The organism is Marinobacter oulmenensis (genome assembly GCF_014201735.1).
GTDB classification, from domain to species: domain Bacteria; phylum Pseudomonadota; class Gammaproteobacteria; order Pseudomonadales; family Oleiphilaceae; genus Marinobacter; species Marinobacter oulmenensis.
The window spans coordinates 169412-226899 of record NZ_JACHFE010000006.1 but is presented as its reverse complement, the minus strand read 5'-3'; the positions used below and the strand labels follow the sequence as shown (position 1 = coordinate 226899).

Annotated in this window: 52 protein-coding genes (2 of these 52 running past the window's edge); 20 read left to right on the top strand and 32 right to left on the bottom strand. The window is 60.2% G+C overall.

Annotated features, from left to right (window positions below; genetic code table 11):
* Both bioF and bioB read right to left on the bottom strand, forming a co-directional pair.
* Window positions 1-660, bottom strand: partial view of an 8-amino-7-oxononanoate synthase gene (gene bioF, locus HNR38_RS12815; protein WP_183704840.1) — the 5' portion only. Its footprint begins 519 nt before the window's first position; 660 of the gene's 1179 nt are visible here — the first part of the coding sequence; the start codon lies at window positions 658-660; the stop codon falls past the left edge of the window.
* A 197-nt stretch (window positions 661-857) separates the two neighbouring features.
* The gene (gene bioB, locus HNR38_RS12810; protein ID WP_183704838.1) at window positions 858-1916 is read right to left on the bottom strand and encodes a biotin synthase BioB; all 1059 of its coding nucleotides are present in this window, start codon (window positions 1914-1916) and stop codon (window positions 858-860) included.
* Window positions 1917-1966: 50 nt separating this feature from the next.
* On the opposite strand from bioB, the gene HNR38_RS12805 reads away from it, so the two are divergent.
* On the top strand, window positions 1967-2695 hold the full coding sequence (locus HNR38_RS12805) for a ComF family protein (protein ID WP_183704836.1): 729 nt from the start codon (window positions 1967-1969) through the stop codon (window positions 2693-2695).
* A gap of 3 nt (window positions 2696-2698) precedes the next feature.
* Here HNR38_RS12805 and HNR38_RS12800 read toward each other — a convergent pair whose 3' ends face one another.
* Window positions 2699-3811 (bottom strand): NAD(P)/FAD-dependent oxidoreductase, encoded by a 1113-nt coding sequence (locus HNR38_RS12800; RefSeq protein ID WP_343068307.1) that lies wholly within the window; start codon window positions 3809-3811, stop codon window positions 2699-2701.
* 118 nt (window positions 3812-3929) lie between these two features.
* On the opposite strand from HNR38_RS12800, the gene HNR38_RS12795 reads away from it, so the two are divergent.
* The 4 genes from HNR38_RS12795 to cmoB are packed head-to-tail and all read left to right on the top strand — an operon-like array spanning window position 3930 to window position 7109.
* On the top strand, window positions 3930-4949 hold the full coding sequence (locus HNR38_RS12795; RefSeq protein WP_183704832.1) for a serine/threonine protein kinase: 1020 nt from the start codon (window positions 3930-3932) through the stop codon (window positions 4947-4949).
* A gap of 22 nt (window positions 4950-4971) precedes the next feature.
* Window positions 4972-5340, top strand: a complete 369-nt coding sequence (locus HNR38_RS12790) for a PA3694 family proteiin (protein WP_183704823.1) — start codon at window positions 4972-4974, stop codon at window positions 5338-5340.
* Window positions 5330-6100 (top strand): carboxy-S-adenosyl-L-methionine synthase CmoA, encoded by a 771-nt coding sequence (cmoA, locus tag HNR38_RS12785; RefSeq protein WP_183704821.1) that lies wholly within the window; start codon window positions 5330-5332, stop codon window positions 6098-6100. Before HNR38_RS12790 ends, cmoA begins: the two co-directional genes overlap by 11 nt.
* A gap of 16 nt (window positions 6101-6116) precedes the next feature.
* Window positions 6117-7109, top strand: coding sequence for a tRNA 5-methoxyuridine(34)/uridine 5-oxyacetic acid(34) synthase CmoB (gene cmoB, locus HNR38_RS12780; RefSeq protein ID WP_183704819.1), 993 nt, complete (start codon window positions 6117-6119; stop codon window positions 7107-7109).
* A gap of 70 nt (window positions 7110-7179) precedes the next feature.
* Here cmoB and HNR38_RS12775 read toward each other — a convergent pair whose 3' ends face one another.
* The 11 genes from HNR38_RS12775 to HNR38_RS12725 form a co-directional block, all read right to left on the bottom strand.
* Entirely contained in the window at window positions 7180-8475 is a 1296-nt protein-coding gene (locus HNR38_RS12775) for an adenylosuccinate synthase (protein WP_183704817.1), read from the bottom strand.
* Between the two features lie 50 nt (window positions 8476-8525).
* Window positions 8526-9716, bottom strand: a complete 1191-nt coding sequence (locus HNR38_RS12770) for an ATP phosphoribosyltransferase regulatory subunit (protein WP_183704815.1) — start codon at window positions 9714-9716, stop codon at window positions 8526-8528.
* A 181-nt stretch (window positions 9717-9897) separates the two neighbouring features.
* On the bottom strand, window positions 9898-10773 hold the full coding sequence (gene hflC / locus HNR38_RS12765; RefSeq protein ID WP_183704813.1) for a protease modulator HflC: 876 nt from the start codon (window positions 10771-10773) through the stop codon (window positions 9898-9900).
* Between the two features lie 3 nt (window positions 10774-10776).
* Window positions 10777-11979 carry an FtsH protease activity modulator HflK gene (gene hflK / locus HNR38_RS12760; protein WP_183704811.1) on the bottom strand — a complete coding sequence of 401 codons (1203 nt, stop codon included), beginning with the start codon at window positions 11977-11979 and terminating at the stop codon, window positions 10777-10779.
* 81 nt (window positions 11980-12060) lie between these two features.
* Window positions 12061-13353: a ribosome rescue GTPase HflX gene (hflX, locus tag HNR38_RS12755; RefSeq protein WP_183704809.1), complete on the bottom strand. Its 1293-nt coding sequence runs from the start codon at window positions 13351-13353 to the stop codon at window positions 12061-12063.
* Window positions 13354-13448: 95 nt separating this feature from the next.
* Complete coding sequence (gene hfq / locus HNR38_RS12750) at window positions 13449-13700, bottom strand: RNA chaperone Hfq (protein WP_183704800.1); 252 nt, start codon at window positions 13698-13700, stop codon at window positions 13449-13451.
* A gap of 36 nt (window positions 13701-13736) precedes the next feature.
* Entirely contained in the window at window positions 13737-14768 is a 1032-nt protein-coding gene (gene miaA / locus HNR38_RS12745; RefSeq protein WP_183704790.1) for a tRNA (adenosine(37)-N6)-dimethylallyltransferase MiaA, read from the bottom strand.
* Between the two features lie 5 nt (window positions 14769-14773).
* Window positions 14774-16672, bottom strand: a complete 1899-nt coding sequence (mutL, locus tag HNR38_RS12740) for a DNA mismatch repair endonuclease MutL (protein WP_183704788.1) — start codon at window positions 16670-16672, stop codon at window positions 14774-14776.
* 20 nt (window positions 16673-16692) lie between these two features.
* Window positions 16693-18021 carry an N-acetylmuramoyl-L-alanine amidase gene (locus HNR38_RS12735; protein WP_183704786.1) on the bottom strand — a complete coding sequence of 443 codons (1329 nt, stop codon included), beginning with the start codon at window positions 18019-18021 and terminating at the stop codon, window positions 16693-16695.
* The gene (gene tsaE, locus HNR38_RS12730) at window positions 18018-18515 is read right to left on the bottom strand and encodes a tRNA (adenosine(37)-N6)-threonylcarbamoyltransferase complex ATPase subunit type 1 TsaE (protein WP_183704784.1); all 498 of its coding nucleotides are present in this window, start codon (window positions 18513-18515) and stop codon (window positions 18018-18020) included. Before tsaE ends, HNR38_RS12735 begins: the two co-directional genes overlap by 4 nt.
* Window positions 18512-20074 (bottom strand): NAD(P)H-hydrate dehydratase, encoded by a 1563-nt coding sequence (locus HNR38_RS12725; protein WP_183704776.1) that lies wholly within the window; start codon window positions 20072-20074, stop codon window positions 18512-18514. The genes tsaE and HNR38_RS12725 overlap by 4 nt, the downstream gene beginning before the upstream one ends.
* 132 nt (window positions 20075-20206) lie before the next feature.
* On the opposite strand from HNR38_RS12725, the gene queG reads away from it, so the two are divergent.
* The gene (gene queG / locus HNR38_RS12720) at window positions 20207-21289 is read left to right on the top strand and encodes a tRNA epoxyqueuosine(34) reductase QueG (RefSeq protein WP_183704774.1); all 1083 of its coding nucleotides are present in this window, start codon (window positions 20207-20209) and stop codon (window positions 21287-21289) included.
* Here the strand turns inward: queG and orn are convergent.
* Window positions 21284-21829, bottom strand: coding sequence for an oligoribonuclease (gene orn / locus HNR38_RS12715; protein ID WP_183704772.1), 546 nt, complete (start codon window positions 21827-21829; stop codon window positions 21284-21286). The genes queG and orn overlap by 6 nt on opposite strands.
* A gap of 121 nt (window positions 21830-21950) precedes the next feature.
* On the opposite strand from orn, the gene rsgA reads away from it, so the two are divergent.
* Entirely contained in the window at window positions 21951-23006 is a 1056-nt protein-coding gene (gene rsgA / locus HNR38_RS12710; RefSeq protein WP_183704770.1) for a small ribosomal subunit biogenesis GTPase RsgA, read from the top strand.
* Between the two features lie 10 nt (window positions 23007-23016).
* On the opposite strand, the gene motB is transcribed toward rsgA, so the two are convergent.
* Entirely contained in the window at window positions 23017-23973 is a 957-nt protein-coding gene (gene motB, locus HNR38_RS12705) for a flagellar motor protein MotB (RefSeq protein WP_183704768.1), read from the bottom strand.
* 31 nt (window positions 23974-24004) lie between these two features.
* Window positions 24005-24856 (bottom strand): flagellar motor stator protein MotA, encoded by an 852-nt coding sequence (gene motA, locus HNR38_RS12700; RefSeq protein WP_183704766.1) that lies wholly within the window; start codon window positions 24854-24856, stop codon window positions 24005-24007.
* Between the two features lie 146 nt (window positions 24857-25002).
* Between motA and asd the strand changes: the two genes are divergently transcribed.
* Window positions 25003-25857 carry an archaetidylserine decarboxylase gene (asd, locus tag HNR38_RS12695; protein ID WP_183704764.1) on the top strand — a complete coding sequence of 285 codons (855 nt, stop codon included), beginning with the start codon at window positions 25003-25005 and terminating at the stop codon, window positions 25855-25857.
* Window positions 25858-25861: 4 nt separating this feature from the next.
* Here asd and epmA read toward each other — a convergent pair whose 3' ends face one another.
* Window positions 25862-26830 (bottom strand): EF-P lysine aminoacylase EpmA, encoded by a 969-nt coding sequence (epmA, locus tag HNR38_RS12690; RefSeq protein ID WP_183704762.1) that lies wholly within the window; start codon window positions 26828-26830, stop codon window positions 25862-25864.
* A 7-nt stretch (window positions 26831-26837) separates the two neighbouring features.
* Entirely contained in the window at window positions 26838-27413 is a 576-nt protein-coding gene (gene efp / locus HNR38_RS12685) for an elongation factor P (RefSeq protein ID WP_183704760.1), read from the bottom strand.
* A 45-nt stretch (window positions 27414-27458) separates the two neighbouring features.
* Here efp and epmB point away from each other — a divergent pair, with 45 nt between their 5' ends.
* The 3 genes from epmB to HNR38_RS12670 all read left to right on the top strand — a co-directional run bounded on the left by epmB (window position 27459) and on the right by HNR38_RS12670 (window position 32709).
* Window positions 27459-28577: an EF-P beta-lysylation protein EpmB gene (gene epmB, locus HNR38_RS12680; protein WP_183704758.1), complete on the top strand. Its 1119-nt coding sequence runs from the start codon at window positions 27459-27461 to the stop codon at window positions 28575-28577.
* A gap of 117 nt (window positions 28578-28694) precedes the next feature.
* Window positions 28695-30506 (top strand): GTPase, encoded by a 1812-nt coding sequence (locus tag HNR38_RS12675; RefSeq protein WP_183704756.1) that lies wholly within the window; start codon window positions 28695-28697, stop codon window positions 30504-30506.
* A 115-nt stretch (window positions 30507-30621) separates the two neighbouring features.
* Complete coding sequence (locus tag HNR38_RS12670; RefSeq protein WP_183704754.1) at window positions 30622-32709, top strand: EAL domain-containing response regulator; 2088 nt, start codon at window positions 30622-30624, stop codon at window positions 32707-32709.
* A gap of 18 nt (window positions 32710-32727) precedes the next feature.
* Here HNR38_RS12670 and serB read toward each other — a convergent pair whose 3' ends face one another.
* Together serB and parC are read right to left on the bottom strand one after the other, a co-directional pair.
* On the bottom strand, window positions 32728-33969 hold the full coding sequence (serB, locus tag HNR38_RS12665) for a phosphoserine phosphatase SerB (RefSeq protein WP_183704753.1): 1242 nt from the start codon (window positions 33967-33969) through the stop codon (window positions 32728-32730).
* Entirely contained in the window at window positions 33953-36247 is a 2295-nt protein-coding gene (gene parC / locus HNR38_RS12660; protein ID WP_183704751.1) for a DNA topoisomerase IV subunit A, read from the bottom strand. The genes serB and parC overlap by 17 nt, the downstream gene beginning before the upstream one ends.
* A gap of 231 nt (window positions 36248-36478) precedes the next feature.
* On the opposite strand from parC, the gene HNR38_RS12655 reads away from it, so the two are divergent.
* On the top strand, window positions 36479-36715 hold the full coding sequence (locus HNR38_RS12655; RefSeq protein ID WP_183704749.1) for a hypothetical protein: 237 nt from the start codon (window positions 36479-36481) through the stop codon (window positions 36713-36715).
* Window positions 36716-36821: 106 nt separating this feature from the next.
* Window positions 36822-38459, top strand: coding sequence for a methyl-accepting chemotaxis protein (locus tag HNR38_RS12650; RefSeq protein ID WP_183704747.1), 1638 nt, complete (start codon window positions 36822-36824; stop codon window positions 38457-38459).
* A 28-nt stretch (window positions 38460-38487) separates the two neighbouring features.
* Here the strand turns inward: HNR38_RS12650 and HNR38_RS12645 are convergent, their stop codons facing one another.
* Window positions 38488-39069, bottom strand: coding sequence for a YceI family protein (locus HNR38_RS12645; protein WP_183704745.1), 582 nt, complete (start codon window positions 39067-39069; stop codon window positions 38488-38490).
* 42 nt (window positions 39070-39111) lie between these two features.
* The gene (locus tag HNR38_RS12640; protein WP_183704743.1) at window positions 39112-39660 is read right to left on the bottom strand and encodes a cytochrome b; all 549 of its coding nucleotides are present in this window, start codon (window positions 39658-39660) and stop codon (window positions 39112-39114) included.
* A 541-nt stretch (window positions 39661-40201) separates the two neighbouring features.
* On the opposite strand from HNR38_RS12640, the gene HNR38_RS12635 reads away from it, so the two are divergent.
* Window positions 40202-41467, top strand: a complete 1266-nt coding sequence (locus HNR38_RS12635; RefSeq protein WP_183704741.1) for an EAL domain-containing protein — start codon at window positions 40202-40204, stop codon at window positions 41465-41467.
* Between the two features lie 3 nt (window positions 41468-41470).
* On the opposite strand, the gene HNR38_RS12630 is transcribed toward HNR38_RS12635, so the two are convergent.
* The gene (locus tag HNR38_RS12630) at window positions 41471-43246 is read right to left on the bottom strand and encodes an SLC13 family permease (protein ID WP_183704739.1); all 1776 of its coding nucleotides are present in this window, start codon (window positions 43244-43246) and stop codon (window positions 41471-41473) included.
* 96 nt (window positions 43247-43342) lie between these two features.
* Window positions 43343-45238 (bottom strand): DNA topoisomerase IV subunit B, encoded by a 1896-nt coding sequence (gene parE / locus HNR38_RS12625; RefSeq protein ID WP_183704737.1) that lies wholly within the window; start codon window positions 45236-45238, stop codon window positions 43343-43345.
* Window positions 45239-45393: 155 nt separating this feature from the next.
* Here parE and HNR38_RS12620 point away from each other — a divergent pair, with 155 nt between their 5' ends.
* From HNR38_RS12620 to HNR38_RS12605, 4 genes are all read left to right on the top strand, one after another.
* Complete coding sequence (locus HNR38_RS12620) at window positions 45394-46011, top strand: trimeric intracellular cation channel family protein (RefSeq protein WP_183704735.1); 618 nt, start codon at window positions 45394-45396, stop codon at window positions 46009-46011.
* Window positions 46012-46158: 147 nt separating this feature from the next.
* Window positions 46159-47457, top strand: a complete 1299-nt coding sequence (locus tag HNR38_RS12615) for an NCS2 family permease (protein ID WP_183704733.1) — start codon at window positions 46159-46161, stop codon at window positions 47455-47457.
* A gap of 30 nt (window positions 47458-47487) precedes the next feature.
* Complete coding sequence (locus tag HNR38_RS12610; RefSeq protein WP_183704731.1) at window positions 47488-48030, top strand: adenine phosphoribosyltransferase; 543 nt, start codon at window positions 47488-47490, stop codon at window positions 48028-48030.
* Window positions 48031-48054: 24 nt separating this feature from the next.
* Window positions 48055-48717 (top strand): fumarylacetoacetate hydrolase family protein, encoded by a 663-nt coding sequence (locus tag HNR38_RS12605; RefSeq protein WP_183704729.1) that lies wholly within the window; start codon window positions 48055-48057, stop codon window positions 48715-48717.
* Between the two features lie 467 nt (window positions 48718-49184).
* Here HNR38_RS12605 and HNR38_RS12600 read toward each other — a convergent pair whose 3' ends face one another.
* On the bottom strand, window positions 49185-49862 hold the full coding sequence (locus tag HNR38_RS12600; protein WP_183704727.1) for an SIR2 family NAD-dependent protein deacylase: 678 nt from the start codon (window positions 49860-49862) through the stop codon (window positions 49185-49187).
* Window positions 49862-51265 carry an FAD-binding oxidoreductase gene (locus HNR38_RS12595; protein ID WP_183704725.1) on the bottom strand — a complete coding sequence of 468 codons (1404 nt, stop codon included), beginning with the start codon at window positions 51263-51265 and terminating at the stop codon, window positions 49862-49864. Before HNR38_RS12595 ends, HNR38_RS12600 begins: the two co-directional genes overlap by 1 nt.
* A 189-nt stretch (window positions 51266-51454) precedes the next feature.
* Here HNR38_RS12595 and serA point away from each other — a divergent pair, with 189 nt between their 5' ends.
* Window positions 51455-52684 (top strand): phosphoglycerate dehydrogenase, encoded by a 1230-nt coding sequence (gene serA, locus HNR38_RS12590; RefSeq protein ID WP_183704723.1) that lies wholly within the window; start codon window positions 51455-51457, stop codon window positions 52682-52684.
* 72 nt (window positions 52685-52756) lie between these two features.
* Here the strand turns inward: serA and HNR38_RS12585 are convergent, their stop codons facing one another.
* Genes HNR38_RS12585 through HNR38_RS12570 form a run of 4 tightly spaced genes read right to left on the bottom strand, consistent with a single transcriptional unit; the run spans window position 52757 to window position 55693 of the window.
* The gene (locus HNR38_RS12585) at window positions 52757-53416 is read right to left on the bottom strand and encodes a YiaD family glycine zipper/OmpA-like lipoprotein (protein WP_183704721.1); all 660 of its coding nucleotides are present in this window, start codon (window positions 53414-53416) and stop codon (window positions 52757-52759) included.
* Between the two features lie 55 nt (window positions 53417-53471).
* Window positions 53472-54461, bottom strand: coding sequence for an alpha/beta fold hydrolase (locus HNR38_RS12580; protein WP_183704719.1), 990 nt, complete (start codon window positions 54459-54461; stop codon window positions 53472-53474).
* 55 nt (window positions 54462-54516) lie between these two features.
* On the bottom strand, window positions 54517-54795 hold the full coding sequence (locus HNR38_RS12575) for a GIY-YIG nuclease family protein (protein WP_183704717.1): 279 nt from the start codon (window positions 54793-54795) through the stop codon (window positions 54517-54519).
* A complete protein-coding gene (locus HNR38_RS12570) occupies window positions 54788-55693 on the bottom strand; it encodes a DMT family transporter (RefSeq protein WP_183704715.1) in 906 nt (301 codons plus the stop codon). Before HNR38_RS12570 ends, HNR38_RS12575 begins: the two co-directional genes overlap by 8 nt.
* A gap of 201 nt (window positions 55694-55894) precedes the next feature.
* On the opposite strand from HNR38_RS12570, the gene dctP reads away from it, so the two are divergent.
* Window positions 55895-56944: a TRAP transporter substrate-binding protein DctP gene (gene dctP / locus HNR38_RS12565; RefSeq protein WP_183704713.1), complete on the top strand. Its 1050-nt coding sequence runs from the start codon at window positions 55895-55897 to the stop codon at window positions 56942-56944.
* A 17-nt stretch (window positions 56945-56961) separates the two neighbouring features.
* Here dctP and HNR38_RS12560 read toward each other — a convergent pair whose 3' ends face one another.
* Window positions 56962-57488, bottom strand: the 3' portion of a protein-coding gene (locus HNR38_RS12560; RefSeq protein WP_183704711.1) for a 23S rRNA (adenine(2030)-N(6))-methyltransferase RlmJ. Its footprint extends 316 nt past the window's final position; 527 of the gene's 843 nt are visible here — the last part of the coding sequence; its start codon lies beyond the right edge, outside the window; it ends in the stop codon at window positions 56962-56964.

Here is a 57488-nt window from a genome sequence, read left to right as displayed (position 1 = left end):
CCCTGCTTCCAGCACACTGCCCCGCCCCTGGGGACCCGACACACCCATGCCGTGGGCGTCGTCCACCACCAGCAGGGCATCGTGCCGGCGGCAGATCCGGGCCAGCGCCCGCAAAGGCGCAACGTCGCCATCCATGCTGAACACGCCGTCCGTCACCACCAGCTTGTGGCCATCCGTTCCGGCGAGCATCGCTTCCAGCGCGGCCACGTCACCATGGGGGTAGCGACGCAGGCGGGCCCGGCTAAGGAGGCAGCCGTCAACGATGGAGGCATGGTTGAGCCTGTCACAGAACACCGTATCGCCCCGCCCCACCAGCGCCGAGATCACCCCCATATTGGCCATGTAACCGGTGGAGAAAAACAGCGCCGAACTGCGTTGGGTAAACTCCGCCAGTCGTTGTTCCAACTGGTGGTGAGCCTGATGGTGGCCACAGACCAGATGCGAGGCAGCTCCGCCAAGGCCGGTTCGCGGCAAGGCATTCCTGAGCGCCTCGATGTTTCCCGCATCGTTGGCCAGGCCCAGGTAATCGTTGCTGCAGAACGACAGCAGCGGCTTGCCGTCGGCGGTCAGTTCCGGTTGCTGGGCCCCGGAAATCAGCCGACGCTGGCGATACAGGCCATCCCGTTTTCGCTGTTCTATTTCAGCGGCAAAATCACGCATGTATGAACCATCATTGGTAAAAAACTGACTCTGCATTGCGCAAGGCTGGTCGCGGTGAACCGTCAGACTGGCAGGAGGGCGGGGTGCACTTGCTGGGACTGTTGAGGGCCAGGGACGGCCCGAAACAAGCCCACATGGATGTGCTCGTAGCGTGTCCCAGGAAGTGTACCCCAGCCTCCCACGTCACAACCCCGGAATCAGGCTGACTCCCGGGTCGCGTCATAGAACATATGGCGGGTGGCCTCGTATTCCACGGCTTCGGCAATCGCTTCCTCTTCCTGCTCTTCCGTTGCGCACTGCTCGCGCTGTTCCGGCCGGATGCCCAGCTTGCGGAACAGTTGCATGTCGGAGTCGGCTTCCGGGTTGGACGTGGTCAGCAGTTTCTCGCCGTAGAAAATGGAGTTGGCGCCCGCCATGAAACACAGCGCCTGCATCTGCTCATTCATCTGTTCCCGGCCGGCCGACAGGCGCACGTGGGATTCGGGCATCATGATCCGCGCCACGGCGATCATCCGGACGAAGTCGAACGGCTCCATGTCCTCAACATCTTCCAGGGGTGTGCCCTTGACCTTGACCAGCATGTTGATCGGAACACTCTCCGGCTGCTGGGGCAGATTGGCCAGTTGAACCAGCAGGCCCATCCGGTCGCTCTCCTCTTCGCCCATGCCCAGAATGCCACCACAGCAGACCTTCATCCCCGCCTTACGGACATTGTCGAGGGTATCCAGGCGGTCCTGGTAGGTACGGGTCGTGATGATGTGGTTGTAGTACTGCTCGGAGGTGTCCAGATTGTGGTTGTAATAATCGAGCCCGGCATCGGCCAGTTCCACCGCCTGATCCTCCCTGAGCATGCCCAGGGTCATACAGGTTTCCAGGCCCAGGGATTTAACCTGCCGGATCATGTCCAGCACGTAGGGCATGTCCTTTTTCGAGGGACTGCGCCAGGCAGCCCCCATGCAGAAACGGGAGGCACCACGTTCGCGGGCGGAACGGGCCTCAGTAACCACCTTTTCGATCTCCAGAAGTTTTTCCTTCTCGAGATCCGTGTTGTAGTGACCGCTCTGCGGGCAGTACTTGCAATCTTCCGGACAGGCCCCGGTCTTGATGGACAGCAGGGTGCTGACCTGCACTTCATTGGGGTCGAAATGCTGGCGATGCACGGTCTGGGCCCGGAACAGGAGATCGTTGAACGGCAGATTGAAAAGATCACGGGCTTCTTTGAGTGTCCAGTCGTGGCGTGGCGCGGTAGAGGTCATGACGGAGTCCTGTTAACCTTGCTTTAATTATGGTTTACGGATAAACCGCGATGATAAACGGACTATCACCCCTGTCAACCTTGGTTAGATTAAAGGTTAACAGCAACCGCACCAGTGGCCGCTGCGTTAACTGCCTATCCCGGCACGCCAGTCATGGCCTGTGCCAGGCCTGCCTCGATGACCTGCCGGCCAATCTCTGGCACTGCTACCAGTGCGCGTTGCCGCTGCCCTATGCCGCTCAGTTTCGCTGTTGCGGGGAGTGCCAGAAACAACCACCGCCGTTCCATCGAAGCCTGATTCCCTGGCGCTACCAGTTTCCGGTCGACGGCATGATCGGTCGATACAAGTATCAGGGGCAGCGCCAGTACGCCCGACCTCTTCTGGCCGGCCTGGCCTCATACCTGCAAACGGAACTGGCCAGCAACGACTACCCGGACCTGCTCCTGCCGGCACCCATGCACTGGAGCCGTCGCTGGCGCCGGGGCTTTAACCAGGCCCAGGACATCGCCGAATACCTTTCCAGCGAGTTGACCACTCCCCTCTCCACGACCCTGCTCAGGCGTACCCGTCGGGCACGGCCCCAGCGCGGGCTGGACCGGACCGGCCGGCTGTCCAACCTCAGGGGGAGTTATCAGGTTCAGGGAAAGGTCCCGGCCCGTGTCGCCATCATCGATGACGTGGTGACCACCGGCGCCACCGTCCGGACCATCGCCGATACACTACTCAGGGCTGGTGCAGAGGAAATTCAGGTGTGGGCGCTGGCCAGAACGCCGGGATAGGGCTCAGGAAGCCAGCCTGTCAGCCACTTCATCGGCCAGTGCCAGGCAGGACGTCAGCCCTGGGGACTCAATACCGAACAGGTTCACCAGACCCTCCAGGCCATGAAACGACGGGTCGTCAATCCGGAAGTCCATGAAGCCACCGTCCGGGCCGGCCAGCTTGGGGCGAATGCCAGCGTAAGCCGGTTGCAGCCGCTGCGGCTCCAGGGCGGGCCACCATTGCCGGATACTGTCGATAAAGGCATCACGGCGCTGCAGGTTAACGGCATAATCCTCGGTGTCGATCCATTCCACATCCGGCCCGAACCTCGCCTGACGGGCAAGATCGAGGGTCAGGTGGACACCCAGCCCGCCGGGCTCCGGCAGAGGATACACCAGCGAACTGAACGGATGCCGGCCGCTGTAGCTGAAGTAAACACCCCGGGCCAGCCACTGCCGGGGCTTGCCGGTATCGGGCAGCCCCTGCCAGTGGCGGGCAATGGCCGGTGCCTGCAATCCGGCAGCATTCACCACTTCCTGCGCCTGCAACCGGGCCGGAGATTTACCTCCGACCCAAACGGTGTGACCATCGGAGCCGGTCTCTGCCGACGTGACCGGACTATTGACCGCCAACAGACCACCGGCATCCTGAAAATCGCCGAGCAGCGCCAGCATCAGCCCATGGCTGTCGATAATGCCGGTATCCGGCGACCATAACCCGGCGCAGGCCCGGACACCCGGCACCTGCTGCTCGACCACCGGGCCATTGAGCGGCGACAACTGGACACCATTATCCAGCGCTGCGCTGCGGATCGCCTGCAGGCGCTGGGCCTGCTCCTGTGTCGAGGCAACGATCCATTTGCCACAGTTCCATACCCCGACTCCGTGACTGGCCGCGAAGTCATAGAGCTGCTGTCGTCCACGCACGCACAGGCGGGCCTTCAGGCTGTCCTGTGGATAGTAGATACCGGCATGGATCACCTCGCTGTTGCGGGAGGAAATGCCTTCACCAATGCGCGGCCCCGCCTCCACCAGCAGAACCTCCCGCCCGGAGAGCACCAGCCGGCGGGCGATGGCCAGGCCAACAACACCGGCGCCGATCACAATCGTTTGTATGCTGAAGGTTTCTTCGCTCACAATAGTCGCTTTCTTCCTGATCCAGATCGAAAAGTTACCGCAGAAAAAGGTTGCCTGCATTACCTGTGGCCCTATAACCGGTATACTTCGCGCTACATCAATCATGCTGTTGAGAACCATGCCGACAGAGACTCCTGACCCGCAGACGTCCAGTCATCCGTATGACGCGCTGACACCCGACATCATCCTTGATGCCATGGAAGAGGCGGGTTTTGCTGTCAGCGGTCGCCTGTTTGCCCTGAACAGCTATGAGAACCGGGTCTATCAGGTCGGGCTCGAGGATGGCCCTCCGGTGATTGCCAAGTTCTACCGGCCGGGCCGGTGGTCAGAGGCGGCCATTCTGGAAGAACACGACTTCTCCCGGGAGCTGGAGGAAGCCGACATTCCGGTGATAGCCCCGATGGTCCTGAACAACGGCCATTCCCTCGGGCGCCACGGCGACTTCCTGTTCGCGGTTTTTGTCCAGCGCGGTGGCCAGGGTCCGGATACCAGCGTGACCGACACCCTCTACCGCCTGGGGCAATGGCTGGCCCGCATCCATAATGTTGGTGCCTTGAAGCCCTTTGAGCACCGGCCGACCTTTGACCTGATCAACGGCATCGAGCAGCACAGCCGTTTTCTGGTTGAAAACGACTGGATTCCGCAGGACCTGCGCCCCGCCTGGGACAGCCTGCTACCGGACCTGATCGCCAACTGCCGCCACCGGGTTGAGGAAGCCGGCAGCGTCGAAACGCTGCGCATCCATGGCGACTGCCACGCCGGCAACATCCTGTGCCGCGAGGAACAGATGCTGTTTGTCGATCTGGATGACTGCCGGAGCGGACCGGCCATTCAGGACATGTGGCTGCTGCTGAACGGGGAGGCCTCTGAGCGGGGCGCGCAGCTGGGCGAACTGCTTGAGGGCTATGAGCTGTTCCGGGAATTCAACCGCCGGGAACGCCACCTGATCGAACCCCTGCGTTGTTACCGGCAGATCTCTCACTGCGCCTGGCTGGCCCGGCGCTGGCAGGACCCGGCCTTTCCCCGATTTTTCCCGTGGTTTGGCCAGGCCCGGTTCTGGTCCGACCAGATACTGTCCCTGAGAGAGCAACTGGCCATGCTTCAGGAACCGGCGATCAACCTGCCGGGCCAATTCTGACTTTACCCAAAGCGAGGACCTCATGAACTCCAATGAAACCCGTTACTCGGTACGCGCCCTGATCATCACTGCGGTGATCGCCATCATCGGCACCGTCGGGGCGCTCGAAGGCACCGGCCGGATCGACCACTCGGACAACAAGGACCACATGCCGGTTGGCGACTTCCAGGCCATTCACCTCAAGCCTGGTGAAGAGTTGCGTATGTCCCGCAAGCCATCGGAACTGCATGCCGCCTGCGTGGATGGTTACCTGGCCATCGCCGCCGACGTGGACCCGTCGTTCCGTGGCATCCTCGTGGACTACAAGAATCGGGGCGTTCGCTGTGTACGGCCCTCGCCCACTGACATTGACCCGGCCGCACCACCTGCCGGAACCGACGATGAGCAGTAAGCAACAGACACCGCCGGAGCAGGTCACAGACCGGCTGTTTGCCACCGAGCGGAATCCCGAGGATTTCCGCTTCGACGCCTCGGTCGCCCGGGTGTTCCCGGACATGATCCGGCGTTCCGTGCCCGGCTACACCACCATCATCCCGATGATCGAAGTGATCACCGAGCAGTACGTTCAGCCCGGGACCCACTGTTATGACCTCGGCTGCTCACTGGGCGCTTCGACACTGGCTATGCGTCACGGCATCCATCATGACGACTGCGTGCTGGTGGGCGTAGACAACTCCAGTGCCATGCTCGAGCGCTGCAGCCATTACATTGCCCTGGACGATCACGATCTGCCCGTCACCCTTCGCTGCGAGGACATCCTGACGACGGAGCTGAGCAACGCCTCGGTCACCACCCTGAATTTCACCCTGCAGTTTGTACCGCCTGAACAGCGGCCGGGACTGATGCGACGCATCGCGGACGCCACCCTGCCGGGGGGCGTGCTGATTCTCTCGGAGAAAATCCGCTTCGAGAGCGAACAGGAACAGGAAACCCAGACCCGCCTGCATCACGAATTCAAACGGGCCAACGGCTACTCAGACCTGGAAATCAGCCAGAAGCGCGCGGCCATTGAAAAGGTACTGCTGCCCGAGACCCTCTTGGAGCATCGCCAGCGACTGCTGGCTGCCGGCTTCGACCAGGTCGTTGTCTGGTACCAGTGCTTTAACTTTGTCTCCATGCTGGCCATCAAGAGCCCGTCCACCAACCAATGAACCGGGTTCTGACACCATGAGCGTTTTTGACTGGCACCGCCATTTTTCACCGCTGCTGCAACATCTCGACTCCATCGGTTACCAGGACTGGAGCCATCAGCTCGTCACCCAGCTTGAACACAAGTTCGAGGACAACCCCCACGGGGATATTCCCCGGTGGCTCACGGCCTATCAATCGCTACCTGATATTGCAGGCGCCACGGGCAGGCTGGATCAGCCCACGGTGGCGCTCGAAAGCCCCTCTCCACTAACCGCAGAGCAGCAGGCACAACTGGAGCAGGGTCTGCGGGGCCTGATGCCCTGGCGCAAGGGCCCGTTCGAGTTCTTCGGTACCCACATCGACACCGAATGGCGCTCGGACTGGAAGTGGGACCGGGTGGCCCCCCACCTTGCAGATCTGCAGGGGCGCACCATTCTGGATGTCGGCTGCGGTTCCGGCTATCACTGCTGGCGTATGGCCGGAGCCGGCGCGCAGCGGGTGGTCGGGATCGACCCGGGGCTGCTGTTTCTGTTCCAGTTCCTCTCCGTCAAACGCTATCTGGGTGACGTCCCGGTGGACCTGGTCCCCATCCGTATGGAGGATCTGCCGGGCAAGCTGGAGCTGTTTGACACCACTTTCTCCATGGGCGTTCTGTATCACCGCCGCTCGCCACTGGATCATCTGCTGGAACTGAAAGGAACCCTGCGCCGCGGTGGTGAGCTGGTGCTGGAAACCCTGGTTGTGGATGGCCCCGAGGGTTACAGCCTGATGCCCGAAGACCGCTACGGCCAGATGCGCAATGTCTGGTTCCTGCCCAGCTGCCCCACCCTGCTGCGTTGGCTCGACCGCACCGGCTTCCGCAATGCCCGGGTGGTGGACGTCAGCGAGACCACCACCGAGGAGCAGCGGCGCACCGACTGGATGCGTTTTAATTCGCTCGCCGACTTCCTCGACCCGGACGACCCGGGCAAAACCATTGAGGGCTATCCGGGGCCCAAACGGGCGACCCTGATTGCCGAAAAGCCCTGATACGGTTACCGATAACAAAAAAGCCCGGGGCCTGAGCCACCGGGCTTTTTCTATTCCTGCACCGTGCGAGTTACTCGCCGAACGGATGCCGCAGGATGATCGTTTCCACCCGGTCAGGGCCGGTGGAGATGATGTCGATCGGCGCCTCGATCTGCTCCTCGAGGAAGCGGATGTAGGCCCGGGCGTTCTCCGGCAACTGATCGATCGCGGTCAGACCGACGGTGCTCTCGCTCCAGCCCGGCAGTTCCTCATAGACCGGCTCGATGTCCTCGTAGTTGTCACAGCCGATCGGCGGACGCTGGATCTCCCCCCTGGGCGTGCGGTAACCCACACAAACCTTCACGGTCTCCAGACCATCGAGCACGTCGAGCTTGGTCAGGCAGATACCCGAGACACTGTTGATCTGAATGGCATGGCGCAGGGCCACGGCATCAAACCAGCCACAGCGACGGGCACGGCCAGTGGTCGTTCCTTTTTCGTTGCCTTTCTCCGCCAGATGCCGGCCCATGTCATCAAACAGCTCGGTCGGGAAAGGACCGGAGCCAACACGGGTGGTGTAGGCCTTGGTGATACCCAGCACGTAATCCAGGAACAGCGGGCCAAAACCTGAACCGGTCGCGGTGCCGCCGGCGGTGGTGTTGGAGGAGGTCACGTACGGGTAGGTACCCAGATCGATATCCAGCAGGGAACCCTGGGCGCCCTCAAACAGGAGGTTCTCACCCCGCTTGCGATAATCGTGCAGCATGTCAGTGACATCCGCTGCCATGGGCAGGATTTCCTCGGCCATCTGGCGCAGCTCGGCCAGCGCGGCATCGATATCCTCGGCCTCTTCCTTGTAATACTGGGTCAGCACGAAGTTATGGTACTCCATGATTTCCCGGGCCTTGGTTTCGAAATCCGTGGGATTGCACAGATCACCCAGGCGGACACCCCGGCGAGACACCTTGTCTTCATAGGCCGGGCCGATACCACGGCCGGTGGTACCAATCTTGTCGTTGCCCTTGAGGCGCTCGCGGGCCTGATCAATGCGCACGTGAGTGCGGAGAATGATCGGGCAGGCCAGACTGATACGCAGCCGCTCACGGACGGCCACGCCATTGGCTTCCAGTTCCCGGACTTCCTTGAGCAGGGCTTCGGGGGACAGGACGACACCGTTGCCGATCAGGCAGTAAACATCCTGACGGAGAATACCCGACGGAATCAGGTGCAGAGCGGTCTTTTTGCCTTCGATAACCAGTGTGTGGCCGGCATTATGGCCGCCCTGGAATCTGGCAACCGCTTCCACCTTGTCAGTGAGCAGGTCAACAATCTTGCCCTTGCCTTCATCACCCCACTGGGTGCCCAGCACAACAACGTTTTTACCCATGATACTCTCTCACAACAGACCGCACGCGCTCGGGGTCTTGGATATTTGATTCAGGATTTGTCCGCCAGTGGTTCAACCACCCACTGACCGTCACGCTTGACCAGTTGCCGGTCGCAACCCCGGCTGGCGGGATCAACCCCCGCATCTTCCGGAAGAGCGCGGATAACGGTTTCCGTCATGCGCAGACCGGAAATCACCCCTTCCAGGGCCGGATCTTCATCAGCCGGTGCCCAGACCGCCCCGGCACGGCCATAGGGGCGCTGCCCCAGGGCCACCAGTGCCCGGATATCAAGACTGAAGCCTGTCGCCGAGCGGGCGCGCCCGAAATCGCTGCCGATGGCATCGTATCGCCCGCCGGTGGCCACCGAGTCGCCATGTCCTGGCACATAGGCGGCAAACACCAGTCCGGTATGGTAGTTATAGCCCCGCAGTTCACAGAAATCGAAACCCAGGCTGACCTCCGGGTAGTCCCGTGCCAGCAGGTCGGCTACCCGGGCCAGTTGGGCCAGGGCAGCATCCAGCGCCGGTGAGGCGCCACCCAGAATCTGTCGGGCGTCTGCCAGAGCATCGACCCCACCGCTGACCCGGGCCAGCTCCCGCAGGCGGGCTCCGGCAGACCCGGCCGGACAGTCACCCAGCAACTGGTCCAGTTCCGGCACGGATTTTCGGGCCATGGCGTCAAAAACCGCCTCTTCGGTGTCACGATCAAAGCCGGCATCCGTGATCAGGCTTTCATAGATCGACACGTGAGCCAGATCCAGGTGCACCCGGGGCAGACCCGCCACCCGCAGGGTTTCCAGCATCAGGCTGATCACTTCCAGATCGGCTGTTTCCGAGGCACTGCCAAACAGCTCACAGCCGGCCTGGATCGGCGTCCGGCCGGTGAGCATATGCCGGGGACGGGTATGCAGAACATGGCCGGCGTAACACAGGCGGGTAATGCCCTCGTCGCCCAGGGTGTGGGCATCAATGCGGGCGGCCTGGGGCGTCATGTCGGCACGCACCCCCATCATCCGGCCGGTCAACTGATCCGTCAGCTTGAACGTCTGCAGTTCCAGATCATGGCCGGTACCGGTAAACAGGGATTCGAGGTATTCAATCAGCGGGGGGATAACAAGCCGATACCCCCAGCGCTGGCAGGTATCCATTACGTCCCGGCGCAGGGACTCGATCTGCCCGGCCAGTGGCGGAAGGATATCCTCGACGCCATCGGGCAGTAACCAGCGATCAGATACTGTCATGAGATTCTGTTGTCCGTTGTTCCCGGCTGGCTTCGGGGGCCGCCCGGGAAAATGACTCTGGATTTCGCCGCTCCGGATCAGGAAAACCCGAAACAAAACCGCGAAAATTCTACACGCTTGGCAGACACAAAAAAACCGGAATACGGGAGTATTCCGGTTTTTACTTGGCCCCTGACCGGGATCAGTTGGCCCCGGCCGGATCCTTCAGGAACTTCATGAAGTCACTGTCGGAATCAATGACCATGATGTCGTCCTTGCTGGAGAAGGTATTTTCATACGCCTGCAGGCTACGGTAGAAGCTGTAGAACTCCTCATTGGCACCGTAGGCATCTGCGTAGATGCGGGCGGCTTCACCATCACCTTCACCACGGGTCTGCTCGGCTTCGGCAAACGCGTTGGCCAGGATAACCGTCTTCTGGCGATCGGCGTCAGCGCGGATGCCTTCGGCCAGCTCCCGGCCACGGGAACGGAATTCCTGGGCCAGCTTGTGACGTTCGGTCGCCATGCGGCGATAGACGTTCTCACTGACTTGTCCCGGCAGCTCAATCGCCTTGACCCGGATGTCCATAACCTCAATACCAAACTCGGCTATGGCCGTTTCGTTGACCCGGTCCCGAAGGGTGTGCATCAGCTCATCGCGCTGACCTGACACCACCTCGTGCATGGTCCGGATACCGAATTCGTCCCGAAGACCGTTATCCACACGGGACAGAATCAGGGTCTGGGCGCGGAATTCGTCACCACCGGTGGACCGATAGAACTGGTCCACGTCACGGATCTTCCAGGCCACGTAGGAATCCACATCCAGCGGTTTTTTCTCGACGGTCAGGTACTGACGGGACGGCAGATCCATGGTCAGAACCCGCACGTCGAATTCGCGGACCTCGTCAATGACCGGCACCTTGAAGTGCAGACCGGCCGGGATGTCGGTTTCGACCAACTCCCCGAAGCGCAGCATGACACCTCTGTGGGTCTCCGGAATAATGAACACACTGGACAATACGAGCAGGACAACAATCAGGGCGCCTGCAAGGCCCACTACACCTTTAGGTCCCATGGCTTATCTGCTCCTCCGAATAGTCGTATCCTGACGGGACTGCAGTTCCTGCAGCACCTGATCGGTCAGGTTCTGAATATCAACCTGCGGCTGATCACTGCCGCTGCTCCCGGATGAGGAGCGCTGACCGGAGGACGGCAACCGTCCCTGTGTCAGACGATCCAGCGGCAGGTACATCATGTTGCCGCTGCTCTCGGTATCCACAAAGATCTTGCTGCTGTTAGCCAGGACACGTTCCAGGGATTGCAGGTACATGCGCTCACGGGTAACCACCGGGGCACCTTCATAAACCGCCAGCAACTGCTGGAAGCGAGCGGTTTCACCACGGGCGCGATCGATCACTTCCTCTTTGTAGGCGTTGGCCTCTTCGATCATGCGCTGTGCCTTACCACGGGCCTCGGGAACCACCTTGTTACGGTAGGTTTCCGCCTCCTCCTTCACGCGCTGCTCGTCTTCACGGGCACGCTGAACTTCCCGGAAGGCGTCCTGTACCGGCTCCGGCGGCTGGGTGCTCTCAACGTTCACCCGGACAACTTCAAGACCGGCACCATAATCCCTCAGGAAACGCTGCAGTCGCTGTTCCACCCGGATCGCCAGTTCGGCACGCCCCTCGGTCAGGACGTCGTCCAGAGAAGAGCTGCCCACTTCGTGGCGCAAGGCGCTGTCGGTAGCAAACGCCAGAGCCTGGTTGGAATCCCGGACGTTCAGGACGTAATGACGGGCGTCAGACACCCGGTACTGGACCTGAAGGTCGATGGTCACCAGGTTTTCGTCCTGGGTCAGCATCTGGCCACTGGACTCGGCTGTGCGGATGTTGGTGACCCGGACCTTGTAGACCTTGTCGATCAGCGGCACTTTGAAACGCAGACCCGGGCTTTCGGTGCGGTTGAACTCACCGAAACGCAGCACCACGGCCCGTTCCTGCTCGTCCACCGTATAGAAGGACTGGAACACCACATAACCAACGGCAAGAATGGCGGCAATCGCCAGAATGGCGCCATAGCCGGCACCACCTTTACCACCGGAGCCACCACTGCCGCGACCAGAGCCACCGCCCTTGCCGCCAAGCATGCGATTGAGTTTATCGAGACCCTTCTTCAGCGCCTCATCCAGGTCTGGCGGGCCCTGATCATCGCCGCGACGACCACCACCGGACCCCCAGGGATCGTTGTCGTTACGGTTTCCACCCGGTTCGTTCCAGGCCATAGTTCTCTCCGTTCGTGTTTAATCGAATGGCTGCAAATACTAGGGATTTATACGCGCCCCGGCAATAGTCGGCTCTGCCGGTCAGCGGCTGTCAAGCCTCACGCTGTCTTCTGTGACACCGGCCCGGCTGAGCAATTGCTGCCAGTCCCGGTTCTGCAGGCGCACCTCCACCACCGAGTCACCGGTTTCACGATGCTCCTCACTGAGTACCGAGCCGGCTTCGTGCAGCAGCGCTCTGAGTTTGCCGTCGGTCGGGCCAAGCAGCACATAGTGATGCACCACATCTTCCGCCAGACGCTCAACAATGGCATCAAACAGCAACTCCAGACCAGCCCCGGTCACGGCCGACACCCAGACCCGCACAGGAATACCCTGCTCATTGCGATCAACCCGGGGCTCGAAATCCTCGAGCATGTCTATCTTGTTGAACACCTGCAGCACCGGAATCTCGTCCGCGGCAATTTCCGCCAGCACCTCTTCCACCTGTTCAATGTTTTCATCCCGGCGGCTGTCATGGCAGTCGATGACATGCAGCAACAGGCTTGCCTGAGTGGTTTCCTCAAGCGTTGCACGGAACGCTTCCACCAGCTTGTGGGGCAAATGGCGGATAAACCCGACGGTGTCCGCCATTACGACCGGCCCGATATCCGGAAGTTCCAGCCGCCGAAGCGTCGGATCCAGGGTCGCAAACAACTGGTCTGCCGCATACACCGTGGAGGTGGTAATCCGGTTGAACAGCGTTGATTTGCCGGCGTTGGTGTAGCCCACCAGGGACAGCGTCGGTATATCGGCGCGGTTGCGGGCCCGACGGCCCTGATCACGCTGCTTACGCACTTTCTCGAGCCGTTTGTTGATGGACTTGATGCGCTCACGCAGCAGCCGCCGGTCGGTTTCAAGCTGGGTTTCACCGGGACCTCGCAGGCCGATACCGCCTTTCTGTCTTTCCAGGTGGGTCCAGCCCCGGACCAGCCGCGTGGACATGTGCTCCAGTTGGGCCAGCTCAACCTGCAACTTGCCCTCGTGGGTCCGCGCCCTCTGGGCGAATATGTCGAGGATGACCCCGGTGCGGTCCAGAACCCGGCACTTCAGTTCGCGCTCAATGTTCCGTTCCTGACTCGGGCTCAACGCATGATTGAACAGCACCACGTCTGCTTCGTTGGCGGCCACGGCATCACGGATTTCCTCAAGTTTGCCCTCGCCGACAAACAGGCGGGGGCTCGGCTGACGACGGGACCCCGTCACTGTTGCCACTGGCTCAACGCTGGCAGACGTTACCAGTTCCCGGAACTCGCCGAGATCCTCAGAATCTTCATGGTGGGTGAAATCAATGTGAACGAGCACCGCCCGCTCACCGACATCAGGACGCTCAAACAACGGACATCAACTCCCCGAAAAAACAAACACCCGCGACCAAACCAGCCCGGAGGCTGCCCTGGAACGCGGGTGCGAAAAACAGACTAACCGGCAAATCAGCTTTCAGATTCGCCTTCCTCTGCCGGGTTCTGCTGCGGCAGACGAACATTGCGAGCCGGAACCACGGTAGAAATTGCGTGCTTGTATACCATCTGGCTGACGGTGTTCTTCAGCAGGATGACAAACTGATCAAACGATTCTATCTGGCCCTGAAGCTTGATGCCGTTGACCAGAAAAATGGAAACCGGAATGCGTTCCCTGCGCAAGGCGTTAAGGTAAGGGTCTTGTAAAGATTGCCCTTTTGACATGTGTTTTCTCCTGTTATTTATAAATGCAGATCGTCATTATCCAGATTTAAATGTGGTGTGTACCCCGATGTTTTTCAAGGTTTCCAGCACCAGGTGGGGCTCGGGGTTATCCAGCCAGTGGACATCCGGCCACTTTCGCAGCCAGGTCAACTGCCGTTTCGCCAACTGGCGGGTAGCAGCAACGCCCCGGGCCACAAAGGTTTCATAATCCGTTTCACCGGACAGGTACTCCCAGGCCTGACGGTAACCGACGCAACGCATCGACGGCATATCAGGCTGCAGATCCCCCCTCGCCATCAGTTGCCGGACCTCATCTAGAAATCCGGCGTCGAGCATGGCCATAAACCGTTTCCGGATACGTTCATGCAGAACAGAACGATCTGAGGGCGCCAGGGCAAACTGACAAACAGTATAAGGCAGCTCACCTCTTTCGTCTGCCTGCCAGCTTGTGGTGTACGTGTAATCCTCAATGCTGGTTTGGCTACGCTCTGCGTCGTCTGACGATGCCTTCCAGAGTTCGGATATGGGCTTGCCGGTCAGGCGGATCACCTCAATGGCCCGCATCAGCCGCTGCCGGTTATTTGGATGGATCCGCCGGGCAGCCTCAGGGTCACGCTCTGACAATTCCCGGTGCAATGCCTCCCAGCCCTCTGCAGCCGCCTGCTGCTCAATCCGGGCCCGCAGTTCCGGGCTCGCCGAAGGCAGGCCGGACATACCATGCAGCAGGGCCTTGAAATACATCATGGTGCCGCCGACCAGCAGTGGAATGTGCCCCCTACGGCTAATCTCCGCCATTTCCCGGAGCGCGTCCCGACGGAAGTCCGCCGCAGAATAGGTGTCCGCCGGATCACAGATATCAATCAGTCGGTGCGGCGCCCGCACCAACTCCTCCTCCGAGGGTTTGGCGGTGCCAATGTCCATGCCCCGATAGATCATCGCCGAATCCACGCTGATAATCTCACAGGGCAGACGCTCACACAGCGCCATGGCCAGGTCGGTCTTGCCGGAGGCGGTCGGGCCCATCAGAAAGATGGCTGGTGCTGTTTCGGAGGCACCGGGCTGTGACATGGCCCTTAACGCCCCCGCAGAAACAGTTTGTCGAGCTCGGACAGAGTCACCAGTGTCCAGGTCGGCCGGCCGTGGTTACACTGACCACTGCGCTCGGTCGCCTCCATATCCCGCAACAGGGAATTCATCTCCGGGATGGTCAACTGACGGTTGGCCCGCACCGAGCCATGACAAGCCATGGTGCCGAGCAGTTCGTGGGTGGTTGCCTCAACCCGATCACTCTGGCCATGCTCAATCAGGTCCGCCAGCACATCGCGCACCAACTGTTCCGTATCCGCTCCCCGCAACAACGCGGGCACCTGCCGCACCGCCAGGGTTTCGGGTCCGATGCGCTCCAGGTGCAATCCCAACTGCCCCAGCTCCGCACCGTGACTTTCCACCAGGGCCGCTTCCTTCTGGCTTACGGCCAGGGAGGCGGGCACCAGCAGCGGCTGGCTTTTCAGGTCCTGATCATCCAGGGCCCGCTTCATGCGTTCGTAGGTAATGCGCTCGTGGGCGGCATGCATGTCAACCACAATCAGACCGGCCCGGCTTTGCGCCAGTATGTAGATGCCATGCAACTGCGCAATGGCGTAACCCAGCGGCGGCTCATCCCCTTCCTCTCCGGGAGGCGTGGTCAAGGCTGGCCGGAGTGCGCTGCCCGGCCCCGGGGTCGAGGAGGACACGCCGCCGCCTTCGTTCAGCGACTGGTAAAACGCCATCTGGTCACTGGCCCGCCATTCCTGGGGCTGGGGCGCGCCGCCCGGCGACGGATAACCGCCTCCGGCGAGGGGCGCCGAGGTCTGGGCCGGCGAACCGAAAGGCGCCTGGGCATCCGATGCAGGCGGATTCGGCTGCTGCGCAACCGAATCCGCCTCACGGCCCAGAGACTGAGCCACGGCGCCCCGGAACTGGTCATCCGGCCGCACATCCGCCAGCGCCCGGTGCAGTGTGCGGAAGATAAAGTCATGAACCAGCCGACCATCGCGGAAACGGACTTCATGCTTGGTGGGGTGCACGTTGACATCCACGGTGGCCGGGTCCACTTCCAGATAAAGCACAAAGGCCGGATGGCGATTGTTGTACAGCACGTCACGGTAGGCCTGACGTACCGCATGGGCCACCAGCCGGTCCCGGATCACCCGGCCATTGACGAAGAAATACTGAAGATCCGCCTGACTGCGCGAAAACGTGGGCAACGCCACCCAGCCCCAGAGCCGCAGCCCCGTAGCCTCGGTATCGATCATCACCGCGTTGTCGATGAACTGGCGACCACAAAGCGAACCGACACGCCGTTCCCGGTCCAGGTCCGACTCGGCCGGCCTCAGGCTTTGTACGGTTTTCTGGTTGTGGCGAAGGGTAAAACCGGTATCGAAGCGCCCGAGCGCCTGGCGACGCACGCACTCCTCCACATGATTGAATTCGGTTTTCTCGGTACGCAGGAATTTGCGCCGGGCGGGTGTATTGAAAAACAGGTCACGCACTTCAACAGTCGTGCCGACGGGGTGCGCCGCCGGGGAAATACGGGCGTCCATGTCACGGCCTTCGGCCTCGACACGGGCTGCCGCTTCCTGGTCCACGGTACGGGAGGTCAACGCCAGCCGGGCAACGGAACTGATACTGGCCAGCGCCTCGCCACGGAACCCGAGGGTACCGACGGCTTCGAGGTCATCGAGGGTAAGGATCTTGCTGGTGGCGTGACGGTTCAGGGCAAGAGGGAGATCGCTCTCGGGAATACCGGAGCCATCGTCACGGACGCGGATCAGCTTGGCGCCGCCCTGCTCCACCTCGACATCCACCCGACCGGCCCCGGCATCCAGGGCATTTTCCACCAGTTCCTTGACCACGGACGCTGGCCGCTCCACCACTTCACCGGCTGCGATCTGGTTGGCAAGCCGGGGTGAGAGCAACTTGATGTGGGGCATGGCCGGGCACTACCTCCTGGTCAGGATGAGGGGATGCGAATCGTTTGCCCTACCATAACACGATCGTCGGTCATGCCGTTAAACTGCATCAGCTCGTTAACGGTGGTCTGGTTCTCACGGGCCACTGCGGACAACGTATCCCCCCGCTGAACCCGATAATGGCTGGCCTGTCCGCCGGACCTGTTCTGTTTCTGCCAGGCCAGCAGGGTACCCGGAGGCGGTGTTTTCCGGAAATAATCGTTGATGCCTTCCATGATGGCGCTGGACAGCCGTTTGCGGTACCAGTCCGTTGACAGATTCTTCTCCTCGGTCGGGTTGGAGATAAAGCCAGCCTCCACCAGAATCGAAGGAATGTCCGGCGATTTGAGGACCACAAACGCCGCCTGCTCCACTCCCGGTTTGTGCAGATCCGCGACCTGCCCCAGCTCGCCCAGAATGGAACCGCCAACCCCGAGACTGGCATTGATACTTGCTGTCATCGACAGATCCAGCAGCACGCCGGCCAGAGTGTCATCCCGGCCGTCCAGGGACAGACCACCAGCACCACCGATCAGATCCGACCGGTTCTCGCTCTGAGCCAGCCAGCGGGCGGTTTCACTGGTCGCGCCGCGCTGGGACAGGGCAAATACTGACGCCCCTTTCGGTTGTGAAGTGCGGAACGCATCGGCATGGACAGACACGAACAGATCCGCATTGTACTTGCGCGCCAGAACCGTCCGGTTACGCAGGCCAATGTAGTAGTCCCCGGTACGGGTCAGCTTGGCTGTGTAGCCTTCCTGCTGATTGACCAGGTCCGCCAGGGTTTTTGCCATCTTCAGGACAATGTCTTTTTCCCGGGTTCCCCTGGGGCCGATCGCGCCCGGGTCCTCACCGCCGTGACCGGCATCGATCACCACCACAATGTCACGCTTGCCCGCGGAATTCTGGGTGACAGTGGGGCTGCTGGCCCGGTCTATGCGGGTGCCTCCCTCGTCGATCAGGTCAACCACCAGCCGGTGGCCGTACTGCTTGTTGGGTTTGAGCGTAAAGCTCCGGGGTTTGATGTCGCTTTTAAGATCCAGCACCACCCGAAGATCATTGCCGTTGCGGGGAGCACTGCGGATGCGCCTGATCGGGCTGCCTTCCAGCGCCACCTCATCAAAATCCGCCTTCAGACGGGTGTCTTCCAGATCAATCACCAGACGGGACGGGGAAGAAAGGGAAAAGATGTTGTGCTTCACCCCTCCGGCGGTATCCAGAACAAGACGGGTATGGTCCGGCGCCGGCCAGATACGTACACCCTCAATCCGGTTATCCGCCACGGCGGCTCCGGCCATCAGCGTCGCCAGAAGTAATGCCAGGAATCTCATGACTCAGGCCCTATCAGCTCGATTTCATTCATCAGGGAGGCGCCCAGCTCGGAGCGGGCACGAATGACCACCGAGCGACCGTCCTTCTCCTGCTCAATATGCACATCAATGTCCGGTTCCGGCAGAATGCCCTCGCCTCTCTCCGGCCACTCAATCAGGCACAGGCTGTTGCCGGAGAAATAATCCCGGATTCCCATGTGTTCCAGCTCTTCCGGATCACCCAGCCGGTACAGATCAAAATGGTAGACCGGAGGCTCCAGGTCCTCGTAGGGCTCCACCAGTGTGTAGGTCGGGCTCTTCACCGCACCTTCATGGCCCAACGCCCGCATGACGCCCCGGCTCATCGTGGTTTTGCCCATGCCCAGTTCACCGTCCAGAAACACGGTAAAATGCTCACCATGAGCTTTTGCCAGACGCGCCAGTTCGCCACCAAGGTGCTCGGTTTCGGCTTCGGTTTCGAGGAACAACCGGCGCTCGTTGCCAAATACTGTCATACATCCTCCCGGTCGGTTCCGATTTGTACCAGTTCTGCTTCTCTGAAGATCTCAGGCAGGCCATCAATGACATCTGCGGGCAGCAGCCCCATATAGCCAAAGCGGGCAACCTGGCGATCGGCAGCAGCCAGATGCGCAGAGGCCGCAATCACGGTTGCCAGCGCCGGCTCCGACACCTGCCCCAGTAGCCCACCTATCACTCCGGTCAACACGTCGCCCATGCCGCCAGTCGCCATTCCGGGGTTGCCACCGGCAATGATGACCGGGGCGGTCCGGCCGTCATACACCACCGTGCCGGCGCCTTTAAGCAGTACCGTACCGCCGTACCGATGCTGTAACTGGCGCGCGGCGGCCAGCCGGTCGTTTTCAATGTCACGGACAGCCCATCCCAGCAGCCGGGCGGCCTCACCCGGATGGGGCGTAGTGACCGCTGGCGCAGCAGACAGGGCCACACCACCGGCAATGAGGTTCAGGGCATCGGCGTCCAGCACCAGCGGCTTGCCGCTGGCCATGACCGCCTGAAGCATCTGCTGCCCCCAGGCGCCCTGCCCCAGACCGGGGCCACAGAGCACCACATCCGCCCGATCAAGCAGCGGCGACAGCTCGTTACCATGTTCAACGCCCCTCACCATTACCGAGGGGCAACGGGCCAGCGCTGCCGTCACATGTTCAGCCCGGGTTGCCAGAGACACCAGCCCGGCACCCGAGCGCCCGGCGGCCTCGGCCGTCATCAGCCCGGCACCGCCAAACCCCCGATCCCCGGCGACCACCAGCACATGACCAAACCGGCCTTTGTGAGCATCCAGCGGCCGCCGGGGCACTTTTGACCGGCAGCCGGACCAATCCGTCAGACGGGCCACCGGCTCGGCCTCAAAATCGGCCAGTTGTTCTTGCGTCGCCAGAGCATCAAACACCACCTGGCCGCAGGCACCGGCCCCTGCGCCCGTGTACAATCCAGCCTTGGCGCCGATAAACGTCACCGTCAGATCGGCGCGAACCACGTCGCCCCCGGCCGAGCCGGAGGTTGCATCCAGACCGGACGGCACATCCACCGCCAGGACCGGCCGCTGCGACTGGTTAACCGCCTGGATGACCTGATCAAACGGCGCCCGCGGGGCGCCGGTCACACCGGTGCCCAGCATGGCATCCACCACCAGTTCCGCCTCTGCCAGCCTGTCCGGCAGTCCGTCGTCACCCAGCTCACCCAATTCGACAATCGGCACGCCTTCGGAACGGGCGGTTTCCATGGCCCGCAGGGCATCACCGGAAAGCTTGTTCACCGGTGCAATTGCGACACAGCTGACGGGCAGGCCATGGCGTTTGGCACTCGCCGCAACCAGATAACCATCGCCGCCATTATTGCCGGCACCGCAGAGCACCAGCACAGCACCCGGGCTGGGCCAGCGCTTGAGCATGTGCCGGAAAGCCGAGCGTGCTGCGGACTGCATCAGGACAAAGCCGTCCACCCCCTTCTGGTCGATGAGGTAACGGTCCATCGCCCTCACCGTATCGGCGGAATACAGGGCGTCTGGTAGACTGTTTGCCTTCGTGGCCGCCATGGGCGGAAGCTCCCGATAAAGAATCCGGTTTAAGAATTATGGCCAGATACCTGTTAAGCATAGCAAAACAGTCAAAAAGGTCATAACTTGAGCAATTAAATCCTTTGCTCCACCCTTTTGCAACGATTCCCCATGAACAACCCGTCAGAAAACAACACCAAGCGGGCAGCGGACCTGCCCCGCCTTGTCAGCCAGATCCGCGACTGGGCACGCCAGTTGGGGTTTGCCGATGTCGGCATCACCAATGCCAGCACCGGCCCTCATGCCCAGCGCCTGCAGGCGTGGTTATCTGCGGGATACCACGGCCAGATGGCCTATATGGCGGATCACGGCGACAAACGCTACACGCCGGACTCGCTGGTGCCGGGCACCACTCGGGTAATCTCGGTGCGGATGGAGTATTTTCCGGCGCCCGACAACCCGAAACAAGTACTTACTGACCGGGAAACCGCCTATATCACCCGTTATGCCCTGGGCCGCGACTATCACAAGCTGATGCGCAAGCGCCTGGCGACACTGGCCAAAAAGATCGATGCCGCTGTGGAAGGATGCGATTACCGCGCCTTCGTTGACAGTGCCCCGGTTCTGGAACGCGGACTGGCCCAGCGGGCAGGCCTTGGCTGGATTGGCAAGAACAACATGCTGATTCACCCAAGGGCCGGTTCTTTTTTCTTCCTGGGCGAGATCTACACCAACGCCCCTCTGCCGCTGGACGAACCGTTCGAGACCGAGCATTGCGGCTCCTGTTCCGCCTGCCTTGAGGTCTGCCCGACCGATGCCTTTGTCGGCGCCCACTTACTGGATGCGCGGCGATGTATCAGCTACCTCACCATTGAACTGAAGGGCTCGATCCCGGAGGAACTGCGCCCGAAAATGGGCAACCGGGTGTTCGGCTGCGACGACTGCCAACTGGTCTGCCCCTGGAACAAGTTCAGCAAACCAACGGCGGAACCGGATTTCCAGCCCCGGCACGGGCTGGATAACAGCCAACTGGCAGAACTTTTTCTGTGGAGCGAGGAGCAGTTCCTGAAACGCACCGAAGGGTCGGCGATACGGCGGACCGGCTATGAGAACTGGCTGCGCAATCTGGCAGTGGGCCTGGGCAATGCCCCTTCAACCATCCCGGTCATTGAGGCCCTGAAACAGCGGGCCGACCATCCGTCGGCCCTGGTGCGCGAACACGTGGCCTGGGCGCTGGAGCGCCACGGCCTATAGACGGAAAAACGTTTCCCGGTAGTGACGCAGCTCATTGATGGAGTCCCGGATGTCATCCAGCGCCAGGTGGCTGCCCTTCTTGGTGACCCCATCCAGTACATCCGGGCGCCAGCGCCGGGCCAGTTCCTTGATGGTGGATACGTCCAGATTCCGGTAATGGAAGAAGGCTTCCAGCTCAGGCATGTACTTCACCAGAAAGCGGCGATCCTGGCCGATGCTGTTGCCGCACAGGGGGGATTGCCCCGGTGCGACGTGCTTTTTCAGGAATTCAATCGTCTCCTGCTCGGCCTCGGCCTCGGTGGTGGTGCTCTTTTTCACCCGGTCCGTCAGCCCGCTGGCACCGTGAGTGGTGGTACACCATTCATCCATGGCATCCAGCAGACTGTCCGGCTGATGAACGGCAATCACCGGGCCCTCGGCGACGATGTTAAGCTCCGAGTCCGTCACGATACTGGCCATTTCGATGATCCGCTCTTTGTCCGGATCCAGGCCGGTCATTTCAAGATCTATCCAGACCAGCTTTGTGTCTTGCTCTGCCATTGTCCAAGCCTCTCAGCCCTGTCGTTTTAAATTGGTTAGGGAGCCTCTGCTTAAAGCTCTGACCATTGTCCCTGATTCACGTATCATGTGTCACACCCACTTCCCGGATGCGTGTTTTTTCATGGCCAAACGGAAACTGAACAAACGCCAGCAATGGCGCATTGAAAAAATCCAGAAAGAGCGGGCCAATCGGGCTGCCCGCAAGGAAAAGAACGTTCAGGACCAGGCCGAGGCCGGCGAACTCGGCGCGGAGCAGAATGGCCTCATCATTGCCCACTTCGGCCAGCAACTGGATGTCGAAGCCCTGGAGGGCGAGCACCGGGGCCAGGTGTTCCGATGTTTCGTGCGCGCCAACATCGACAGCCTGGTAACCGGGGACCGGGTCGTCTGGCGCCCGGGCAAAAGCGAGACCGGCGTTATTGTCGCCCGCTGTGACCGCAACAATCTGCTGGAACGCCCGGACAATTTCGGCGCGCTGAAGCCTGTTGCCGCCAACATTGACCATATCATCCTGGTCATCGCCCCGGAGCCGGAACCCCACGACAACCTGATTGACCGCTATCTTGTGGCCTCCGAAAGTGCCGACATTCCCGCGGTGATACTGCTTAACAAAAGCGACCTGGTCACCGACAACAACCGCACCGCCATTGACGCGCTGCTGAACCGTTATGAACGCCTGGGCTATCAGGTGGTCAGAACCTCCGCCGCCGACAGTCAGGGCCGGCCCGCGCCGGAGGTGGAAGAGCTGGTCAGGGACCAGACCAGCGTGTTCGTCGGGCAGTCCGGTGTCGGTAAATCCTCCATTATCCAGACGCTGTTGCCGGACGAATACCTGCGGGTAGGCGCGGTGTCCGAAAGCACCGGCAAAGGGGTTCACACAACCACCACCGCCCGTCTGTTCCATGTGCCCGGCGGTGGCAACCTGATCGACTCACCGGGCATCCGGGAATTCGGACTCTGGCATATGACACCCCAGGAGGTGGAGTACGGGTTCCGGGAAATCCGACCGCTGATCGGTCTGTGCAAGTTCCGGAACTGCCGTCATATGGGGGATCCGGGCTGCGCCCTGGACGCGGCAGCGGAAAACGGTGAGCTGTCGCTGGAACGGCTGAAAAGCTTCCACCGGATACTGCAGGATATGGCACAGCAGCAGGCGCGCGGACTGAAACTGAACTGACCCGGAAGGGCTACCAGTCCAGCTCCCCTTCTTTGGGAGGCTCGGACTCGTTGAACCAGTTGCCACCTTCGAGTTGTTCGGTGGCCCTCTGCTGCTCCTGCTCGCTCGGCCCGGTCACATCAATCACGGGCTCGTCCGGGCGGGCGCCGCTCTGGATATCCTCGGCGGTTTTCTTGTTGAGAACGATGATGGAAATACGCCGGTTCACCGGGGCAAACGGATCGTCCTTGTCAAACAGGACGGAGTCACTCAGCCCCACAACCCGGCCAATCTGCTCCGACCGGACACCGCCGGCCACCAGGGCCCGCCGGGCAGTGTTTGCCCGATCCGCCGACAGTTCCCAGTTGGTGTAACCGGGGCGCCCCTTGAACGGGGTGGAATCGGTATGGCCGGTAATACTGAGCTTGTTGTTGACCGACCCGAGGGTATTGGCCAGCTCAAACAGGATGTTCTGGGAGTAATACTTCAGCTGCGAGGACCCGCTATCGAACATCGGCCTTCCGGACCGATCGACGATCTGAATGCGCAGCCCTTCGTCAGTGATATCAATCAGCAACTGATCCTTGAACTCCTGGAGCGTCTGGTTTTCCTCAATCCGCTGCTCCAGCTCCTGGAACAACTCCTTCATACGGCGCTGTTCCAGGGTTTCAGAGAGCTCGTCCACCACCTCGTCTTCCAGTTGCATCTGGTTGGGCTGGGTGTCCTGGGGAGACTCCTCGACCACCGAGGCGCTGCCCTCCAGGTCGACCGGATTCGGTGAACCGCCCTCGGTGAAGCCGACCGGGTCCCTGAAGTAGCCCTGGACTGCCAGTTTCTGTTCCGGTGACGCTGTGGAGGTCAGCCACATCACCAGGAAAAACGCCATCATCGCCGTGGCAAAATCCGCAAACGCCACTTTCCAGGAGCCGCCGTGGTGACCGGCGACAACCTTTTTCTTACGCTTGATGATAATCGGCTGTTCTTCCACCTAGGGCTCCGCGCTATCCTGGCATGCCGGCTTACTTGGACCGGACGTGATCATTCAGTTCCTGGAACCCCGGCCGTTTATCGGTCGGCAGCGCCTTGCGGCCGAACTCGATGGCCATTTGAGGCGCCTGGCCGGACACGGTGGCGACGATCGACGCTTTTACGCACTCATAGGCCTTGAGTTCATACTTGGCCGCGTGCTCCAGGGCGATGGAAGTCGGGCCAACGAAACCGTAGCCCATCCAGATCCCCAGGAAGGTACCCACCAGAGCCGCAGCCACACTCAGGCCGATCTTCTCGGGCCCCTCGGACATGAAGTTCATGGTGATCACGATACCGAGCACGGCCGCGACGATCCCCAGGCCCGGCAGCGCATCCGCGATCTTGTTGACGGCGTGCGCCGGCTCCTCGAGCTCGTGATGCCGGCTGTCGATCTCGTTTTCCATCATGCCTTCGAGCTCATGGGAGGCCATGTTGCCGGTGCTGATGATACGCAGATAGTCGGTAATGAAGGCGAGCAGGTACTTGGATTTCATGACCGCCGGATAGCGGGTGAAAATCTGGCTGGATTCCGGGTTATCAATGTCTTCCTCAATCGCCATCACGCCCTGTTTTCGGGACTTGTCGAAGAGTTCGTACTGCAGGCTGAGAAGATCCATGTAGAAGGATTTATTGAACGGCGAACCGGTCAGAAGTCGCAACACACTCTGGAACACTTCCTTTACCGTATGCATCGGGTTGGCGATGATGAATGACCCCACCGCCGCGCCACCGATGATCAGTATTTCGGTGGGCTGCCAAAGAACTGCCAGATTGCCGCCGTGGAGGATATAACCACCCAGCACACTGGCAACAACGATTACCGCTCCGATTATCAGTAACATGAAATCAACGCACGCCTTGTTGTCATCCGGGAGCCCCGATCATAGCAAGCCTCTGCCATAACAGCGAAACCACAAAACAATTTCTATACACAGAGTACGGTTTGCTAAACTGCGCAGCCTTCATTTAGCCAAGAGACTGATCCCGGATGTTTGACCGACTCTTCGTCCTGAGCCAATACATCATTCCGCAACTGGCAATTTCCCGCCTGGCCGGCAAACTGGCTGACAACGATAGCATGCCAGCCTTGAAGAACCGGGTCATCAAATGGTTTATCGGCCGTTACGGCGTGAACATGAACGAGGCAGCCGACCCGGATCCGGAATCCTATGCCAGCTTCAACGCATTTTTCACCCGGGCCCTGAAACCCGGGGCTCGGGTCATCGAGGGCGACCACCGCGTGTTTGCCTGCCCGGTGGACGGCGCCATCAGTCAACTCGGCCAGATCAGCAATGACCGTATTTTCCAGGCCAAGGGGCAGTCATTTGGTCTGACCGAACTGCTGGGTGGTGACGAAGAACGGGCTGCGCCCTTCGCGGAAGGGGAGTTCACCACGATCTATCTGTCACCCAAGGATTATCATCGCATCCACATGCCCATGGCCGGCCGCCTTCGGGAGATGGTGTACGTGCCCGGCAAGCTGTTCTCGGTCAATCCGGTCACCGCTGACCAGGTGCCCAACCTGTTTGCCCGGAACGAACGGGTGGCCTGCATTTTTGACACGGATGCAGGACCGATGGCACTGGTCCTGGTGGGCGCCATGATCGTCGGCAGCGTCGAGACCACCTGGGCCGGCGTCGTAGCGCCGAATCAGGACAGCGTCAGCCACTGGCAGTATCAGGGTGAAGAGGCCATCAGCTTCAACAAGGGCGAGGAAATGGGTCGTTTCCGGTTGGGCTCGACGGTCATTGCGATCATGCCCAAAGGCGCCGTGAGCTGGAACCCGGAACAGACAGCGGGCAAAACCGTCCGTCTGGGCGAGGCGTTCGGTCAGTTAGGCTGAGAACTCAGGCTCGGCCAAACGGGAAGGCCAGCACCTCATCAATCGAACGGGCGCCCACCTTGAGCATCTGCAATCGGTCCAGACCCAGCGCCACACCGGCACAGTCCGGGAGCCCGGATTCCATCGCCGCCACCAGGGTCTCATCAATGGCCATCTCCGGCTTGCCGGCAGCCCCGCGTGCCCGGTTGTCCGCCTCGAATCGTGCCCGCTGCTCTTCAGCGTCGGTCAGTTCCCAGTAACCGTTACACAATTCCAGGCCCTGACTGTACAACTCGAAACGGTGAGCGACGGCATAACCATCGTCCCGGGAGGTTCTGGCCAGCGCAGCCTGGGAGGCGGGATAACGGGTCACGAACACAGGGGCGTTCTGCCCCAGGGCGGGCTCAACGGCAAAGCTCATCACCAGGTCGAGGCAGGCATCACGGCCTAGGTCATCCAGTTGCCCGGGTTCCAGCCAGCGCTGGCAATACTGGCGCAACTCGGCGTCGGTGATGGCCATCGGATCAAAACCGGCGTGACGCATCAGCGCACCGCGATAGGTCAGAACCTCCGGTTGCGGGCACTCCAGCCAGCCGCAGACCAGGTCGCCCACCTCGGCCATCAGCTCACGGTCATCCATACCCGGGCGATACCACTCCAGCAGGGAAAACTCCGGGTTATGGCGCGGCCCGCTCTCACCGTCCCGGAACACCCGGGCAATCTGGAAGATAGGCCCGGCGCCAGCGGCCAGCAGACGCTTCATGTGGTATTCGGGAGACGTCTGCAACCAGCCACCCCGGACACCACAGGCCGCAACATCCGCGCGAATTCCGTCCAGGTTCAGGTCGGTCACACCAAAGCGGCCAAGCACCGGGGTTTCCACTTCCATAACCCGGCGGCGCGCAAAAAAGCCGCGAACATAAGCTAGTAGCTCGGCGCGGCTTTTCAGGGCTGCCAGTGAGGCAGCCGGTTGCCAGACAGTTGCGTCTGTCATCGCAGGATCAGCTGGTCTTGACCCGGCCCACGTACTCACCGGTACGGGTATCCACTTTCAGGACTTCACCGATGGAGATGAACAGCGGTACGTTGACCACCGCACCGGTGGACAATGTGGCGGGTTTGGAACCACCCTGAGCCGTGTCTCCCTTCATGCCGGGGTCGGTGTCCACCACTTCAAGTTCAACAAAATTCGGAGGCGTTACGCTCAGAGGGTCATCGTTGTACAGGGTAATGGTATAGACGTCCTGTTCCTTGAGCCATTTGACGGTGTCACCTACGGCCTTCTCGTCGGCGGCGTATTGCTCGAACGAACCGTCCGTCTTCATGAAATGCCAGAACTCACCATCGCTGTACAGGTACTCCATGTCGAGTTCGACCACATCGGCCGCTTCCAGGCTTTCACCCGACTTGAAGGTACGCTCCCAGACCCGGTTGGTCATCAGGTTCCGCAGTTTCACCCGATTGAACGCCTGCCCTTTGCCCGGCTTAACAAACTCGTTCTCGAGCATGATGCAGGGATCGCCATCCAGCAAAACCTTGAGACCACCGCGAAATTCGTTGGTAGAATATGAAGCCATGAAATGTCCACCTGACATATTGTCGTTAAAATTTCAAAGGTCGCTATGATACAGCGAACCCCTGCCCCTATAGAAGCCCGCGATCCGGAAGCGGACAGCGCACCGGCCCCGACATCCATCAGAGCCCCCCAGAGCAAGGACTGGCAAGCCATACTGAAGGCCTCCGTCACCCGGCCCGAGCAACTGCTTGAACGCCTGGGTTTGTCTGCATCCCAATGGCTGGACGGCGCAGAGGGCGGGCATTCACTGTTTCCCGTCAGGGTGCCGGAGCCTTTCCTTCAGCGTATGGAATATGGCAATCCGGACGATCCATTGCTCAGGCAGGTCCTGCCCAGAGCCGAGGAAACCCAGCAACGGACCGGTTTTGTCCAGGACCCGTTGGCCGAAGACAACGCCATTGCCGGCACCGGGCTGATCCGCAAATACCAGAGCCGGGCACTACTGATGGTGACAGGTCAGTGCGCCATCAACTGCCGTTACTGCTTCCGCCGCCATTTTCCCTATGACAGCCACCGGTTGGGCCCGGGCGAAAGGCGCGCGGTGATTGAAGCTCTGACCGCCAGCCCGGACATCAATGAAGTGATTTTCAGCGGCGGCGACCCCCTGGCCGTCAACGACCGACTGCTGGCTCGCTGGGCCGGGCTGATTGAAGAGGTGCCGCACATTCGCCGACTGCGGATTCATTCACGCCTGCCGGTTGTGATCCCCCAGCGGGTCTGCGACGAATTGCTGGCCTGGCTCACCGCCAGTCGGCTGCAGGTTGTCCTGGTGCTGCACATCAATCACCCGGCGGAAATCGATCAGGCCACCCGGTCCGCCCTGGCCAGACTAAGGGGGGCCGGTGTTACCCTGCTGAACCAGAGCGTGGTGCTGCGCGGGGTCAACGATTCCACTGACACCCTGTGTCAGTTAAGTGAGGCCCTGTTCGAGGCGGGCGTCATGCCTTATTACCTGCATGCCTTCGACCCGGTTGAGGGTGCCCATCACTTTGATGTCAGCGATCAGGAAGCGGCTGAGCTGGTTCGCGGCATGCTCAGCCGCCTGCCTGGTTTCCTGGTCCCGAAACTGGTCCGGGAAATTCCCGGCCAGCCGGCCAAGACACCATTGAACCTTTGGCCAGAGGCGTCATCGAAAAGTCATGGTAGCGACCCGTTTGTACGCTGATGTCGCTTTTTATTTCCTATTTGCTATCTTGACAGTGAATGAACATGAACAATAAAGGCATGTATTTTAGGCACTTTCAGTGCGAACCTCACATGTTATGGCAAATGGCGTAACGACATGGAAAGCAGGATTGTGAAACCAGAGCTCGTAGTCCCGGAGCAGAAAACGGCCAGCCTGTCGTTCTGCGACACCGCGCCCAAAGCTTTCCGGCAGTGGACGGAACAACTGCCCATGGCCAATATTGGCGAAGCCTCACGACAGCTTTACCATGCCATTATCGAACTGAACCAGGTGTTCCTGCCGCCGCAGCAGCGCATGCAGTTCCTGGAAATCATCCGTGACCGGATCCACTTTGTTTGTGAGGAACTGTCCCGTCACTTTCTGGGGCTGGCCATTGCCCTGCCGGAAAAACAGCGCAAAATCGCCAATCTTACCCAGGCCCTGCAACTGCACCTGGCCAGCGGCTACAAGCTCTGTCTGCTGGAATACCTGGATAGCAGTGTCACCGACAAGAACCGGCGCCAGATCGCTGTGGCCACCCATCGGGCCGTGTCGGAACTGGCCGAAACCATCCTTCGTGCACACCAGCTCTACTGCCCGAGCCCCCGGCGCAGTTGGCTCGAATGCCACCATCTGTTCCAGTTTGCCTATCGCCATCGTCTGCTTGATCAGGACATCGAGGACAACACGCTGGTTCACCGCAAATCCAGCACCGTCGCCGATAGCTACAAACGTATCCTGCTGTTGGGCTGCGCCCGCCCCAACCAGCTCAGACAGACGGAACTGACGCAGGTCTACGACCTGCTCGAAACCTGGACCGGTTACAGCCGGTGCGGTCCCGATATCGGCAGCGACAGCCTGTTCGTAGTCAACCCGGAACAGGATGGCCCGCCCATCTATCGCAGCCTGCTCGAAGCGGCGACCGGTCAGCAAAGCTATGGTCTGGACACCCACGAACTGTCCGACCACCTGTCGGCGACCATCAATGCCCGCCAGAGCCGCACCAAGGTCCAGACACCACTGGAGGTGCCCGGCAATGTCAGTGACCCGCTGCTAACCCACCTGAACCAGGCTCTGGGCATACTCGCCAAACGCAACTTCAACCGTATCGCCAGCCAGGGCACCCTGGAAATCTGTGTCGGCCTGACAGCAACCCACTATTTTGTAGCCGGCCAGAAAGCCTTCTCGGAATTTGTCTCCGGCAATGACAGTGACAGCCCGGAGCAGGAAAACCGTTTTGTCCGCAGCGCCAGGCAACAGGGCGATGCCTGGTCCCAGGCCCATGACGTAGCCCCCAGCGACGACCGACTGCACACCTCGGACTCCCCGATCAATTTCCGGGATTCCTCTGGCAGTCAGGCTGCAGCCAGCCCCGGCAAAGCCCCGCCCCGATCCTTTGAGACATCACTGGTGAATACCAGTCCGGGCGGTTACTGCGTCAGTTGGGAGAACAACATTCCAGCCTCACTGCAGGCCGGAGAGGTTCTCGGGGTGAGGGAACACAGCAGCCACCCCTGGAGCATCGCCGTGGTCCGCTGGCTGCGCCAGATCAAGAATCAGGGTTCTCAGGTTGGCATTGAGCTGCTGGCGCCCAGTGCCGCCCCCTGTGCCGTCCGCCTGATCCAGAAGGTGGGCAACAGCAGCGAGTACCTGCGTGGGCTACTGCTGCCTGAAATCAGTGTCGTCAATCAGGCCGCGACACTGGTCACGCCCCGCATGCCCTTCCAGACCGGCAGCCGGATCTCCCTGCTCCACGATGGCCGGGAGGATCAGGGGCATCTTCTGAAGAAGGTCTCGGCAACCGGCAGCATCAGCCAGTTCGAACTCAAGCTGTACAGTTCTGAAATCACGGCCGGCAAGCAGGCATCACCACTGGGGACCGGTGGAACCACCGATGATGAATTCGATTCCCTTTGGCCGTCACTGTAGACCAGTCGGTTGTTATTGAGCGCCAAGGACTGCATCATTAACCGCAACACCCATGGACTTTCAAGCAAATTGCCCCCGTCGATACCCGTCCCGGGCGGCATGAGATTTCCGACGCATGCAGAAGCAAAACTCGACCGTACACCTGTTGATCCTAGATCCGTCGCAGAATGATGCCGAGTCGGTAGTCAGTCTGTTGCGCAATGCCGGCCGGGCCACCCGGGCCCACCGGATCACCTCCGAAGAAGACCTTGAGGAAGCGCTGAAGACGGCCAGCTGGGATCTGCTGCTGGCCCGGGACCTGGAAGAGCAGGAGTTCGGACCGGACGACGCACTGGCCATGGTCAAGCGCATGGATAAAGACATCCCGTTCATCCTGCTGACCGAAACCGAAGACCGGGAACGGACGGTCAATATCATGCGGGCCGGCGCCCAGGATGCCCTCCCCTTCGAATACACCGACCTGATGGTACTGACAGCCAAACGTGAACTGGCTGCCCTGGAGGAGCGCCGCCGACGCCGGGTACTGGACTCCCACCTCCGGGAAGCCGAGCAGCGGTGCCAGTTGCTGCTGGAAAGTTCCAAGGATGCCATTGCCTACATCAACGACGGCATGCACATCTATGCCAACCAGTCGTACATGGAACTGCTGGGCTACGACGACCTTGACGAGCTGATCTGTATTCCGGTTCTGGACACCCTGACGCCCAAGAGTCAGGAAAAGTACAAGTCTTTCATGAAGGGTTTTGCCGAGAAACGCGAAGATGGCATGACGCTCAACTGCGCAGCCCGACGCAGCGACGACCAGGAGCTGAACGTCACCATGTCGGTATCGGCCGCCACTTTCGATGGCGAAGCCTGTACCCAGATCGTCCTCCAGCCCGAGCACTCCGATGCAGAACTCGAAGAAAAGCTCAAACAGATCAGCAGTCAGGACCTGCTCACCGGCCTGTACAACCGCCAGTACCTGATGGACGCCCTGGGCCAGGCCATTGCCGAAGCCGGCAAGAACAACGAAACCGGCGCCCTGGCCTATATCGCGCTGGACAACTTCATGAGCACCAAGACCCGGGTGGGTATTTCCGGGGCGGACCTGCTGCTGGGCGATCTGGCTACACTGCTCCGTGAGTATTCCGCAGACAAAGGCACCCTGGCCCGGTTGAGCGACGACGCTTTCTGCCTAATGCGCTTTCCATGTAATGAGAAGGACCTGGAGGAGCAGTGCAACCAGATCCGCAAGGCTGTGGAAGACCACCTGTTCGACATCAATGGCCGTACCGTTCCCGTAACCGTCTCCATTGGCATCGCCGCCATCACCGAAAATTCCCCGAACGCCGAGGATATGCTGGGCCGGGCCCACACTGCGACGGCGGAACTGAAGAAACAGGAAGGCCACACCCAGGGCAACGGCGTGCTGGTCTATAACCCGGCCGACCACGAAACCCTGGACGAGACCAATTCCACCGAGGCGATCCAGAAGGCTCTGGACGAGAACCGCTTCCGACTGCTGTTCCAGCCCATCATCAACCTTAGAGGTGAAGACGAGGAACACTACGAAGCCTTTGTCCGTATGCTCGACAAGGACGACAAGGAGATCTCGCCCTATGACTTCCTGCCACCGGCAGGGCCCAGCGACACGGCCATTCGCATTGACCGCTGGGTGATACTGCAGACCATCAAGCAGTTGGCCAGTCATCGCTCCCGGGGTCACGACACCCGTCTGTTCCTGAACATCACCTCGCGGACGCTTCAGGACAAAACCTTCACGCCCTGGCTCAGTGTCGCACTGAAAGCATCAAGACTGCCCGGTGACTCCCTGATCTTCCAGATCCGGGAAGGGGATGCCAACAATCACATGAAGCAGGCCCGGGAGTTTGCCAAGGCGGTTCACGAATTACGCTGTCGGGTATCCATCTCCCAGTTCGGGTGTGCACTGAACCCGTTCAACACCCTCAAGCACATTGATGCGGACTACGTGAAGATTGACGGGTCCTTCACCGAAGAGCTGCAGAAGAATGATGAAGCCAAGGACCAGGTCAAAGAGATGGTCAAGAGCCTGCAGAACGCCGGCAAACTGACGATTATTCCGCTGGTCGAGAATGCCGGCGTGCTGGCTACCCTCTGGCAGGCCGGCGTGAACTATATCCAGGGCTACTACCTGCAGGCGCCAGTGCCCGAGATGAACTACGACTTCGGCGACAGTTAAGGCTCAGACGGGCGGGCCTCAGAGCCCGCCCTGCTGCAGACTCTGATTGGTGTCACTTTCCCGGAAACCGATCAGATAGAGAATGGCATCCAGCCCGAGCGTCGAAATGGCATGACGGGCGGATTCCTTGACCAGCGGCTTGGCCCGGAAGGCTACCCCCAACCCCGCCTGGCTCAGCATGGGCAGATCATTGGCGCCGTCACCCACGGCGATCACCTGCTCACGGGAAATGTGTTCCTTTTCCGCAATTTCCAGCAGCAGTTCCGCCTTGCGCTTACCATCCACCACCTGCCCACAGACCTTGCCGGTCACCTGGCCATTCTTGATTTCCAGCTCATTGGCGTAGACATAATCGATGCCCAGCTTGTCCTGCAGATGCCGGGCAAAATAGGTGAAGCCCCCGGAGAGAATGGCGGTGCGATACCCCAGCCCCTTGAGACTCCGGATCAGGTGCTCAGCCCCCTCGGTCAGGCGCAGGCGGGCAGCGATACCCTCGAGGACCGATTCATCCAGCCCCTCCAGCAAGGCCAGTCGCTCGGCAAAACTCTGACTGAAATCGAGCTGCCCCTGCATGGCCCTTTCGGTGATTGCTGCCACCTGATCCCCCACCCCGGCCTCATGGGCCAGCTCATCAATCACTTCCGCCTCAATCAGGGTGGAGTCCATGTCGAACACGACCAGCCGGCGGTTACGCCGGAAGATGGAGTCTTCCTGGAACGCGATGTCCACATTCATCTCCCCGGCAATATGGAGAAAATCAGCCCGCAGCTGGTCGAGATCCTCCGGTGTACCACGCACCGAGAACTCCACACAGGCGATACGGTTATCCGAGGGGTTGAGGGAAGGCCGCGCAGACAGACGGGAAATGTTGTCGATATTCAGGCCATGGCGGGCGGTAATCGCCGACACCCGTGCGATCTGCTCGGCCTTGATGTCGCGGGACAGCAGCGTGACGATGTAGCATGCCCGGTTACGCCCCTCGGCCCAGGCCTGGTATTCCTCCCGGGTAATGGGGGCAAACCGGACCTGCAGATCCAGGGAATGCAGCCGGAACAGCAGATCACGGATCACCGGAGAAGACTTGGATTCATCCGGAATCTCGATCAGGATACCCCAGGTCAGGTGGTCGTGAATGACCGCCTGACCGATATCCAGAATCCGGACATCGTACTGCCCCATGATGCCGGTGATTTCCGAGGTCAGGCCCGGCTTGTCACGGCCGGACACATTGATCAGTACCAGCTCACTCACTGTCAGCATGCTCCTCTTCCCGGGCACGGGCGGCGGAAGGGAGCACGTCAATGGCGTCCACCCGCTGCAGGCCTCGGGGCAGCTTGTGCCCCCGGCGGCCCCGTTCGCCCTGGTAATGTTCCAGATCACCGAAACGCAGCCCGAGTTTGCGCTTGCCGGCACGGATTTCCAGTTGGTCTTCCTCGCCGAACACAGCCACCGCAACCACGTATTCTTCCCCACTCTGCAGCCGGGCCGATGGAATACTGATGATTTTGTTGCCCTTGCCCTTGGCCAGTTCCGGAAGCTCGCTGAGCGGGAATACCAGCATCCGCCCCTCGTTGGAAACCGCCGCAAGGTACAGGGTGGACGCTGTTTCCGGAACCATTACCGGTGGCATGATGCGGGCTCCCTTGGGCACGGTCACCACCGCCTTGCCCGCCCGGTTCTTGCTGATCATGTCGCCCAGCGCAGTGACAAAACCATAACCACCGTCGGTCACAAGCAATACTTTTCGCTCGGGCTTACCGGTCACCAGGCCGGCAAAGCTGGCACCGGAGGGTGGGTTGATCCGGCCGGTCAGGGGTTCACCCTGCCCCCGGGCTGACGGCAGGGAATGGGCCATCAGTGAATAGGCTCGGCCGGTGGAATCCAGGAAGATGGCCTGCTGGTTATTCCGGCCCTGGGCCGCCAGCGCGAACCGGTCCCCGGACTTGTAACTGAGGCCGGCCGGATCGATATCGTGGCCCTTGGCCGCCCGGACCCAGCCTTTTTCCGACAGCACAATGGTAACCGGGTCGTTGGACACCAGATCGGTCTCGCTGAAGGCGCGGGCTTCGTCGCGTTCAACGATTGGCGAGCGGCGGTCGTCCCCGTATGTCTCGGCATCCTGCTCAAGCTCTGTCTTGATCAGTTCACGCAGCCGGTCATCAGAGCCCAGAATAGCTTGCAGCTCGTCCCGCTCGGCAGACAGTTCATCCTGCTCACCGCGGATCTTCATTTCTTCCAGCTTTGCCAAGTGGCGGAGTTTCAACTCCAGAATGGCTTCAGCCTGCTCTGCCGACAGCCCGAAGCGGCGCATCAGCTCATCCTTGGGCTTGTCCTCATAACGGATGATTTCGATGACCTCGTCAATGTTGAGGTAAGCCACCAGCAGGCCTTCGAGAATGTGCAGGCGCGCCTGGACCTTGTCCAGACGATATTGCAGCCGACGGGTGACCGTGGTCCGACGGAACGCCAGCCATTCCGTCAGAATTTCCCGCAGGCCTTTGACACCGGGACGGCCATCATTGCCAATGACATTGATATTGATGCGGTAGGTTTTCTCCAGGTCGGTGCTGGCAAAGAGGTGAGCCATCAGCCCGTCAAGATCCACCCGGTTCGAGCGCGGCACAATCACCAGCCGGGTGGGATTCTCATGATCCGACTCATCCCGCAGGTCTGCCACCATGGGCAGCTTCTTGGTCTGCATCTGATGGGCAATCTGCTCGAGTACCCGATTTCCGGACACCTGGTGTGGCAGATCCGTGACCACGACCTCGCTGCCTTCCCGGATCCAGCGGGCCCGCATTCTTAGCGAACCGCGCCCGGTTTCATACATTTTATGAAGATCCCGCTGCGGCGTGATGATTTCCGCGCGGGTTGGGAAATCCGGACCCTGAATGTGCTCGCACAGTTGATCCACTGTCGATTCCGGCGCGTCCAGCAGCCGAATACAGGCAGCCGCAACCTCACGGGCATTATGGGGCGGGATGTCGGTGGCCATACCCACCGCGATGCCGGTAGTACCGTTGAGCAGCACGTGAGGCAGGCGGGCCGGCAGCACCGAGGGTTCGTCCATGGTGCCATCAAAATTGGGCACCCAGTCCACCGTGCCCTGTCCCAGTTCGCTGAGCAGCACTTCGGCAAACGGAGCCAGCCGGGATTCGGTATACCGCATCGCGGCAAAGGATTTGGGGTCATCCGGCGAGCCCCAGTTACCCTGGCCATCCACCAGCGGATAACGATAGGAGAATGGCTGCGCCATCAGTACCATGGCTTCGTAACAGGCGCTGTCGCCATGGGGATGGAATTTACCCAGCACATCGCCCACCGTGCGGGCGGACTTCTTGTACTTGGAGGTGGACTTCAGCCCCAACTCCGACATCGCATAGACAATACGACGCTGAACCGGCTTGAGACCGTCACCCACATTGGGCAACGCGCGGTCCAGGATGACGTACATGGAATAGTCGAGATAGGCCTTCTCGGTATAGTCCCGCAGCGATACCCGCTCGAACCCCTCATCCGTTGTCTGAAACTCTGGCATGGGTGCCTCTTTGCCTTGAATGACTGAATCAGAATGCCATTGTACGCCCCGGTCAGGGATTACCCGAATGCCTGACCGGTGGCGGCGCGGCGTGGCGCACATTATATGGACCCCAGTCCGGATACACCAATTTCCAATAGCGGAATTCCCGCATGGAGAGACGGTAATGGTCGCCGTATTCTCGCTGAAGTGACCGATAGCCGTTGTTTAACTGCGAATTAGCGGAAGCCTATGAAACCCAACCTCAAAGCATGTTGGCATGCGATGATCACAGCCCTGGTCAATGCTGTACTGGCGGTATCACTGATGCTGCTGGTGGAGTTTGCCATTAGTGGCAGTTTTCAGATGCCGGAACCATACTTGTGGGCGGGCCTGCTTATCTGGGCTGTCATATTTGTCGGCCAGTTCTGGCGTCAGCGTTATCTGTGTAAAAGCAACGAACCTTCCGGAAGTGCTCAAAAAGGCTGATACCAGCCAGATCCAAGGTCCCCGAGTTAGCGTAAAGTCTGATCAAAAATGCGTCACCCAAGACTACACGCAGAGTATAATCAGGCTTCCATTGAGAGGGACTGCCATGAATGTAATAAAAAACCTGGGTTTCAGAACAAAAATCGCCCTGCCCTTCGCCATCACCGCCATTGCCCTGATTGTTGTTGGCGTCTTCAGTGTCATGACCGCCAGAAACCTGGTGTCAGATACCGAACGCACCGCCTCCGTCTACCTGCCATCCGTCAGTGAAATCCTTAATGGCGACAGAGACCTGTACCAGGCACTCGTTGCCCAGATGAGCATTATTGACCTGGCATCCAGTGGGGATAGTTCCGATCAGTCATTCAAGGACTTCAACGAAAACGCCGACCAGGCACGGCGCCGGTATGAAGAAAGCATTGAGCGCCTGGCCGGGACCGGCGTTGCCGAGCATACCGAGGGCTTTACCCAGGCATTCAACCGCTGGCGCCAGTCGGCAACAAAAGTGATCGAACTGGCCCGTGATGGCGCCCCCCAGCAGGCCCGCAGGCTGGCTCGCAGCGAAACCGACGCACTCTTTGGTGAACTCCGGAACTACTTTGACAAGGCCGGCGCTCATGCCGACGAGCAAGCCCAAAACAGGGCTGCCAGCGCAGCAGCAGACGGACTGGCCAGCTCAACAACCGTTCTGGTCATCACCGTCATAGCTCTGATCCTCAGCGTGATTCTGTTCATTGTGTTTCTCAGGCTGATCATTCAATCCATCGGTACCCTGCGCGCACAACTGGATGACATTGCCGACGGAGAAGGCGACCTGACCAAGCGCATCCCGGTAACGAAACAGGACGATCTGGGCACTCTGTCCCATAGCTTCAACCGGGTGCTGGAAAATCTTCAGAGCATGATTGGCTCCATCCAGTCACTGAGCCGGGATCTGGGCGCCGAGTCCACGCACCTGGCCACCTCAGCCCGGGATAACAGCGAGGGGGTGACCAAACAGACGGACTCCATCACCATGGTCGCCACCGCCATCAACGAAATGCAGAGTGCCATCGAAGAGGTCGCCGGCAACGCTTCACGGGCAGCCGAGTTGACCCGCAACGCCGAGACCAAAGGCAACAACGGTGCCCGTATCATCCAGGGGTCATCAGAGCAGGTTCGCCAACTGGCCACCCGTATCGGCGAGGCGGTGGACGTCATCCGCAAACTGTCCACCGATTCCGACAACATTACCTCGGTGCTCGACGTCATCCGCGGCATTGCCGAACAGACCAACCTGCTCGCCCTGAATGCCGCCATTGAGGCCGCCCGTGCCGGTGAACAGGGCCGTGGCTTCGCCGTGGTCGCAGACGAAGTCAGAACCCTGGCCCAACGTACCCAGAAATCCACCGAGGACATCCAGTCAATGATTTCCACACTTCAGAGCGGGGTTACCGAAGTTGTCGATATCATGGAAGTCAGCGGCAAAGAAGCAACTGCAACGGAGAAATCCTCCGAGGAAGCCGATCAGGAACTCCGGGCAATCCTTGAAGCCATTTCCGACATCGCAGACGTGAACACCAGCGTCGCATCGGCCACTGAGGAACAGACTCAGGTCATTGACGAGATCAACCGGAGCATCACCGACATCAATGACCTGGCAGCCGCCAGCGCTGACCGTTCCCAGGCCATCGACGGCATCAGCAAATCCCTGGAGGAATACGCATCACAACTGGAAAGCCAGACCGGACGGTTCCGCGTTTAACGCGCGGAAACCCGGTCTCCAGCCCCGGTTACTGGCGAATACCTTCAACCGAAATTTCCAGTTCTACGGTTTCCGAGGCTTTACCAAGATCCATGGGGATGCCGAAATCTTTGAGGCGCAACTCGGTTTCCGCCTCAAAGCCCATCCGGTAACCACCCCATGGGTCCTCACCATGGCCGACCATCTCGGCATCGAGGGTAATTTCACGGGTGACGCCGCGCAGGGTCAGGTCCCCGACAATATCAGCCTCACCATCATCACCAACCACGACCTTTGTGCTTTCAAAGGTCGCTTCGGGATATTCGCTGACGTACAGGAAATCTTCACTGCGCAGATGCTTGTCCCGCTCGGCATGGTTGCTGTCTACACTCCCAGTGTCCACCGTAACCGACACCGAACTGTTCTCCGGGTTTTCCGCATCGTAGGTGAATTCGCCGTCAAAATCGTTGAAGCGCCCATACAGCCAGCTGTACCCAAGATGTGAAATCCTGAAGGTAATGAACTGGTGACGACCTTCAGTATCGAATTGATAGGTGCCACTGTGGGTGTCGGCCTGAGCCGTCCCCACCAGGGCCATGGAAATGGCAGAAGCAAGCAGCAGTTTTTTCATCGGTCTCTCCTTGGTGCAGTGGTATCAATCAGAGGGCCCGGGCTACGAACGTCCGAGCATACGAGTAAGTGTTGGATCCCGGTCTACGAAATGGTGCTTCAATCCGGCCAGTGCATGAAGGGCGGCCAGGACAATCAGCGTCCAGGTACTCCAGTAATGGACAACACCGGCGATATCCTCCATACCCTGGATACGACCGGTGAGTGACGGCACTTTGAACCAGCCAAACACATGAATCGCGGTTCCATCGGCGGTTGAAATCAGGTAACCGCTGATCATCGCAACAAAAACGAGCAGGTAGAGAAGCCCATGAGCCAGATGGGCGGCCAACACTTCCCAGCGCCTGTGTCTGGAAACGGCAGCCGGGGACGGCGTCAACAGACGCCAGGCCACGCGCACGAGCATCGTAATGAACAGCAGGATACCCACGCTGCGATGCACATCCGGCCCGGTCTTGTACCAGGGGTCATAGTAGGTCAGTCCAACCATCCAGTAACCCAATGCGAACAGACCAATGATCCCGGCCGCCACGACCCAATGCAGGATCACGGTTACCCATCCGTAGGTCTGCGGCGAATTCATCAGTGCCATGGCTGGAAATGCTCCTCTAATCAGCCGGTCTGTCCAAATCCAAATGATTGCCAAAAGCATAGAAAGCCTGGGCCGGAGGGGAAAACGAAATGTTTTGCTGACCACCATCAGATTTTCTGATCAACCGGCCCCCGGCGTGCGAAAAACGACCTACGGGTTCTACGGATTGCGGGAAACTATGGTGAAGATAGACTTTTCACATACTATGAAACCAAGCCCTTTCGCCGGGGCGCCTGCGACCGCGAGGAACTTCACATGGAACTGGAATTCGACGAATCCGTCGTTGTCCCGAGCAACAACTGACAGCCCCTTCGGCGCACCCGGTGCCGGTCCGGGTGCATCCCCTGCCCCCTGGCTATTGGCACCCTTTTATTGACTTAAGTGGTGGTAATAGCCAATTTTTTTTGGCACTCTTTAGACCTGTAAGCTAATCCAGCCCATCCATAGGTGCATCGGTGCCAGGGATCAAGGCACTCTGGCTGACTGCTGTGCGGCACCAGAGTCACCACCGATGTTTTCGCTAACGGTTCAGATTCTGCCTATGTCCCAAAGCCTTCCTGATCCCGAAATTGACTTGCTGTCCCCGATGCTGACTCAGGAAGGCGATGTCTGGACGGCTAGTTTTCGCGGTCTGACCCTGCGCACCGCCCTGCAACCGATCTACAGCATTTCCCACAAACGCACGATTGGTTATGAAGCGCTGATCCGTGCGTTCGATAACGACCGATGCCCGGTTCCCCCCCTGCAACTGTTCAGGCTCCCCGAATCCGAGGGCGAAAACCTCCTGCTGGATCGCCTGTGCCGGTACCTGCACATGCGCAATTATTGCGACATACAGGACCAGCTCAACTGGTTGTTCCTTAACGTGTCGCCAAAAGTGGTGACAGCCGGCGGACTCGCAAGCTCGTTCTTTGGCCAGTTGCTGAATAAAACGGGGTTGCCACCCCACCGGGTGGTGATTGAAATCGTCGAACAGCCCACGGATGATCCGGCCAAGTTGCGGGACACCGTCGCCTATTACCGGGAACTGGGTTGCCTCACCGCCATTGATGATTTCGGAGCCGGCCATTCAAACTTCGAGCGCATCTGGAACCTGTCCCCGGACATTGTAAAGCTGGACCGGGAGCTACTGTGGCGCGCCTCCGAAGAGCCCCGCGCGCGGCAGATTCTCAACGGTATGGTGTCGCTGTTGCACCAGTCCGGTTGTCTGGTGTTACTGGAAGGCGTCGAAACCCGGGATCAGGCCATGATCGCTATTGATGCGGGTGTGGATTTCGTCCAGGGCTTCTACTTCCGAAAACCGGCACTGGAACTGGACAGCTTTACCCGCGAGCCGATCGATCTGGACGAACTCCTCAGCGAATACAAACGCTATAAAAAAGTCACCCACGACCCGGCCCAACAGGTGCTCGACTTCTTCGATGGCCCCTTCCGGCGAGCGACCGAACTGCTGGAGGAAGACGCCTCCATGGCAGGCGCGTGTACAGAACTACTCGACCACCCAACGGTCTCCCGCTGCTACCTGGTCGATCACAACGGCATACAGATCGACGACACCGTCGTCTCTGACACCGCGCTGAGAAACCGTGACCCACGATTCCGCCCCCTGGAGAGCACTGCCAGTGCCGACTGGTTCCGCCAGGAATATCTGCGTCAGGCGCTGGCCTACCCGAATACCCTGCACGTGACGTCACCCTATCTCTGCGTCACCGGAGCCTACATGTGTGTCACCCTGTCCCGGGCTTACAGTTATCATGGCCGGATGCGAGTGCTCTGCTGCGACATCCTGGCTGATAATCACGCCTGACCGTCACCTCAGCGGCAAGTCGTACACCAGGGCGATCACCACTACTGTCACCAGCCCCACAAACAGATTCATCGGCAGCCCCACCCTGACAAAATCCCCAAAACGATAGCCACCGGGCCCGAACACCATCATGTTGGTCTGATAACCCAAAGGGGTGGCAAAACTGGCGGAAGCCGCCATCATGATGGCGATCATAAAAGGCTCCGCCGGCGCGCCCAGACTGGTGGTCAGAGACAGCACCACGGGTACCAGCAGAACCGCTGCGGCGTTATTGGTGATCACTTCGGTCAGTACCGACACCAGTACATACACCAGCAAAAGCGCCAGAAGCACATGGCCGTGACTCAGCTCCAGTACCGTGCCAGCCAGAAATCCGGCAGCGCCGGTCTGCTCCAGAGCCCCTCCCAGGGCAAACGAAGCGGCAATGGTCAGCACCACAGGCACATCCACGGACTTCTGCGCCTGCCCGACCGAACAGCAGCCACTGAGAATCATCAGGGCCGCTCCCACCAGCGCAGCATTGAGCATGGACAACAGGCCCAGCGCCGCCATGCCCACAACCGACAACAGGATGCCCCAGGAAAGCCAGGCCCGCTCGTGCCGGGGCGCTTCGGTTTCCAGATCATTGATCAGCAGAAAATCCTTGTTGTAACGCTGGCGACTGACAAACGCCGGACGGGCTTCCAGCAGCAGGACATCCCCGGGCTTGAGGCGGATATTGCCCAGATTCCCCGGCACCCGCTCCCCACCGCGGGCCACGGCCAGAACCACGGCGCCATACCGGTCCCGGAAGCGGGCGTCCCGGATGGTCAGTCCCAGCACGTCGGACTGGGGCGACAGGGCCGCTTCGACCAGGCGTCGTTCCGCCCGGTCCTTGCTCAGGGCCGGTTCGTCATCGTGCACCGAGGGAACGATACCGTTGATGCGCAGCAGGTCCGAGATGGCCTGGGTGTCGCCGGCAAACACCAGCCGGTCACCGCCCCGCAGGCGTTCTTCCGAGGGCACCGCCGTGACCACGCTGCCATCCCGCTCGATTTCCACCAGATACAGACGATCAAGCTCCCGCAGGCCCGCCTCTCCGACGCTTTTACCCACCAGAGGCCCTTCAAACGCCACCGCCACCTCAAGGGTGAATTCCCGGACGGAACCGAACTTGTGCTGATCTTTCCGGTCCGGCAGAAACCGTGGCAGGAAAATCAGCATGGCCGTAACACCGATAACGGCCACCGGCAGGCCCACCGCAGTAATGGCAAACACGGAAAAGCCCTCGCCGCCGGTCAACTGCTGGTACTGACCATTAACCACCAGATTGGTGCTGGTGCCGATCAGGGTCAGGGTTCCGCCCAGAATGGCGGCGTAGCTCAGGGGAATCATCAGACGTGAGGGGGAAATGCCGATCTTGCGGGACCAGGCATGGACGGCCGGAATCATGGTGGCAACGACGGGCGTGTTATTCAGAAAGCCACTGAGCAGGGTCACCGGCAGGGCAATCCGGGCCTGGGCCCGCCGGACCGAGCCGGGCCGCCCCAGGATGTAATGCACCAGCAGGTCCACGCCGCCGGAATGATGGACGCCGGAGGCCACGACAAACATGCCCACGACGGTGATCAGACCGGGATTACTGAAGCCGGCAAGCGCCTGTTCCGGCGCCAGTATGCCGGTGGCGCTGAGCACCACCAGCACCGACATCATGACCAGATGGGGCGCAAACCGGCCGGAACTCATCAGTCCGAGAGCGACGGCGGCGATGCCCAGAGAAAACCAACCTTGCCAGTCCATAATCCGGTCTTATCCAATCCTGAAACCGGCAGGATAACGGGCAAATAAAAGATTTAAAAAGAATAACTAATGATTTTTATATTCCAGAAATGAACATCAAACCTCAATGTCCGCCATATTGCCGTAGGTTTCCAGCCAGGAGCGGCGGTCGGATGCCCGCTTCTTGCCCAGCAGCATATCCATGCGCTCCTCGGTTTCATCACCGTCTTCCAGGGTCAGCATGACCAGACGACGGGTGTCCGGCGCCATGGTGGTTTCCCGTAGCTGCAATGGGTTCATCTCACCCAGACCCTTGAAGCGGGTCACCTGGATCTTGCCCTTACGCTTTTCGGCCGCCAGGCGGTCGACAATGCCCTGCTTCTCATGCTCATCCAGGGCATAGAAAGTTTCCTTGCCCAGGTCCACCCGATACAGTGGGGGCATGGCCACAAACACATGGCCGGCGGCGACCAGTGGCCGGAAGTGTTTAACGAAGAGTGCGCACAGCAGGGTGGCGATGTGAAGGCCATCGGAGTCGGCATCCGCCAGGATGCAGATCTTGTTGTAACGCAGCCCTTCGAGCCTCTCCGACCCCGGATCCACGCCAATAGCCACGGCAATGTCATGCACTTCCTGGGAGGCCAGGATTTCTCCCGGGTCCACTTCCCAGGTATTCAGGATTTTGCCCCGCAGCGGCATCACCGCCTGGAACTCCCGATCCCGCGCCTGCTTGGCGGAACCACCGGCAGAGTCACCCTCCACCAGGAACAGCTCGGAGCGGCTGGCGTCGGCCCCGGAACAGTCCGCCAGCTTGCCGGGCAGCGCCGGGCCTGAGGTCACCTTTTTACGGGCCACCTTCTTGCTCGCCCGCAGGCGGCGCTGGGCATTGCTGATGAACAGTTCAGCCAGGGATTCGGCAATGTCGGTATGCTGGTTCAGCCAGAGGCTGAAGGCGTCCTTGACCACGCCCGAGACAAAAGACGCCGCCTCACGGGAGGACAGGCGCTCCTTGGTCTGCCCCGAAAACTGCGGCTCCTGCATCTTGAACGACAGCACATAGGCTACCCGCTCCCAGATGTCCTCCGGCGTCAGCTTCACGCCCCGGGGCAGCAGGTTGCGGAACTCACAGAACTCCCGCATAGCCTCCAGCAGCCCGGTCCGCAGCCCGTTAACGTGGGTGCCGCCCTGGGTGGTCGGAATCAGGTTCACGTAGCTTTCCAGCACCGCATCGCCGCCTTCCGGCAACCACTGGATCGCCCAGTCCACGGCCTCATTATTACCGGAAAAGCTGCCGGTAAACGGCTCAAGGGGAACCGCTTCAATGTCCGCCAGCGCGGTGCGCAGATAATCGCGCAGACCGTCCTGGTAGAACCATTCGTCCTTTTCCCCGGTTTTCTCCTGCAGGAAAGTGACCGTCAGCCCAGGGCAGAGTACCGCCTTGGCGCGCAGATTGTGGCGCAGGCGGCTGATGGAGAAGTTGGGGCTGTCGAAGTATTTCGGGTCCGGGGTGAACAGCAGCCGGGTACCGGTGTTGCGCTTGCCAACAGTATCGACTACTTCCAGTTCCGATGCCTTTTCGCCATCGGCGAACGTCATCCGGTGCATCTCACCGTTGCGCTTGATGGTGATCTCCAGATGGGTGGACAGCGCGTTCACCACGGAAACCCCAACCCCGTGCAGACCACCGGAGAAGTTGTAGTTACCCTGGGAGAATTTACCGCCCGCATGCAGTCGGGACAGGATCAGCTCGACCCCCGGCAGCCCCTCCTCCTTGTGGATATCCACTGGCATGCCCCGGCCGTCATCCTCCACCGACAGGGAGTTGTCGCTGTGCAGGATGACATCAATACGCTTGGCATAGCCCGCCAGAGCCTCGTCCACACTGTTGTCGATCACCTCCTGGGCCAGGTGATTCGGGCGCGAGGTATCGGTGTACATACCCGGGCGTTTGCGCACCGGATCGAGACCGCTCAGAACTTCGATGGCATCGGCGTTGTACTGTTGCTGGCTCATAATGGGGGCGAGGCTCCGCAATTGGTCATAAAAGCAGTCCATAGCTTAGGGATTCAGGGTGAAAGATCAACGGTTGATGAAGCCAAAGCGCTTTTCCGTTATCCTTCCGCCACTTTTCCACTGCGACAGCCTGACAGCCAAACCCGGGGCCTGCCATGTTCGACATCATCTATTTTCTCGAAATGATCGGCGTTGTCGCCTTTGCCATATCCGGAATGATCGTCGCCCGCTCCAAGAATATGGACCCCGTGGGCGTATTCACCATCGGGTTTGTCACCGCACTCGGCGGCGGCACCCTGCGGGACCTGATGATGAACAATCACCCGCTGTACTGGATCAAACATCAGGAGCAGCCCATTCTGATCCTGGCGATGGCCGTGGTGTTCAGCTACTGGAGCCGGGCCCATAGCCTTCGGGAGTCGCGCATCGTGTTTCCCGACGCCATTGGCCTGGGGATTTTCACCATACTCGGGGCGCAACTGGCCCTGGACCTGGGGCATTCCTGGTTCATCGCCTCCCTGCTCGGGGTGATGACCGGTACCTTCGGTGGCGCCCTGCGGGACACCCTGTGCAACGAAGTCCCTTTCATCTTCCGCAAGGACCAGATCTACGCCTCCATCTCCTTTGCCGGTTGCTGGCTGTATTTTGTCTGCCAGTGGCTGCTGGAAAGCGAAACCCTGGCCCTCTCCATTGGTCTGCTGTTCATTGTCATTTTCCGACTGGCCGCCGTGCGTTTCGACATCCGCCTGCAGCGGGACCAGAGCCACTCCTAGCCAGAAATTGCAGGGCTTCAAAGGCCAATCATCCCTTGGCGTGGCGCCCCTCAAACGGTAACATTGCCGTTTTTTCACCGTCCCCGGTTTCCCGACCGGAGCCGATCCAAATTCCAATTTCCAGCACCCTGCGAGGCAGATTCCGTCATGTTTGAACGACTGTTCCAGCTCAAGGCCCATGGAACCACGATTCGTAGAGAAGTGGTTGCAGGCATTACGACCTTCCTGACCATGGCCTATATCATCGTGGTCAACCCGAGCATCCTGTCGTCCACCGGCATGGATTTCGGCGCTGTTTTCGTGGCCACCTGCCTGGCAGCCGCCATCGGCACGCTGATCATGGGCCTCTGGGCCAACTACCCCATCGCACTGGCACCGGGCATGGGCCTGAATGCGTTCTTCTCCTTCACGGTGGTTGGCAGCATGGGGTACAGCTGGCAGGTGGCGCTGGGTGCCGTGTTCCTGTCCGGCTTCATCTTCTTTATTCTCAGCATCGTGAAAGTGCGGGAATGGATCATCAACAGCATTCCCATGTCGCTGCGCTTCGGCATTTCCGCCGGTATCGGTTTCTTCCTGGCGCTGATCGCCCTGAAAAACGCCGGCATCGTGGTGGATCACCCCGCCACCCTGGTGGGCCTGGGTGACATCAAGGCTGCCGAGGGTCTGCTGTTCTTTGGCGGCTTCGTGCTTATCTGCGCCCTGTCGTTCCGTCGCATCACCGGTGCGGTCATGATCGGCATTCTGGCCATCACCGTCGTTTCCATGCTGCTGGGCATGGTGGAATACGACGGTCTGGTGTCTACGCCGCCGAGTCTCGCCCCCACCTTCCTGGAACTGGACCTTTCCGGCGCCCTGAACATCGGCATGATCAGCGTCATCTTCGCCTTCCTGTTCGTGGATCTGTTCGACACCTCCGGTACGCTGATCGGCGCCGCACACCGTGGCGGCCTGCTCGACGAAAACGGCAAGCTGCCACGACTGGGCCGAGCCCTGATGTCCGATTCGGTCGCCACCATGTCCGGCGCCGCCCTGGGCACCTCGACCACCACCAGCTACATCGAGTCTACAGCGGGCATCTCTGCTGGTGGCCGCACCGGTCTGACGGCCGTCGTGGTGGCCATCCTTTTCCTGGCCTGCCTGCTGTTTTCGCCGATCGCCAGCATCATCCCCGCCTACGCCACGGCCCCGGCCCTGCTGTACGTCGCGGTACTCATGGCCAGCGGCCTGAAACTGATAGACTGGGACGACATTACCGACGCCGCGCCGGCAATTGTAACCGCACTGACCATGCCACTGACCTTCTCCATCGCCAACGGCATTGCCCTGGGTTTCATCACCTATGCTGTGGTCAAGGCTCTGTCCGGGCGCTGGTCTGATCTGAACCCAAGCGTGGTGATCATCGCGGTGGTCTTCGTTCTCAAATTCATGTTCCTGGACGCCGCCTGAGCGGCGTCCTGAGTACGGACCGGATCTGTCATGGACTATTTCTCCGAAAGCATCAAAAAAGCCATCCGCACGGTGCCGGACTGGCCCAAGCCGGGCGTGTCCTTTCGTGATATCACCACTGTCCTTCAGGACAGGACGGCCTTTCGCAAACTGATCGACGCTTTTGTCCACCGCTACCATGGTGAAAATATCGATGCGGTTGCCGCCGTGGACGCCCGGGGCTTCATTATCGGCTCTGCACTGGCCTACGAACTGAATGCGTCTCTGGTGCTGGTGCGCAAGAAAGGCAAACTGCCGTTCGACACTCTGGTCGAGGATTACGATCTGGAATACGGCACCGCCTCGGTGGAACTGCACAAGGATGCCTTCAAACCGGGTGACAAGGTGGTGCTTGTCGATGACCTGATCGCCACCGGCGGCACCATGCTGGCCGCTACCCGGCTGATCCGCCGGATCGGGGCTGAAATCGTCGAGGTCGCCGCCATGATTGACCTGCCGGACCTGGGCGGCTCAAAACGGCTGCGTGACGATGGCCTTGAGGTCTATACTGTCTGTTCATTCGACGGCGAATAATCCACAAGCCACAGCGGAGGTACCATGCCGGACTATCAACATCACTGGAAAGACGGTACCCCGCTTCACCTGCCTTTGGGCAAAATCCTGTGCGTAGGCCGCAACTACGCCGAACACGCACAGGAGCTGAACAATCCGATTCCCGATGAGCCGCTGCTTTTCATCAAACCGGCCACCGCCGCGGTTCACCTGACCCGCCCGATTTCACTCCCGAAAGACCGGGGCGCCGTTCATTTTGAAACGGAACTGGCGGTCCTGATCGGCCAGCCCCTGACCTCCGCGTCGGAAGCCGAGGTAAAGCAGGCGATTCTCGGCTATGGACTGGCGCTGGACCTGACGCTTCGTGACGTTCAGTCCCGCCTGAAAGAAAAGGGTCAGCCCTGGGAGCGGGCCAAGGGGTTCGACGGGGCCTGCCCGCTGTCGCCATTCGTGCCTGCCGACAAGCTGCCCGAAGGCAACATCCACTTCACCCTGGACATCGACGGCCAGCGTCAGCAGACCGGCGATACCCGTGACATGCTCAACCCCATCCTGCCGCTTATTGCCCACATGAGTGAGCATTTCACCCTGCAACCGGGCGACGTGGTGCTGACCGGCACCCCAAAAGGCGTTGGCCCGCTGGTGTCCGGCCAGACCCTGTCGCTGGAACTCGAAGACGTGCTGTTTGTGGAGACTCAGGTTCTCTGACCGGTTGCCTCCCTGAGGGTTACGGACCGGGAGCGGGACCGATTACTCTGAGGCTTGCACAGCCGGAAGGACTCTGTCCAAAAAACGCTCCTTCGGCACATCCCTGTGGCGCTTGGGCTCCGCCATCCCTGGCTCCGCACATTTTTGGACAGAGTCCTCCCGTCTGCGCGACTGAGCCCCGGGATAGCCCGCCAATAGCCTGAAAGAAATTATGCTTTGCCCCACCCCATTCTCCATGAGCTGTAACTAGGCCCTTCGTGGGCCCAGCTTTCCAAAAATTTCGAAGGCCAGGGATGGCCTGAGAGAAGCGCACAGGGGTGAGGCAAGCGTTTATGAAGCAAAGCTTCATGCGCAGCCGAACGACAGCAATCTATGATTGCTGGCCGGACCCGCTTGCGGGTGCTCGTAGCGGTTTTGGGAAGTCCAACCCATAAAGGGCTCACCCCCAAAACATGAGACGGGAAGATTCAGGACAGAGAGGAAACCCACTCCCGAAGCCCCTCAGAAGCGCCCTTTCGGATCACCTCGGCCCCGAATACCGACGCCGGTTCACCCGGGTCGATGACGGTGATTGGCACACCCGGATTCACCTCATGCACCAGACCGGCTGCCGGGTAAACCTGGAGTGAGCTCCCCACAATCAGCAGGCGATCAGCGGTGGCGACCACATCGGCGGCCGCGGCCAGCATGGGCACTTCCTCGCCAAACCAGACGATGTGCGGACGAAGCTGGGCACCCCGGTCACAGGTATCACCGGGCTGGATGTCCCGATAACCGATATCGTAAACCAGCTCCGGATGCAGCGAACTGCGCGCCCGCGTGAGCTGTCCGTGCAGGTGCAGGACCTGACTGGAACCGCCCCGTTCGTGAAGATCATCGACGTTCTGGGTGACGATGGTCACCCGATAATGCTGTTCCAGTTCCGCCAGCAGGCGGTGGGCAGGATTGGGTTCGGCAGCCTGAAGCTGGCGCCGGCGATCGTTGTAGAAACGCAGGACCAACTCGGGATTACGCTCGAAGGCTTCCGGGGTCGCCACGTCGTAGACGCTGTGCTGCTCCCAGAGCCCGCCATTGTCACGGAAGGTGGAAAGCCCGCTCTCGGCGCTGATGCCAGCGCCGGTGAGTACAACGATATGATCTGTCATCAGTCCAGCAGCTTGCCCGGGTTCATGATGCCGTTGGGATCGAAAACCTGTTTGATGCCACGCAGGTAGGCGATTTCCGCTTCACTGCGGGTGTACTGGAGATACGGCTTCTTGGTCATGCCCACGCCATGCTCGGCAGAAACACTGCCCTCGTAGCGTTGGACAATCTCGAACACCCACTTGTTCACCTGCTCACACTTGCCGAAGAACTCCTCTTTTTCCATCGCCTCCGGCTTGAGGATGTTCAGGTGCAGGTTGCCATCGCCAATGTGGCCGAACCAGATGATCTCGAAATCCGGGTAATGCCGGGTGACCACGTCCTCAATCTCCTGCAGGAAACCGGGAACACGGGAAACCACAACGGAGATGTCGTTCTTGTAGGGCGTGCGGGGGGCGATGGACTCGGAGATGCCTTCGCGCAGCTGCCACAGATTACGGGCCTGGGTTTCGCTCTGGCTGATCACGCCATCCAGGACCCAGCCCTCTTCCATGCAGTGCTCGAACAGTTCCATAGCGTCGTCCATAACCTGGTCGGAAACCGCTTCGAATTCCAGCAGCGCGTAATACGGCGCTTCGGTATCAAATGGCGCCTGCACCTGCCCATGCGCCAGCACGTGGCCCATGGCCTGGTGGGAGAAAAACTCATAGGCAGTCAGGTCCAGCTTCTTCTGGAACGCCTTGAGTACATCCATGGTATTGGTGAGATCGTTCAGGCCAAGCACCAGTACTGTCAGATCATCCGGCTGGCGGGTGAGTTTCATGGTGGCTTCAGTGATGAAGCCCAGGGTGCCCTCGGCGCCGATAAACAGGTGACGAAGATCGTAGCCCGTGTTGTTCTTGGCCAGATCCTTGTTCAGATCCAGCACGTCGCCTTTACCGGTGACCACTTTCAGACCGGCCACCCAGTCCCGGCTCATGCCGTACCGGATCACCTTGATGCCACCGGCATTGGTGGACAGGTTGCCACCGAGCTGGCTGGAACCGGCGGAGGCAAAGTCAACCGGGTAGTACAGGTCGTTTTCCTCGGCAAAATTCTGCAACTGTTCGGTGATCACACCCGCCTGGCAGCGCACGGTACGATCACTGGCATTGAAGTCGACAATCCGGTTCATGTTATCAAACGCCACCACAACCTCACCGTTGGCTGCCACAGCGCCGGCACTCAGGCCGGTACGGCCACCGGAAGGCACCAGGGCCACCTGATGGTCATTGGCGAACCGCACCAGGGCCTGCACCTGCTCGGTGGTTTTCGGCAGAACGACGGCCAGCGGACGGGGTGCATGGATCTTGGTCCAGTCCTTGCCGTAGGTTTCAAGATCGGCAGGATCGGTCAGCACTTTGCCCGGGGTATCACCGGCGGCAACCAGCTCTTCAAGGGAAGCGATGATCTGTTCGGAAGTCATGAAATCAGTCAGTCTCGTCGGGGTTAGGCCGGCGCCCGGCAGGGCGGTCGGATCGGCGATTGATCCAGGTAAACCGGCACACTGTGAAAGTCGGCGTTTATGGTATCATACCGCCCCTGTTCTGTGAGCCGGGCCTTCAGATCCCGGTTTCAGGTCATTTCATGTGACAAAAGGTTCGGAAGCAAGCCCATGTCGAATACGTCTCTTGAGAAGAGCAAGATCCGGATCCTGCTGCTGGAAGGCGTGCATCAAACCGCCGTTGATACCCTGAACGCTGCAGGCTACACCAACATCGAATACCTGACCCATTCCCTGGGCGAGGAAGAGCTGATCGAGAAAATCGCCGATGCGCATTTCATCGGCATTCGCTCACGCACCCAGCTCACCGAGAAGGTGTTCGATGCCGCCCAAAAGCTGGTTGCCGTGGGTTGCTTCTGCATCGGCACCAATCAGGTGGATCTTCAGGCTGCCACCCGTCGTGGCATTGCGGTCTTCAATGCGCCCTTCTCCAATACCCGCTCGGTTGCGGAACTGGTGCTGGCACAGGCCATCCTGCTGCTCAGGGGCGTACCGGAGAAAAACGCCAAGGCCCACAACGGCCAATGGCAGAAATCCGCCAAGAACAGCTTCGAAATCCGCGGCAAGAAACTGGGCATCATCGGCTACGGCAACATCGGCACCCAGTTCAGCGTGCTGGCCGAGGCCCTGGGTATGGAAGTCTTCTACTACGACGTGGTCTCCAAGCTCTCCATTGGTAATGCCACCCAGGTGGGCACCATGCAGGAGCTTCTGAACATCGCCGATGTCGTTTCCCTGCATGTGCCGGAAACTCCGGCAACCCGCTACATGTTCAAGGCCGAGCAGTTTGCCCAGATGAAACCGGGTAGCATCTTCATGAATGCCTCCCGAGGCACCGTGGTGGACATCGATGCCCTGGCCGACGTCCTGCGCTCCGGCAAGCTTCTGGGAGCGGCTGTGGACGTTTTTCCGGTGGAACCCAAGTCCAATGACGAAGAGTTCGTCTCGCCGCTGCGGGAATTCGACAACTGCATCCTGACCCCGCACGTGGGCGGCTCCACCATGGAAGCCCAGGAAAACATCGGCCGTGAAGTGGCCGAAAAGCTGGCCATGTACAGCGACAACGGCACGTCAGTGTCCTCCGTCAACTTCCCGGAAGTGGCGCTGCCGTCGCACCCCAACCAGCATCGCCTGCTGCACATTCACGAGAACATTCCGGGCGTGATGTCCGAGATCAACCAGGTGTTCTCCGAAAACGCCATCAACGTCTGCGGCCAGTACCTGCAGACCAAGGAAGACATTGGCTATGTCGTGGTGGATGTGGACAAGGCCTACGGCGAGCTGGCGCTGGAAAAACTGCGCCAGGTGAAAGGCACCATCCGTTGCCGCGTACTGTTCTGAGCCTGCTCAGTCGCCACAAAAAACCCCGCAGGCATTCGCCTCCGGGGTTTTTCTTTGCCGGTAAGCCGGCGACTACTGCTGCATCGGCACCAGCGTCAGCTCGACCCGGCGGTTCTGCTCGCGGCCGGCAGCCGTGTTGTTGGTGGCGATCGGGTAGCGCTCACCGTAACCCACAGCCCGGGTCCGGCGCGGCTCGATACCGCGATTGAGCAGAAAATCCCGGACCGACGAGGCACGGCGCTCACTGAGCATCTGGTTGTAGCTGTCGCCACCGGTACTGTCGGTATGCCCCTCAATCTGGATGGTGGTCTGGTCAAATTCCTTGAGTACCAGCGCCACCGATTCCAGCGTGTCCACAAATCCGGAGCGGATATTGGACTGGTCGGTGTCGAAGGTAATGTTACCGGGCATGACCAGCTCGATCTGGTTGCCGTTGCGGATCACCCGTACGCCACTGCCTTCAAGCTGCCGGCGAAGCTGTGCTTCCTGGCGATCCATGTAGTAACCAATGCCACCCCCGACGGCCGCACCACCGGCGGCACCGATGAGGGCGCCCTTGCCCCGGTCCTTTTTGCTGGACGTGGCTGCGCCAACCGCCGCCCCGCCGATGGCTCCGATAATGCTGCCTGTGGTGGCATTGGAGACTTTCTCTTCGCCGGTATAGGGATCGTAGGTCATACAACCGCTGAGGGTCACAGCGGCCAATGAAAATGCGAGGATCGTTTTTTTCAAGACACTTCTCCTGACTGGGTAATGACAGGGCGGAAAACCTTTGCCCGCCCTGTGTTCATTCCGAGAATGTTTTAATAATGGTACTGAACACCGATGCCTGTAAATCCCTGGTTTCGTTCACCAGATGATGACGTCCTTCCGGCAGGCGTTTTTCGGTCACACCTGAGAACTTGTTCCGGATGATCCGCAGGTTGTGTTGCCAGTCCACGGTCATGTCCTTTTCGCCCTGAACCACCGTGACCGGAAAATCCACCGGCCGGGCCGACTCAATGTGCGGCACCCACTGGCGTAATGCGGTAACCCAGTCCACATGTACGGCCCGGGCCTGCAATGGATCATGATCCCGCAGAAAACGCAGAAAACGCGAATTACCACTATTCTCCGCAAATACCCGCCGCCAGCGGGTCAGGAACGAACCAAACAGGCTGTGCAGCACCTTGGCCCCAAGCCAACCGGCTGGTCGTATCAGTGGCGCCAGCAGAACCACGCGCTCAAAATCCGAGGTTTCCCGGTTATGGTGGTTGGAAAGCAGATAATCAATCAGGATCGCGCCTCCCGTACTCTGGCCCACGGCAAACCAGGGCCCGCGTACCCGGTTTCTGGCAGCCGCCATCACCCCGGTCAGCACCGCCTGGTATTCCAGAAAGCTGCCGATGGCAGCCGGTGTGCCACTGGAAAGACCATGGCCGGGCTGATCATAGGTCAGCACATCGAATCCGGCGCCCAGACACCGTTCAACCAGTTGAGTGTACAGGCCAACGTGATCAAAGTATCCGTGCAGAATGAAGACAGTTCCCCGTGCCGGCGAGGCTTCCGGGAGACGGTAGTAGTGCACCATGACCTCGTGGCCATCGATGCCGACATACCCCTGGTGGTACGCCACCTCCGGGTAGTCCTCCCAGAGGTCCAGGCCATAGTAGCGGCAGTAGGCGCGCATTTGGGCGCCCAGTTCCCGGCTTTCCTCGGGCTCGAACGGTGCCATGGACTGGAGCAGTGAATGGCGGTCCCATTGCGGTATTTCGGGGTTATCGGTTTTCCAGTACACGGAGTCGGATCCCTGTTTAAAGCGTCAAGTGATCAGGATGCCTGATACGAGCATACTAACATTCTTCGGGCAGGCTCACGGTTCCTGTAACCAGGGCTTCCTTTCGCGCCCTTGGCCAGCGTTTGACACGCCACTCCAGACTGAGCGCGCGACTGCGCTCACCCACGGGCACGTGGAACACCAGGGTCAGCGGGCCTTTCCCCCTCAGGCTACGCGCACCTCTGGGAGCGCCAGCCTGGTGCTCGGCAAACCGGCGCTGGACATCGGTGGTTATACCGGTATACAGACTGCCGGACGCGGTCCGGATCAGGTACAGGTGCCAGTTATCAGCCATGCTCCAGCGCCTGTTCCCGGGCACGGACTTTCCTTTGTTGAAGCCAGAGCCCGCCGATGATCAATACCAGCCCGACGTAAGTGGAGGGCAGGATGACCTCACCGAGGATGAAGTAAATGAACACCAGCGACAGAAACGGTGAAATGAAAATCAGGTTGCTCACCTTCGAGGTGTTCTCCGCCTTCTTCATCGCCTGGGACCAGAGCACAAACGCCACGCCCATCTCGAACACACCGACATAAACGGCCGCGGCCAGAGAACCCCCGACCGGAAAGTCCAGGCCGGCGGTGTACCAGCAGGCCACGGCAATAAAGGGCAGACCACACAGAAAGTTCAGAAACAGACCAACTACCGGATCACGACTGTCCCGGGTGGCGATAATCCAGTAACTGGCCCAGACCAGCGTACTGCCCAGCGCCAGGGAAACCCCGAGGGGATCGGAAAAGTCCAGACTGGTAACCGCCCCGCGAGTGGCAATCACCACCACACCGGCATAGCACACGAGGCCCGCCAGAATATCGATGCGCCGCAGTCTCTGGCCCAGGAAGGGCACTGACAGATAGGCAAGCACCAGTGCCCAGGTATAGTTAAGGGGCTGGGCCTCCTGGGCCGGCAAACGGTCGAAGGCACCGAACAGCAGGAAGTAGTAGAGGCAGGGATTGATCAACCCCATACCGAGGGACTGCAGGTACTGGCGTCGACTCAACCGGAATACCAGGTGCCAGCGCCCCTGCGCCACCAGAATCGTTGCCATCACCACCACCGAAGCCAGACAGGCGATCAGCAGCATCTGCACCGGCGCCAGATCCGCCAGCGCCAGCTTGAATGCTGTGGCTACCGTGGACCACAGCAGCACAGTAGCGAGCCCGTACATCATTGCCTGCTTCTGGTTGGTCATGCATCTGCCCCGTTGTGGCGTTCCCGAAAAAGGACAACAGACTGCCATGGCCGGATCATCCTGTCATTCCCCGGCGCGGCCGTCACGACCTCCGAAGTTGCGGAAAACCCGGGGCATTTTCTGCGGCCCTGGTTGTGGTAACGTTGCACTACAAAAAACTGACCCGGGCCCTGAGCCTGAACAACCGGAGCCGAACCACCCATGCCCATCCCCCGCCATTCCCTGACCAGCCTGCTTCTGGCACTCTCGGTGTTGCTGACCGGCTGCGGTGAGTCACCCAGGGAGAATACAGGGGGTAGCACGCAGGCGTCCGGTGACGGCGAGCACCCGGTGACCTGGCGGTTTGCGCTTGAGGAAATCGAGGGCAGCGTCCAGCATGCCTACGCTCAGGCTCTGAAAGAAAAGATTGAAACCGTATCGGACGGGGACATTGTGGTGGAAGTCTTCCCTTATGGCTCGCTGGGCACGTCCACCCAGCTCACGGAACTGACCCGCAATGGCTCGGTCAACCTGGCTTTCGCATCTCCCGGGCACCTGGCGGACTCGGTCCCGGAAACCGGTCTGTTCAACCTGCACTTTATGCTTCCGGCTGAACCCGAGGTCACCCGTGAATGGCTTTACAGCCCGGACCTTCTGGCCGCCTTCAGGCCTGCCTATAAGTCCGCAGGACTGCAACTGATGGGCTTCGTCCAGGAAGGCTGGATGGCCTGGACCGCCAACAAACCCCTGACGACCCCGGCGGACTTTGAGGGCCTGAAAATACGCACCATGACCTCCGATATCGCGGCCTCCACGCTCCGTGCCTATGGCGCGGATCCGGTACAGACGCCCTATTCACAGGTCTACAGCGATCTTCAACTGCACCGTATTGACGGCCAAAGCAACCCGGTCTTCGCCATTGAGGAAATGGATTTCCACGAAGTCCAGTCACACCTGACGCTGCCCCGGGCATCACGCTTTATTTCCTCCCTGGTTGCCAACCCGGACTGGCTAGGCGGACTTGATGAGCAGCAACAACAGTGGCTGAAAAGTGCCATCGCCGATGTCTCGGGGCAGGCCTGGGATATCGCAGCTGAACTGAACCAGCAGCGGCTGGAGATCATGGTGGAGCGCGGTGACATTCAGGTGGTCCGGCTGAGCGACGCCCAGCGGGAAGCATTTCGGGGCGCGAGCCAACCGGCCCGCGATGACTACCTCGAAGCCACCGGCAAGCGCGGCCAAAAGCTATTGGATCTGATTCCCGGCGAGTAAACCGGTTGGCTGCCGGATCATTCCGGCACCAGCCACTCCATGCTGGCACTGAGGCCAAGACGTTCACTGCCCTCAAGATCTGCCATCATGGCCGAAAAGCGCTGGTCAAAGCCCCAGGGCGGGTTCACAACCAGCATGCCGGAACCGACCATGCCTCTTTCCGGCGGTGCATCCAACCTCACTTCACTCTTCAGAATCTTGCGAACCGGCCCAGCCTTCAGGGAATCCAGCAGTTGGCGTTCCAGCCCCGAATCCATGACCGGATACCAGATCAGGACAATGCCATGCCGGCACTTTTTCCAGGCCTTGAAAAGCGTCCGGGCCACCGTGTCATAGTCCGTTTTGATTTCGTAGGAGGGGTCGACCAGTGTCAGCAGGCGAGGCTGCTTCGGCGGTAATGCGGCTAACCAGCCCTTGAGGCCGTCGCCACGCTGTACCCGCACACCAGTGCTGGCTGCCCACTGATTCAGTTGATCACTCTCGGTGGGATGAAGCTCGAATGCGGTCACCGGATCACCGGCCCGGGCCAGACTGGCCAGCCAGG

Coding starts and splice junctions, on each gene's coding strand:
- bioB (WP_183704838.1), bottom strand. CDS start 1,916: ATGACCTCTACCGCGCCACGCCACGACTGGACACTCAAAGAAGCCCGT.
- HNR38_RS12805 (WP_183704836.1), top strand. CDS start 1,967: ATGATAAACGGACTATCACCCCTGTCAACCTTGGTTAGATTAAAGGTT.
- HNR38_RS12795 (WP_183704832.1), top strand. CDS start 3,930: ATGCCGACAGAGACTCCTGACCCGCAGACGTCCAGTCATCCGTATGAC.
- HNR38_RS12790 (WP_183704823.1), top strand. CDS start 4,972: ATGAACTCCAATGAAACCCGTTACTCGGTACGCGCCCTGATCATCACT.
- cmoA (WP_183704821.1), top strand. CDS start 5,330: ATGAGCAGTAAGCAACAGACACCGCCGGAGCAGGTCACAGACCGGCTG.
- cmoB (WP_183704819.1), top strand. CDS start 6,117: ATGAGCGTTTTTGACTGGCACCGCCATTTTTCACCGCTGCTGCAACAT.
- HNR38_RS12775 (WP_183704817.1), bottom strand. CDS start 8,475: ATGGGTAAAAACGTTGTTGTGCTGGGCACCCAGTGGGGTGATGAAGGC.
- HNR38_RS12770 (WP_183704815.1), bottom strand. CDS start 9,716: ATGACAGTATCTGATCGCTGGTTACTGCCCGATGGCGTCGAGGATATC.
- hflC (WP_183704813.1), bottom strand. CDS start 10,773: ATGGGACCTAAAGGTGTAGTGGGCCTTGCAGGCGCCCTGATTGTTGTC.
- hflK (WP_183704811.1), bottom strand. CDS start 11,979: ATGGCCTGGAACGAACCGGGTGGAAACCGTAACGACAACGATCCCTGG.
- hfq (WP_183704800.1), bottom strand. CDS start 13,700: ATGTCAAAAGGGCAATCTTTACAAGACCCTTACCTTAACGCCTTGCGC.
- miaA (WP_183704790.1), bottom strand. CDS start 14,768: ATGTCACAGCCCGGTGCCTCCGAAACAGCACCAGCCATCTTTCTGATG.
- mutL (WP_183704788.1), bottom strand. CDS start 16,672: ATGCCCCACATCAAGTTGCTCTCACCCCGGCTTGCCAACCAGATCGCA.
- HNR38_RS12735 (WP_183704786.1), bottom strand. CDS start 18,021: ATGAGATTCCTGGCATTACTTCTGGCGACGCTGATGGCCGGAGCCGCC.
- tsaE (WP_183704784.1), bottom strand. CDS start 18,515: ATGACAGTATTTGGCAACGAGCGCCGGTTGTTCCTCGAAACCGAAGCC.
- HNR38_RS12725 (WP_183704776.1), bottom strand. CDS start 20,074: ATGGCGGCCACGAAGGCAAACAGTCTACCAGACGCCCTGTATTCCGCC.
- queG (WP_183704774.1), top strand. CDS start 20,207: ATGAACAACCCGTCAGAAAACAACACCAAGCGGGCAGCGGACCTGCCC.
- orn (WP_183704772.1), bottom strand. CDS start 21,829: ATGGCAGAGCAAGACACAAAGCTGGTCTGGATAGATCTTGAAATGACC.
- rsgA (WP_183704770.1), top strand. CDS start 21,951: ATGGCCAAACGGAAACTGAACAAACGCCAGCAATGGCGCATTGAAAAA.
- motA (WP_183704766.1), bottom strand. CDS start 24,856: ATGTTACTGATAATCGGAGCGGTAATCGTTGTTGCCAGTGTGCTGGGT.
- asd (WP_183704764.1), top strand. CDS start 25,003: ATGTTTGACCGACTCTTCGTCCTGAGCCAATACATCATTCCGCAACTG.
- epmA (WP_183704762.1), bottom strand. CDS start 26,830: ATGACAGACGCAACTGTCTGGCAACCGGCTGCCTCACTGGCAGCCCTG.
- efp (WP_183704760.1), bottom strand. CDS start 27,413: ATGGCTTCATATTCTACCAACGAATTTCGCGGTGGTCTCAAGGTTTTG.
- epmB (WP_183704758.1), top strand. CDS start 27,459: ATGATACAGCGAACCCCTGCCCCTATAGAAGCCCGCGATCCGGAAGCG.
- HNR38_RS12675 (WP_183704756.1), top strand. CDS start 28,695: ATGGAAAGCAGGATTGTGAAACCAGAGCTCGTAGTCCCGGAGCAGAAA.
- HNR38_RS12670 (WP_183704754.1), top strand. CDS start 30,622: ATGCAGAAGCAAAACTCGACCGTACACCTGTTGATCCTAGATCCGTCG.
- serB (WP_183704753.1), bottom strand. CDS start 33,969: ATGCTGACAGTGAGTGAGCTGGTACTGATCAATGTGTCCGGCCGTGAC.
- parC (WP_183704751.1), bottom strand. CDS start 36,247: ATGCCAGAGTTTCAGACAACGGATGAGGGGTTCGAGCGGGTATCGCTG.
- HNR38_RS12655 (WP_183704749.1), top strand. CDS start 36,479: ATGAAACCCAACCTCAAAGCATGTTGGCATGCGATGATCACAGCCCTG.
- HNR38_RS12650 (WP_183704747.1), top strand. CDS start 36,822: ATGAATGTAATAAAAAACCTGGGTTTCAGAACAAAAATCGCCCTGCCC.
- HNR38_RS12645 (WP_183704745.1), bottom strand. CDS start 39,069: ATGAAAAAACTGCTGCTTGCTTCTGCCATTTCCATGGCCCTGGTGGGG.
- HNR38_RS12640 (WP_183704743.1), bottom strand. CDS start 39,660: ATGGCACTGATGAATTCGCCGCAGACCTACGGATGGGTAACCGTGATC.
- HNR38_RS12635 (WP_183704741.1), top strand. CDS start 40,202: ATGTCCCAAAGCCTTCCTGATCCCGAAATTGACTTGCTGTCCCCGATG.
- HNR38_RS12630 (WP_183704739.1), bottom strand. CDS start 43,246: ATGGACTGGCAAGGTTGGTTTTCTCTGGGCATCGCCGCCGTCGCTCTC.
- parE (WP_183704737.1), bottom strand. CDS start 45,238: ATGAGCCAGCAACAGTACAACGCCGATGCCATCGAAGTTCTGAGCGGT.
- HNR38_RS12620 (WP_183704735.1), top strand. CDS start 45,394: ATGTTCGACATCATCTATTTTCTCGAAATGATCGGCGTTGTCGCCTTT.
- HNR38_RS12615 (WP_183704733.1), top strand. CDS start 46,159: ATGTTTGAACGACTGTTCCAGCTCAAGGCCCATGGAACCACGATTCGT.
- HNR38_RS12610 (WP_183704731.1), top strand. CDS start 47,488: ATGGACTATTTCTCCGAAAGCATCAAAAAAGCCATCCGCACGGTGCCG.
- HNR38_RS12605 (WP_183704729.1), top strand. CDS start 48,055: ATGCCGGACTATCAACATCACTGGAAAGACGGTACCCCGCTTCACCTG.
- HNR38_RS12600 (WP_183704727.1), bottom strand. CDS start 49,862: ATGACAGATCATATCGTTGTACTCACCGGCGCTGGCATCAGCGCCGAG.
- HNR38_RS12595 (WP_183704725.1), bottom strand. CDS start 51,265: ATGACTTCCGAACAGATCATCGCTTCCCTTGAAGAGCTGGTTGCCGCC.
- serA (WP_183704723.1), top strand. CDS start 51,455: ATGTCGAATACGTCTCTTGAGAAGAGCAAGATCCGGATCCTGCTGCTG.
- HNR38_RS12575 (WP_183704717.1), bottom strand. CDS start 54,795: ATGGCTGATAACTGGCACCTGTACCTGATCCGGACCGCGTCCGGCAGT.
- HNR38_RS12570 (WP_183704715.1), bottom strand. CDS start 55,693: ATGACCAACCAGAAGCAGGCAATGATGTACGGGCTCGCTACTGTGCTG.
- dctP (WP_183704713.1), top strand. CDS start 55,895: ATGCCCATCCCCCGCCATTCCCTGACCAGCCTGCTTCTGGCACTCTCG.